This is a genomic window from Rhodococcus sp. p52 (assembly GCF_000763325.2).
GTDB lineage: Bacteria > Actinomycetota > Actinomycetes > Mycobacteriales > Mycobacteriaceae > Rhodococcus > Rhodococcus pyridinivorans.
In genome coordinates this window covers 1,946,188-2,002,195 of the sequence record NZ_CP016819.1, presented here as the reverse complement: position 1 = coordinate 2,002,195, position 56,008 = coordinate 1,946,188, and the positions used below count along the sequence as shown (strand labels likewise).

54 protein-coding genes and 5 pseudogenes (1 of these 59 cut by a window edge) are annotated in these 56,008 nt (G+C 67.4%); 28 read left to right on the top strand and 31 right to left on the bottom strand.

Features of this window, described 5'->3' with window-relative positions; translation table 11 throughout:
• Positions 1–179 precede the first annotated feature (179 nt).
• Positions 180–980, bottom strand: coding sequence for an alpha/beta fold hydrolase (locus IM25_RS09295; protein ID WP_033096858.1), 801 nt, complete (start codon positions 978–980; stop codon positions 180–182).
• Positions 981–1,175: 195 nt separating this feature from the next.
• Between IM25_RS09295 and IM25_RS09290 the strand changes: the two genes are divergently transcribed.
• Together IM25_RS09290 and IM25_RS09285 are read left to right on the top strand one after the other, a co-directional pair.
• Entirely contained in the window at positions 1,176–1,385 is a 210-nt protein-coding gene (locus tag IM25_RS09290) for a hypothetical protein (RefSeq protein ID WP_016692417.1), read from the top strand.
• Positions 1,386–1,470: 85 nt separating this feature from the next.
• Positions 1,471–2,982: an alpha,alpha-trehalose-phosphate synthase (UDP-forming) gene (locus IM25_RS09285; RefSeq protein WP_065995981.1), complete on the top strand. Its 1,512-nt coding sequence runs from the start codon at positions 1,471–1,473 to the stop codon at positions 2,980–2,982.
• A 10-nt stretch (positions 2,983–2,992) separates the two neighbouring features.
• On the opposite strand, the gene IM25_RS09280 is transcribed toward IM25_RS09285, so the two are convergent.
• From IM25_RS09280 to IM25_RS09225, 12 genes are all read right to left on the bottom strand, one after another.
• Positions 2,993–3,622, bottom strand: a complete 630-nt coding sequence (locus tag IM25_RS09280) for a hypothetical protein (protein ID WP_033096859.1) — start codon at positions 3,620–3,622, stop codon at positions 2,993–2,995.
• Complete coding sequence (locus IM25_RS09275; protein ID WP_033096860.1) at positions 3,619–4,131, bottom strand: hypothetical protein; 513 nt, start codon at positions 4,129–4,131, stop codon at positions 3,619–3,621. Before IM25_RS09275 ends, IM25_RS09280 begins: the two co-directional genes overlap by 4 nt.
• Complete coding sequence (locus IM25_RS09270) at positions 4,131–5,543, bottom strand: MCE family protein (protein WP_033096861.1); 1,413 nt, start codon at positions 5,541–5,543, stop codon at positions 4,131–4,133. The genes IM25_RS09275 and IM25_RS09270 overlap by 1 nt, the downstream gene beginning before the upstream one ends.
• Positions 5,540–6,757, bottom strand: a complete 1,218-nt coding sequence (locus tag IM25_RS09265; protein WP_033096862.1) for an MCE family protein — start codon at positions 6,755–6,757, stop codon at positions 5,540–5,542. The genes IM25_RS09270 and IM25_RS09265 overlap by 4 nt, the downstream gene beginning before the upstream one ends.
• Positions 6,754–8,073: an MCE family protein gene (locus IM25_RS09260; RefSeq protein ID WP_033096863.1), complete on the bottom strand. Its 1,320-nt coding sequence runs from the start codon at positions 8,071–8,073 to the stop codon at positions 6,754–6,756. Before IM25_RS09260 ends, IM25_RS09265 begins: the two co-directional genes overlap by 4 nt.
• Positions 8,070–9,128: an MCE family protein gene (locus tag IM25_RS09255; protein ID WP_033096864.1), complete on the bottom strand. Its 1,059-nt coding sequence runs from the start codon at positions 9,126–9,128 to the stop codon at positions 8,070–8,072. The genes IM25_RS09260 and IM25_RS09255 overlap by 4 nt, the downstream gene beginning before the upstream one ends.
• The gene (locus tag IM25_RS09250) at positions 9,125–10,144 is read right to left on the bottom strand and encodes an MCE family protein (protein ID WP_033096865.1); all 1,020 of its coding nucleotides are present in this window, start codon (positions 10,142–10,144) and stop codon (positions 9,125–9,127) included. The genes IM25_RS09255 and IM25_RS09250 overlap by 4 nt, the downstream gene beginning before the upstream one ends.
• Before the next feature lie 2 nt (positions 10,145–10,146).
• Positions 10,147–11,325, bottom strand: coding sequence for an MCE family protein (locus tag IM25_RS09245; protein ID WP_016692408.1), 1,179 nt, complete (start codon positions 11,323–11,325; stop codon positions 10,147–10,149).
• Between the two features lie 10 nt (positions 11,326–11,335).
• A complete protein-coding gene (locus tag IM25_RS09240; RefSeq protein ID WP_026061170.1) occupies positions 11,336–12,184 on the bottom strand; it encodes an MlaE family ABC transporter permease in 849 nt (282 codons plus the stop codon).
• A 16-nt stretch (positions 12,185–12,200) separates the two neighbouring features.
• Entirely contained in the window at positions 12,201–12,965 is a 765-nt protein-coding gene (locus IM25_RS09235; protein ID WP_006551898.1) for an MlaE family ABC transporter permease, read from the bottom strand.
• Positions 12,966–13,434: 469 nt separating this feature from the next.
• Positions 13,435–14,361, bottom strand: coding sequence for a 3-oxoacyl-ACP reductase (locus IM25_RS09230; protein ID WP_065995980.1), 927 nt, complete (start codon positions 14,359–14,361; stop codon positions 13,435–13,437).
• 133 nt (positions 14,362–14,494) lie between these two features.
• Positions 14,495–14,680 carry a ferredoxin gene (locus tag IM25_RS09225; RefSeq protein ID WP_016692405.1) on the bottom strand — a complete coding sequence of 62 codons (186 nt, stop codon included), beginning with the start codon at positions 14,678–14,680 and terminating at the stop codon, positions 14,495–14,497.
• 132 nt (positions 14,681–14,812) lie between these two features.
• Between IM25_RS09225 and IM25_RS09220 the strand changes: the two genes are divergently transcribed.
• The 4 genes from IM25_RS09220 (at position 14,813) to IM25_RS09205 (ending at position 19,406) form a co-directional block, all read left to right on the top strand.
• Entirely contained in the window at positions 14,813–15,997 is a 1,185-nt protein-coding gene (locus IM25_RS09220) for an acyl-CoA dehydrogenase family protein (protein WP_065995979.1), read from the top strand.
• A 14-nt stretch (positions 15,998–16,011) separates the two neighbouring features.
• Positions 16,012–17,127, top strand: coding sequence for an acyl-CoA dehydrogenase family protein (locus tag IM25_RS09215; RefSeq protein ID WP_033096868.1), 1,116 nt, complete (start codon positions 16,012–16,014; stop codon positions 17,125–17,127).
• A 4-nt stretch (positions 17,128–17,131) separates the two neighbouring features.
• A complete protein-coding gene (locus IM25_RS09210; protein WP_033096869.1) occupies positions 17,132–18,766 on the top strand; it encodes a long-chain-fatty-acid--CoA ligase in 1,635 nt (544 codons plus the stop codon).
• A 118-nt stretch (positions 18,767–18,884) separates the two neighbouring features.
• Positions 18,885–19,406 carry a DUF3253 domain-containing protein gene (locus IM25_RS09205; RefSeq protein ID WP_033096870.1) on the top strand — a complete coding sequence of 174 codons (522 nt, stop codon included), beginning with the start codon at positions 18,885–18,887 and terminating at the stop codon, positions 19,404–19,406.
• 16 nt (positions 19,407–19,422) lie between these two features.
• On the opposite strand, the pseudogene IM25_RS09200 reads toward IM25_RS09205, so the two are convergent.
• From IM25_RS09200 to IM25_RS09185, 4 genes and pseudogenes are all read right to left on the bottom strand, one after another.
• Positions 19,423–20,171, bottom strand: a pseudogene (locus tag IM25_RS09200) (NAD(P)H-dependent flavin oxidoreductase); the annotation flags it as partial.
• A gap of 93 nt (positions 20,172–20,264) precedes the next feature.
• A complete protein-coding gene (locus IM25_RS09195; protein WP_033096871.1) occupies positions 20,265–21,485 on the bottom strand; it encodes a CaiB/BaiF CoA transferase family protein in 1,221 nt (406 codons plus the stop codon).
• 274 nt (positions 21,486–21,759) lie between these two features.
• Complete coding sequence (locus tag IM25_RS09190) at positions 21,760–22,872, bottom strand: NAD(P)H-dependent flavin oxidoreductase (RefSeq protein WP_019290098.1); 1,113 nt, start codon at positions 22,870–22,872, stop codon at positions 21,760–21,762.
• 8 nt (positions 22,873–22,880) lie between these two features.
• Positions 22,881–24,548, bottom strand: a complete 1,668-nt coding sequence (locus tag IM25_RS09185; protein ID WP_019290099.1) for an acyl-CoA synthetase — start codon at positions 24,546–24,548, stop codon at positions 22,881–22,883.
• 45 nt (positions 24,549–24,593) lie between these two features.
• On the opposite strand from IM25_RS09185, the gene IM25_RS09180 reads away from it, so the two are divergent.
• Together IM25_RS09180 and IM25_RS09175 are read left to right on the top strand one after the other, a co-directional pair.
• Positions 24,594–25,481, top strand: a complete 888-nt coding sequence (locus tag IM25_RS09180; protein WP_232333431.1) for a crotonase/enoyl-CoA hydratase family protein — start codon at positions 24,594–24,596, stop codon at positions 25,479–25,481.
• A 141-nt stretch (positions 25,482–25,622) separates the two neighbouring features.
• Complete coding sequence (locus IM25_RS09175; protein ID WP_006551910.1) at positions 25,623–27,152, top strand: AMP-binding protein; 1,530 nt, start codon at positions 25,623–25,625, stop codon at positions 27,150–27,152.
• A 75-nt stretch (positions 27,153–27,227) separates the two neighbouring features.
• Here the strand turns inward: IM25_RS09175 and IM25_RS09170 are convergent, their stop codons facing one another.
• Entirely contained in the window at positions 27,228–28,265 is a 1,038-nt protein-coding gene (locus tag IM25_RS09170) for an LLM class F420-dependent oxidoreductase (RefSeq protein ID WP_065995978.1), read from the bottom strand.
• Positions 28,266–28,355: 90 nt separating this feature from the next.
• Here IM25_RS09170 and IM25_RS09165 point away from each other — a divergent pair, with 90 nt between their 5' ends.
• From IM25_RS09165 to IM25_RS09130, 8 genes are all read left to right on the top strand, one after another.
• Positions 28,356–29,327, top strand: coding sequence for a Zn-ribbon domain-containing OB-fold protein (locus IM25_RS09165; RefSeq protein ID WP_033096874.1), 972 nt, complete (start codon positions 28,356–28,358; stop codon positions 29,325–29,327).
• A 14-nt stretch (positions 29,328–29,341) separates the two neighbouring features.
• The gene (locus IM25_RS09160; RefSeq protein ID WP_033096875.1) at positions 29,342–30,403 is read left to right on the top strand and encodes a thiolase domain-containing protein; all 1,062 of its coding nucleotides are present in this window, start codon (positions 29,342–29,344) and stop codon (positions 30,401–30,403) included.
• Entirely contained in the window at positions 30,403–31,578 is a 1,176-nt protein-coding gene (locus IM25_RS09155; RefSeq protein ID WP_033096876.1) for a thiolase domain-containing protein, read from the top strand. The genes IM25_RS09160 and IM25_RS09155 overlap by 1 nt, the downstream gene beginning before the upstream one ends.
• Before the next feature lie 9 nt (positions 31,579–31,587).
• Positions 31,588–32,469, top strand: a complete 882-nt coding sequence (locus tag IM25_RS09150; RefSeq protein WP_033096877.1) for a TIGR03619 family F420-dependent LLM class oxidoreductase — start codon at positions 31,588–31,590, stop codon at positions 32,467–32,469.
• Positions 32,466–32,879: a nuclear transport factor 2 family protein gene (locus IM25_RS09145; RefSeq protein WP_033096878.1), complete on the top strand. Its 414-nt coding sequence runs from the start codon at positions 32,466–32,468 to the stop codon at positions 32,877–32,879. The genes IM25_RS09150 and IM25_RS09145 overlap by 4 nt, the downstream gene beginning before the upstream one ends.
• Positions 32,880–32,889: 10 nt before the next feature.
• Entirely contained in the window at positions 32,890–33,462 is a 573-nt protein-coding gene (locus tag IM25_RS09140; protein WP_033096879.1) for a nucleotidyltransferase family protein, read from the top strand.
• 77 nt (positions 33,463–33,539) lie between these two features.
• Positions 33,540–34,142, top strand: a complete 603-nt coding sequence (locus tag IM25_RS09135) for a TetR/AcrR family transcriptional regulator (protein WP_033096880.1) — start codon at positions 33,540–33,542, stop codon at positions 34,140–34,142.
• A complete protein-coding gene (locus IM25_RS09130) occupies positions 34,139–34,822 on the top strand; it encodes a YqeB family protein (RefSeq protein WP_033096881.1) in 684 nt (227 codons plus the stop codon). The genes IM25_RS09135 and IM25_RS09130 overlap by 4 nt, the downstream gene beginning before the upstream one ends.
• Before the next feature lie 9 nt (positions 34,823–34,831).
• Here the strand turns inward: IM25_RS09130 and IM25_RS09125 are convergent, their stop codons facing one another.
• Entirely contained in the window at positions 34,832–35,185 is a 354-nt protein-coding gene (locus tag IM25_RS09125; protein WP_033096882.1) for a hypothetical protein, read from the bottom strand.
• Between the two features lie 66 nt (positions 35,186–35,251).
• On the opposite strand from IM25_RS09125, the gene IM25_RS09120 reads away from it, so the two are divergent.
• On the top strand, positions 35,252–35,806 hold the full coding sequence (locus IM25_RS09120) for a helix-turn-helix domain-containing protein (protein WP_033096883.1): 555 nt from the start codon (positions 35,252–35,254) through the stop codon (positions 35,804–35,806).
• Between the two features lie 64 nt (positions 35,807–35,870).
• Here IM25_RS09120 and IM25_RS09115 read toward each other — a convergent pair whose 3' ends face one another.
• A complete protein-coding gene (locus IM25_RS09115; protein ID WP_033096884.1) occupies positions 35,871–37,124 on the bottom strand; it encodes a cytochrome P450 in 1,254 nt (417 codons plus the stop codon).
• 180 nt (positions 37,125–37,304) lie between these two features.
• On the opposite strand from IM25_RS09115, the gene IM25_RS09110 reads away from it, so the two are divergent.
• The 3 genes from IM25_RS09110 (at position 37,305) to IM25_RS09100 (ending at position 39,693) form a co-directional block, all read left to right on the top strand.
• The gene (locus IM25_RS09110; RefSeq protein ID WP_033096885.1) at positions 37,305–38,468 is read left to right on the top strand and encodes a steroid 3-ketoacyl-CoA thiolase; all 1,164 of its coding nucleotides are present in this window, start codon (positions 37,305–37,307) and stop codon (positions 38,466–38,468) included.
• Position 38,469: 1 nt separating this feature from the next.
• Positions 38,470–38,943 (top strand): nitroreductase family deazaflavin-dependent oxidoreductase, encoded by a 474-nt coding sequence (locus IM25_RS09105; protein WP_006551921.1) that lies wholly within the window; start codon positions 38,470–38,472, stop codon positions 38,941–38,943.
• 90 nt (positions 38,944–39,033) lie between these two features.
• Positions 39,034–39,693 (top strand): GNAT family N-acetyltransferase, encoded by a 660-nt coding sequence (locus IM25_RS09100; protein ID WP_006551922.1) that lies wholly within the window; start codon positions 39,034–39,036, stop codon positions 39,691–39,693.
• Between the two features lie 58 nt (positions 39,694–39,751).
• Here IM25_RS09100 and IM25_RS09095 read toward each other — a convergent pair whose 3' ends face one another.
• Positions 39,752–40,666, bottom strand: coding sequence for an SDR family oxidoreductase (locus tag IM25_RS09095; RefSeq protein WP_024102934.1), 915 nt, complete (start codon positions 40,664–40,666; stop codon positions 39,752–39,754).
• Complete coding sequence (locus IM25_RS09090) at positions 40,663–41,439, bottom strand: SDR family oxidoreductase (RefSeq protein ID WP_065995977.1); 777 nt, start codon at positions 41,437–41,439, stop codon at positions 40,663–40,665. The genes IM25_RS09095 and IM25_RS09090 overlap by 4 nt, the downstream gene beginning before the upstream one ends.
• Before the next feature lie 194 nt (positions 41,440–41,633).
• Here IM25_RS09090 and IM25_RS09085 point away from each other — a divergent pair, with 194 nt between their 5' ends.
• From IM25_RS09085 to IM25_RS09060, 6 genes are read left to right on the top strand one after another with little or no spacing between them, the layout of a single operon-like run.
• Positions 41,634–42,188: an FAS1-like dehydratase domain-containing protein gene (locus IM25_RS09085; protein WP_024102933.1), complete on the top strand. Its 555-nt coding sequence runs from the start codon at positions 41,634–41,636 to the stop codon at positions 42,186–42,188.
• Entirely contained in the window at positions 42,185–42,592 is a 408-nt protein-coding gene (locus IM25_RS09080) for a Zn-ribbon domain-containing OB-fold protein (RefSeq protein WP_024102932.1), read from the top strand. Before IM25_RS09085 ends, IM25_RS09080 begins: the two co-directional genes overlap by 4 nt.
• On the top strand, positions 42,589–42,999 hold the full coding sequence (locus IM25_RS09075) for a MaoC/PaaZ C-terminal domain-containing protein (RefSeq protein ID WP_033096886.1): 411 nt from the start codon (positions 42,589–42,591) through the stop codon (positions 42,997–42,999). The genes IM25_RS09080 and IM25_RS09075 overlap by 4 nt, the downstream gene beginning before the upstream one ends.
• Positions 42,996–44,180: a lipid-transfer protein gene (locus IM25_RS09070; protein ID WP_033096887.1), complete on the top strand. Its 1,185-nt coding sequence runs from the start codon at positions 42,996–42,998 to the stop codon at positions 44,178–44,180. The genes IM25_RS09075 and IM25_RS09070 overlap by 4 nt, the downstream gene beginning before the upstream one ends.
• Before the next feature lie 39 nt (positions 44,181–44,219).
• Positions 44,220–45,452 (top strand): acyl-CoA dehydrogenase family protein, encoded by a 1,233-nt coding sequence (locus IM25_RS09065; RefSeq protein WP_033096888.1) that lies wholly within the window; start codon positions 44,220–44,222, stop codon positions 45,450–45,452.
• Between the two features lies 1 nt (position 45,453).
• Positions 45,454–46,584, top strand: coding sequence for an acyl-CoA dehydrogenase family protein (locus tag IM25_RS09060; RefSeq protein ID WP_033096889.1), 1,131 nt, complete (start codon positions 45,454–45,456; stop codon positions 46,582–46,584).
• A gap of 70 nt (positions 46,585–46,654) precedes the next feature.
• Here the strand turns inward: IM25_RS09060 and IM25_RS09055 are convergent, their stop codons facing one another.
• Positions 46,655–47,251 carry a TetR family transcriptional regulator gene (locus IM25_RS09055; RefSeq protein ID WP_442971919.1) on the bottom strand — a complete coding sequence of 199 codons (597 nt, stop codon included), beginning with the start codon at positions 47,249–47,251 and terminating at the stop codon, positions 46,655–46,657.
• A 256-nt stretch (positions 47,252–47,507) separates the two neighbouring features.
• On the opposite strand from IM25_RS09055, the gene IM25_RS09045 reads away from it, so the two are divergent.
• Complete coding sequence (locus IM25_RS09045) at positions 47,508–48,026, top strand: flavin reductase family protein (protein WP_006551933.1); 519 nt, start codon at positions 47,508–47,510, stop codon at positions 48,024–48,026.
• A gap of 53 nt (positions 48,027–48,079) precedes the next feature.
• Here IM25_RS09045 and IM25_RS09040 read toward each other — a convergent pair.
• The 5 genes and pseudogenes from IM25_RS09040 to IM25_RS09025 all read right to left on the bottom strand — a co-directional run.
• Positions 48,080–48,766: pseudogene (locus tag IM25_RS09040) on the bottom strand (MFS transporter); the annotation flags it as partial.
• A gap of 237 nt (positions 48,767–49,003) precedes the next feature.
• Positions 49,004–50,965 carry an ATP-binding protein gene (locus tag IM25_RS09035; RefSeq protein WP_006551935.1) on the bottom strand — a complete coding sequence of 654 codons (1,962 nt, stop codon included), beginning with the start codon at positions 50,963–50,965 and terminating at the stop codon, positions 49,004–49,006.
• A gap of 615 nt (positions 50,966–51,580) precedes the next feature.
• A pseudogene (locus IM25_RS26770) lies at positions 51,581–52,090 on the bottom strand (FAD-binding protein); the annotation flags it as partial.
• A gap of 138 nt (positions 52,091–52,228) precedes the next feature.
• Positions 52,229–52,642: an MmgE/PrpD family protein gene (locus IM25_RS09030; protein ID WP_084222262.1), complete on the bottom strand. Its 414-nt coding sequence runs from the start codon at positions 52,640–52,642 to the stop codon at positions 52,229–52,231.
• 218 nt (positions 52,643–52,860) lie between these two features.
• A pseudogene (locus tag IM25_RS09025) lies at positions 52,861–53,226 on the bottom strand (VOC family protein); the annotation flags it as partial.
• 79 nt (positions 53,227–53,305) lie between these two features.
• Here IM25_RS09025 and IM25_RS09020 point away from each other — a divergent pair.
• On the top strand, positions 53,306–53,932 hold the full coding sequence (locus tag IM25_RS09020; protein ID WP_006550423.1) for a response regulator: 627 nt from the start codon (positions 53,306–53,308) through the stop codon (positions 53,930–53,932).
• Between the two features lie 27 nt (positions 53,933–53,959).
• On the opposite strand, the pseudogene IM25_RS26765 reads toward IM25_RS09020, so the two are convergent.
• From IM25_RS26765 to IM25_RS09010, 3 genes and pseudogenes are all read right to left on the bottom strand, one after another.
• A pseudogene (locus tag IM25_RS26765) lies at positions 53,960–54,322 on the bottom strand (crotonase/enoyl-CoA hydratase family protein); the annotation flags it as partial.
• Between the two features lie 15 nt (positions 54,323–54,337).
• Positions 54,338–54,520, bottom strand: a complete 183-nt coding sequence (locus tag IM25_RS09015; RefSeq protein WP_019290138.1) for a YbdD/YjiX family protein — start codon at positions 54,518–54,520, stop codon at positions 54,338–54,340.
• Positions 54,517–56,008, bottom strand: the 3' portion of a protein-coding gene (locus IM25_RS09010) for a carbon starvation CstA family protein (protein WP_065995975.1). The gene runs 827 nt beyond the window's last position; 1,492 of the gene's 2,319 nt are visible here — the last part of the coding sequence; its start codon lies off the right edge, out of view; its stop codon occupies positions 54,517–54,519. The genes IM25_RS09015 and IM25_RS09010 overlap by 4 nt, the downstream gene beginning before the upstream one ends.

Sequence of the window (56,008 nt, the reverse complement as noted above, 5' to 3'; positions counted from 1 at the left end):
ACTCGAAGGTAGCTCAGGCTAACCTTTGTTCGGTGAGCGTACCAGTGCCCGACGGTCCGCGGGACGTCCCGATCTCCCGGATCACAGGGACCTTCGTCGCATTTCGACGACGGCGGGGGCGGTGGATCGTCGCCGATCCCACCGCGCCCGCCTGCGATTTCCCGTGTGAAGGGACTCCTCTAGGAAGCCAGGAAGTCCACCAGGATCTTGTTGACCGCCTCGGGCCGCTCGAGATAGCCGTAGTGCCCCGCGTCCGGGATCTCCTCGTAGCGCGCACCCGGAATGGCGTCCGCCACCTCGCGCGACAGATAGGCCGGGATCATCCGGTCGTCGGCGAATCCGACGGCCAGGCACGGCACGATGATGCCGCGGTAGGCCGCGCGCCGATCGAACTCCCGGTCCATGCCGAGCTGCGCGCGCACGCCCGCCGACACCTTTCCGCCGCTGAACTCGAAGACGTCGAGCCAGTCGCGGGCGGTGTGCTCGTCGGCCAGCGAGGCCGGCGACAGATTCATCACGGCCGTGACGGCGGCCTGATACTTCGGCGGCAGTTCGACGCCGCTGTCGTAGAGCTGCCGCTCGCCCTCGGTGAGCGTCAGCTGGAATTGGTCCATGCGGGCGTGACCGGCCAGGAAAACGGCCTTGCGGACGAGTTCGGGACGGGCGAGCGTCAGCTCCTGCGCGACACGCGCACCCATCGACGTGCCGATCACGTAGGCGGGGCCGCCGAGCAGTTCGATCAGGCCGGCGGTGTCCTTCACCAGGTCGTCGATGGTCATGCCGCCGAGGCTCTCGCCCGACGGTGCGATGCCGCGGTTGTCGAAGGTGGCGACCCGGTAGCCGGCCTTGACGAGCGCGGGCACCTGGTGCAGATCCCACACGCGCCCCGGACTACCCGTTCCCATGATGAGGACGACGAGATCGCCCGTTCCCTTGACCTGGTAGTTCAGCGGGATGCCGTTCACGGTGGCAATGGGCATGAATACCTTCCTCGACGAGAGCGCGGTTGTGCGCCGCGGGTCGGCGCTGTGACGTCGTGCGCCGGAAACACACACGGTGTACCTACTGCACGACCGTCCTACGGTACCGCGACGTAGACGTGCAGGACCGTGCCAGGACCGCCCTCGGAAGGCGGGTGGCGGCGAGCTGTCCGATTCTCCTAGAGTCGAAGGACGATGCGTGCTCGCACAGAGCAGCGACCCCGGGAGGACATCATGGCCGCGGACCCGACCACCGCGAACGACATCGCCGACGAGGATCTCGAACCCGTCGCCGACGAAACCGCACGACAGGCGCAGCGAGTCGTCGCTGCCTACGCAGAGAACGCGGACGAGTGCCGCATGCTGCTGTCGATGCTCGGCATCGGTCCCAGCGACAAGCACTGACGAGCTCGACACCCATCCCGGTGCCGATGTCGGCACCCACACTGCCGGGCCGGCGACGGCACCGGCCCCGAAAGAGGACCACAACGTGACAGCAGGCGAAGCGGACGCAGCGGGGAACCACGACTCGCACGCCGGGTCGGACTTCGTGGTCGTCGCCAATCGCCTGCCGGTCGACCTCGAACGGCTTCGCGACGGCACCACCCGCTGGAAGCGCAGTCCGGGCGGGCTCGTCACCGCACTCGAGCCGATCCTGCGTTCGAACAACGGCGCCTGGGTCGGCTGGGCCGGCGTGGCCGACGCCGAGTCAGGCGTCATCGTCGAGGACGGGCTGACCCTGCACTCGGTGCGGTTGAGCACCGAGGACATCGCCGAATACTACGAGGGGTTCTCCAACGCCACGCTGTGGCCGCTCTACCACGACGTGATCGTGCGTCCGGAGTACCGGCGCGAATGGTGGAACTCCTACGTCGAGATCAACCGCCGCTTCGCCGAGGAGACCGCGAAGGCCGCCTCGGAGGGCGCGACCGTCTGGATCCAGGACTACCAGCTGCAGCTGGTGCCGAAGATGCTGCGGATGCTCCGTCCCGATCTGACGATCGGCTTCTTCCTGCACATCCCGTCCCCGCCGATCGAGCTGTTCATGCAGCTGCCGTGGCGCACCGAGATCGTGGAGGGTCTCCTCGGCGCCGACCTCATCGGCTTCCATCTTCCCGGGGGTGCCCAGAACTTCCTGTATCTCGCCCGACGTCTGGCAGGTGCCCAGACCTCACGCGGTAACATCGGCATCCGGTCCAAGCTCGGCGTGGTCCAGGTCGGCTTCCGCTCGGTGCGCGTCGGCGCTTTCCCCATCTCCATCGAATCGGGCCGGCTCGACCAGCAGTCGCGGAGCAAGGCCATCCGCGATCGCGCCAAGGCGTTGCGCAAGGAACTCGGCAACCCGAAGACGATTCTGCTCGGCGTCGATCGCCTCGACTACACCAAGGGCATCGACGTGCGGCTCGATGCGGTGCACGAACTTCTCGCCGAGGGTCGCATGGACCCGAAGGACACCGTGATGGTGCAGCTCGCGACCCCGAGCCGGGAGCGCGTCGATTCCTACGTCCACATGCGCGGCGAGATCGAGCGGACGGTCAGTCGCATCAACGGTGAGTACGCCGAGGTGGGGCGTCCGGTGGTGCACTACATCCACCGCCCGGTCCCCCGCGACGAGCTCATCGCGTTCTTCGTCGCGGCCGACGTCATGCTGGTAACCCCCTTGCGCGACGGCATGAACCTCGTCGCCAAGGAGTACATCGCGTGCCGCAGCGATCTCGGCGGCGCGTTGGTGCTCAGCGAGTTCACCGGTGCCGCAGCCGAACTGCGGCAGTCGTTCCAGTGCAATCCGCACGACCTCGAGGACGTCAAGGACAAGATCCAGGCCGCGATCGAGGTGCCGCGCGAGGACGGCCGCAAGAGGATGCGTGCGCTGCGCCGTCAGGTGCTCACGCACGATGTGGATCGCTGGGCCCGTTCGTTCCTCGACACCCTCGCCAACACCGGCGCCGCCGGACGCGCGCTGATCGCGCCGGGTGAGGCCGGCGAACCCGACCCCACCTGACGGCTCTCTTCTAGATCGGGGTCAACCGGCTGACGAGCCAACGCCCGTCCTGCTTTTCGAGTTCGACGCGCACCCGACTGCCGCTGCTCACCGCTTCGGGGTTCTCCGAACTCGTCGTGATCTGGTTGAGGAACAGCAGGGTCACAGCGTTGTCGGCGTCGGCGGAGACCACCGACGACGCCTGCACGCTCACCTGCACGCTGATCGCTTTCTCCTTGGCGCCCGGCGCGATGATGTTCTTCATCAGATTCGTGTACTCGTCGCGGAAGTCGCCGGTGAGACCCTCCGCGGCGGCGTCGGTCTGCGCGTCCACCTGGTCGTGGGTGTAGGCGAGCATCGCGACCGCCTGTTCCTCCGCAGCGACCCTTGCCTCCGTCCGTGCCGTCTCGGCGGCGGACTGCTGGACGGTGCCGTAGGCGAGCCATCCCACCAGGACCGCGAAAACCACTGCCACGAAAGACAATCCGATCGCGATGTGTGGCAGGTACGAGGCCTTCGGATCCGAAATCGCGTCCGGGACGGAGGTGTCGGCGGCCGAGGTCTCGGCGGCGGTGGATCCGTCCTTCTCTGCGGTCCCACCGGACACAGTGTCATCGGTCGTCTTGTCGAGCGTCACGCGATCGTCCTTCTCGTCGGTCACGGCACGAACTCCACCTTCGACGCCAACAATCTGCCGTTCTCGTCGCAGATCGTCACCCGCAGACGGAAGTCACGTGCTTCGGGTTCGGTCTGGTCGGCGTTGCTCACCATCGCGCGGGAGGCGACGAGCGACGACGCGCACGTGCCGTCCTCGTTCTGGATCCCCGCTTCGAGGACCTCACCGGTGGTGTCGACACCCGCCTGTTGCACGACCTCCACGAAAGGTCCTTCGCGGCCCTCGAACTCGGCTTTGAAATCACCCGTCGCGCCGTCGAGCAGACGGGCGACGTCGGCGTCGGCGGTGTCGGCGTTGATGGTGGTCAGGTTGAGCACCGTCTGCCGCGCGGCCTGCAGGTACGCCTCCCGCCGCTCGTCGCGTTCGTTCGCGGACTGCCGGTCGACGATGAGCCAGGCCCCGACCGCCACGAGCGCGATGACCAGTACGGACGCGATGATCGCGACCGGCTTGGCCCATGCCGGCGTCGTCTTCTTGTCGATCTCGTCTGCCATCAGCCCTGCTGCGCCTTCATGTAACTCTCCAAGCTCCGATCTCCACCGAGATCTGCGTGCGTGTACACGGTGCCGTCGGGACCAATGTACGTCCCGGTCTGCGGATCGATCCGTCGCGCCGCGACCCCCGCGGGAGCCGTGTCTTCTCCCCCGCCGTAGGAGGCGGGCGTGGGTGCGACATTTTCCGAGGCCACCGGCGTGGGCGGCCCGGTCCACGGATTGTCCGAGTAGGTGGGGCTGTACCCGGTGCGGCACGTGTCGGGCGTCGGTGCGCGACGGCCCGGGTACTCCATGCACGGCAGGTTCCGGGCACCGCGGATCGCGTTCGGATAGTCCTGCGGCAGTTGGCAGAAGACGTCGCCCGGGGTGTCGACCATGGACGTGTCGGCCGGGCTGCGCCACTGTTCCGGCGGCACGAAACCGGCCAGACACGGCGGCGGATCGTGCAACTGCAGGTGGAAGTCCACCACGGCACCGTCCTCGGGCGGGCCGTCGCCGGCCGCGGTGATCAGGGCCGTCGTCATCGGCGGGTACAGCACCAGGATCTGCTCGATGCCGGCGTTGTAGATGACGCCCACCTCGCCGACGCTCACCAGATTCGCGAGCAGCAGCGGCAGCGTCGGTTTCAGGTCCTGCAGTAGCGATTCGGCTTCGGCGGCAGCGCCCGGTCCGATGTCGAGCAGGGCCCGCAGGTCGGGGTCGCTCTCGCGCAGACGATCGGTGAACGTCACCATGTCGCGTGTCCACGACCGGATGGCGTCGCTCGTGACCACCTGCGTGTCGAGCAGCGGACCGATCTGGTCGATCAACTGCCGTGTCTCGGCACTGTTCGCCGAGGCCTCCTGCACGAACAGGCGCGTCGAGTCGATCAGTTCCTGCAGTTCGGGTCCGGAACCGTTGAAGGCGTCGAACGCCTCGTCGACCACGGTCTGCAGTCGCGTGTCGCCGATCGAGGCGAGCAGCACGTCGGCCTGGTCGAGCAGGGCACCGACCTCCTGCGGCACCGTCGTGCGGTCGACGGGGATCACGTCGCCGTCGGCCAGACGTTCGCCGCCCGAGCCGTCGGCGCGGGGCACGAGATCGACGTACTGCTCACCGACCGCCGAGACGCTGCGCACCGCCGCGTCGACGTCGGCGGGGATCTTCGCATCGCTGTCGATGGACAACGTCGCCTCGACGCCCGTCGGCGACAACGAGACGCTCCGGACGGTGCCGACGGTGTTGCCGCGGTAGGTGACGTTCGAATGCGGGTACAGGCCACCGGTCGACTGGAGTTCGACGACCACCTCGTACCGCCCGACCCCGAACAGAGCGGGCAGCCGCACGTACATCAGCGACATCACGACGAGTCCGACGACCGTGAGGATCGCGAAGATCGTGAGCTGGATGCGGACGAACCGCGTGAGCATCATGGCGCGGGCACCCCCAGGGGCAGGCCGGGAATGGTGATCTCACCGATGCCGGGGATCGTCAGTTTTCCTTCGGGACCGGGCGGTGGCGGCGGTGGCGGCTCGAGCGGCGCACGGAACGGATCGGTCGCCTGCGCAGCGAGTCCCGCGTCGCGGCCGAGGATCCCTTCCGGACCCGCGAGGCGTCCCGCGAGTGGCGTCCCGGACAGGAAGTTCAGGTCGAGGCGTTCGAGACTGAGGTCGATCGTCATCGCGAGGTTCGCGTAGTCGCCGCGGATGATGTTGTTGATGCCCGCCTGCGGGAAGGGATAGGTGAGCAGCACACCGAGCACCTCGGTCAGGGCACTGCCCGAATCGGCCAGGGCCTTCAACGTCGGCGCGAGCCCCTCGAGATTCGCCTTCAGGTCGTCGTTCGAGGTCTCCACGACCCGGCTCGCCACGGTGCTCATCTCGCCGAGCGAACTCATCGCGGCCGTGAGGTTCGAGCGCTGATCGGCCAGCACCTCGAGCGCGGGCGGCAGTTCCTCGAGAGCCCGGACGAGGGTCGCGTTCTGGTCGTTCACGGTCGCCGCCAGACGGTCCATGCCCTCCAGCGCGGCGATGATGTCGCCGCGCTGCGTGTCGAGGGTCGACACCAGTTCGTCCAGGCGCGGGAGCAGGTTCCGGATCGAGTCCTCCCGGCCGACGAGCGCCGCGTTCAACTCGGTGGTGATGTCGTTGATCTGCGCGAGCCCACCACCGTTGAGCACCACCGACAACGACGAGAGCGTCTGTTCGGTGGTCGGATACGCACCGGCGCGTTCGAGCGGGATGACGTCGCCGTCCTCGAGCCGGCCCTCCGGGGGTTCGCCGACAGGCGGAATCAGTTCGAGGTGCTGCGATCCGAGCAGACTCGTCTGCCCGATCCGGGCGAGCGAGTTGGCCGGAACGATCACGCCTTCGTCGAGCGAGACCGTCACGAGCGCGTGCCAGCCGTCGAGTTCGATCCCCGAGATCGACCCCACGGTGACGTCGTCGACCCGCACGGGCGAGTTCTGGGTCAGGGTCGTCACGTTGGGCATCTCGATCTGCACCCGGTAGGCGCCCTCCCCGCGGCCGGCGGTGCCGGGCATGGGAATCGAGTTGAGCCCGCCCCACTCGCACGCGGTGAGCGTCGTGCCCACCGCGACGGCAGTGACCGCGACGCCCAGGCGGCGGAACATCGATCGGCCGGTCATCGTCCTCCTCCCGGCTGCAGCAGGGAACCGAGATCCTGCGGGACCTGCAGCGACGGCAGGCCGCCGAGGATCCCGTCGAGCGGCGACGCCGCTTCCGACAGCGACGGTCCGGGTGCGGTGCCACGTCCTTCCGACGCCCCTTCGAGCCAGGGTTCGGTGTAGACGATGTCGCCGTCGAAGGCCTGCACACCGGCGAGCGGATTGACCAGCAGCGGAAGGTAGTTGGCGTTGATGGACGACAGCACCGGTCCGAGCTGCTGGCGGCACAGTTCCTCGCTGCGTTCGGAGGTCGCGTTGGCGGCGGCCGCGACCGACCCGCACATCCACTCGACGGGGTTGGCGAGGTTGTTGATCGCGAGTGCGCCCGTGAGCGAACCCTGCGCGGGCTTGTAGATGTTGTAGAAGTTCGCGAGGGAGGTCGGGCCCGAGTGCAGCACCCGCTCGATCTCGGGACGTTTGCGGACCAGCACCTCGGTCGCATCGGCCAGCCGCTCCACCGATTCGGTGAGCTCGGCCCGGTTGTCCTGCACGAACCGCTGTACGTCGCCGACGGCGATGTTCAACTCGGACAAGGAGACACCGAGCTGGTCGGAGCTCTGCGCGAGCACGTCCGAGACCGACGCGAGACGACCGCCGAACTGCACGATCTGTTCGTTGCTCGACGAGAGGACCGATACGAAGGTCTGCAGGTTGCGGATCGTCGAGAACAGATCGGTGCGTCCCTCCGAGAGCGTGCGCATCGTGTCCGACAGCTCCCGAAGGGCCTCGCGCACGGTCTGCCCGTTGCCCTCGAGATTCTCGGCCGCGGTGTCGATGAACCGGCCGAGAGATCCCTGCGGATCGAGTTCCTCGGGACCGAGCGCTTCGGACAATCGCATCAGTTCGGTCTTGATCTGGTCCCACTCCACGGGAGAGGCCGTGCGCTGCATCGGGATCGTCGTGCCGTCCTCGATCGTCGGACCACCCGAGTAGACCGGGGTGAGCTGGACGAAACGCGCCGAGACGAGGCTCTGCGCGATGACGACGGCCTTTGCGTCGGAAGGGATCTCGACGCCGCTGTCGACCTGCATCGTCACGCGCACGAGGTCGTCGCGGGGTTCGATGTCGCTGATGCGTCCCACCGACACTCCGAGCACCCGCACGTCGTCGCCCTCGTACAGGCCGCTGGTGGAAGCGAATTCGGCGTGGATGGTGCGCTTGCCGAGGTCCGGCAGGACGAACACGGCGAGGGCGCCGAGCACGACGACGGCACCGATGATCGCCGCCATCAGCCAGGGTGGGCGCCGCCGGGTCGTTGCGGCGGTATCGGTACTCATTCGCCGTCCCTCTTGATCGTCGGGGGTTCGTCCGGGATCACGTCCTGCAGATCCTCGGGGAGGAGATCGGGTGCGACCTGGCTGTCCACCACGGCCTTCCACCACGGTGCCGGCAGGATGTTGGACACATAGGCGTTGAAGAACGGTCCGCTGGCGACGGATTCGCCGAGTGCGCTGATGTACGGGCCCAGACCGTCGAGTGCGCCGGCGATGTTCTCCTTGTTCGCCTGCAGGTTGGCCGTCACGAGGTTGAGCTTCTCGAGCGTCGGTGCCATCTGCGCCTGGTTGTCCTGCACGAGGCCGGTGAGCTGACGCGAGACGGACGAGATGTTCGCGATCAGTTCGGTGATGGCGTCGCGGCGCAGACTCAGTTCGCCGAACAGCGCATTCGCGTCGACGATGAGCGCGTTGACCTGGTCGCTGCGCTCGGCGAGGATGCTCGTCACGCCCTCGGCGCGTTCGAGCAACTGGTCCAGCGATTCGTCGCGGGCGTTGATCGACTGCGACAGGCGGGTCATGCCCTCCAATGCGCCCTGGATCTCGGGCGGGGTGTTCTCGAGCGACTGCGACAACGCGTCGAGCGACTCGTTGATCCGGTCGGTGTCGAGTTCGGAGACCGAGGTCGTGAGGTCGCCGAGAGCGTCGGTCAGCGAGTACGGCGAGTTGGTGCGTTCGAGCGCGATCACCGAGCCCGGGCGCATCACGCCGTCGCCACCGGGGCGGAGCGCCAGGGACTTCCGACCGAGAACGGTGTTGGTCTTGATGTCGGCACCGGTGGTGTCGCCGAGCCCGATACCGTCGCGGATACGGAAGGTGACCAGCACGGCCTGATCGTCGAGCCGCACGTCGGTGACGTCGCCGACGTTCACGCCGGCGAGCATGACGTCGTCGCCGGGGACGAGGCCACCGGCGTCCTGGAAACGGGCCGAGTAGCTCAGGCCACCGGAGAGGAAGTGCAGCTGGTCGTACTGCAGACCGGCGAGCACGATCGCGGCGGACACGGCCAGGCCGATGATGCCCGTCCGGATGTAGTTGGGGTCACGAGGTGCACTCATTCGACCTTCGCACACCTTCCCGTGTCGTGGTTCGCCGTGGTGTACCGGATGGTGGTGCCGTCCGGTCCGGAGAACTTGAAAGTATTGGCACAGAGGAAGAATTGGAAGAAGTTTCCGTATGCACCCACGCGGATGAGTTTCTTGTAATCGGAGGGCAGGCGTTCGAGCGTGCGGTTGATGTCGTCCTTGCCGAGGTCGAGCTGGGTCATGGTGCGGTTCGTCTCGGCGATGACCGTCTGCAGGTCGGGCCGGTTGTTCTGCAGCAGTGCGGCGAGATCCGCAGTGCCGGTAGCGATCTGCGGGATCGACGCGCCGATGGGATCACGGTCGGCGGACAGCCCGCCCACCAGGGTGTGCAGTTGTTCGATGGTGTTCTCGAACTCGCGATCGTGATCGTCGATCGTGCCGAGGACGGCGTTGAGGTTGTCGATGACGTCGCCGATCAGCTGGTCGCGGTCGGCGAGGGAGTTGGTGAACGAGTTGGTGTTCCCCAGCAGCGACACGAGCGTGTCGCCCTGACCCTGGAAGACCTGCAAGAGTGCTCCGGAGAGGTCGTTGACCTGCTGCGCGTCGAGGCCCTGCAGCAGCGGCTTGAACCCGCCGAGGAGCAGGTCGAGGTCGAGGGCCGGTTCTGTCTGCTCGATCGGGATGCTGCCACCGGCGGGCAGGACGTCGACGCTGCCGGCGCCTTCGAGCAGTTCGAGATACCGGTCGCCGACGAGGTTCTCGTACCGCACGGTGGCGCGGGTACTGGTGAACAGCGTGTGCTTCGCGTCCACGTCGAACTCGATCTCGGCGGTGTTGTCGGGGCCGATGTCGACCTTCTTCACGGAGCCGACCTGCACCCCGGCGATGCGGACCTTGTCGCCGGTACCGAGACCGGAGACGTCCGTGAAGGTGGCCCGGTAGTTCTCGGTGCCGGTGAACCGCGCCTGGCTGAACACGACGGCGAGCCCGGCGAAGATCAATGCCATCGTGATGGCGAAGATCAGGAACTTGACGGTGGTCGCTCTCATCGTCACCGCCCGCCTGCGAGATGGTCGCCGAACAGGTACTGGAAGATCGTCGGGTAGCGGATCCAGGCCTCCGTTGCGGGCTTGTAGGGCGTTTCACCGGTGTTCGTCACGACGAACGGCGCGTGACCGTCGCGGCGCGGGTCGAAGTTCGGCAGGCCCCAGCAGTTCGGTCCGCCGCTCGCGCCGACCACGGGCAGATCCTGGGCGTCGTTGTACGGCGTGGCACCACCCATGAAGCTCGTGCTCAGGGTCAGGGCCGCGTACTCGCCGGTGCCGGCCATCGGCTCGAACGCCACCCGGGCGTCGTTGAGGCCGACGATGAAGCAGGTCAGTTCGGGCGAGTACTCACCGAGCAGACCGGTGGTGTGGCTCAGACTGTCGAGTGCGGTGGTCAACTGTGCTTCGTTCTCCCCCAGGACGTCCCGTCCGGTGTTCGCGAGACCGGTGAGGTTCATGAGCAGCAGGTCGAGCTGCTGTTGTTCGTCGACGACGGTGTTGCCGACGTCGGTGGCGTTGCCGATCGTGGTCATGAGGTCGGGTGCCGTGTCGGCGTAGACGTCGGTGACCTGCGCGGCCGAGACGAGGTCGGCCTGCAGTTGCGGCAGCGACGGATTCATCTCGGCGAGATACGCATCGGCCTCGGACAGGGCGGCGCCGAGGGCGTCGCCGCGTCCGTTGAGCGCCTCCGACAACGCTCCGAGGGTGGCGTTGAGCTTCTCGGGCTGGATCTGGGCGAGCACGTCGGACAGGTGCTCGAAGACGGTGTTGAACTCGACGGTGACGTTGTCGGCCGCGATCACGGCGCCTTCCTGCATCGGCACGGAGGACGGATCGTCGGGGACGACGATGTCGACGAACTTGGCACCGAATACGGTGGTGGATTCGATCGCCACCCGCGCGTTCGACGGAATGAGTTGCATCTGCCCGGGTTGCATGTCGAGATGCAGGACCGCGCCGGCGGGGGTGTGCTCGATCGACGCCACGCGGCCCACCTCGACGCCGCGCATCTTCACCTTGGCGTCGGGCTCCATCACCAGACCGGAGCGGGGTGAGGTGACGGTGAGCGGGACCGTCGAGGTGAACCCACCGGCGAACATCGTCAGTGCCACCGCGACGATCGCGGCGAGGCCGCCCACGAGACCGAAGGCGGCGAGCTTCTTCTTCCACGAAGGAGTGTCCATGTCGCGCGCCCTATCCCGACAGGTTGAAGTTGCCGGTCGCGCCGTAGACGGCGAGCGAGATGAGCAGGGTGACGGTGACGACCGCGACGAGCGAGGCCCGCACCGCGTTGCCGACCGCGACACCCACACCGACGGGGCCGCCACCTGCGGTGAAGCCGTAGTAGGTGTGGATGAGCATCACGGCGATCGCCATCACGATGGCCTGGACGAACGACCACAGGATGTCGGTGGGTATCAGGAATGTCGTGAAGTAGTGGTCGTACACGCCGGCCGACTGGCCGTAGAGCACCACCGTCGCGAAACGACTGGCGACGAACGAGGCGATCACGGCGAGCGAGTACAGCGGGACGATCGCGATCATCCCGGCGAGCACGCGCGTGGACACCAGATACGGAATGGACGGGATCGCCATGGTCTCGAGCGCGTCGATCTCCTCGGAGACACGCATGGCGCCGAGCTGGGCGGTGGAGCCGGCGCCGATGGTGGCCGCCAGTCCGATACCGGCGATCGTCGGGGCCGCGATACGCACGTTGATGAAGGCCGCGAAGAAGCCGGTGAGCGCTTCGACGCCGATGTTGCCGAGGGAGCTGAAGCCCTGCACGGCGATGATGCCGCCGGTGAAGAGCGTCAGGAACCCGACGATCACGACGGTGCCACCGATGACGGCGAGTGCGCCGGTGCCCATGCTGATCTCGGCGACCAGACGGACCGTCTCCTTGGGGTAGTGCATCAGCGCCCGGGGGACCGTCGCGAGGGCGCGCCCGAAGAACAGCGCCTGCTCCCCCACTCGGTCCACCGTGGACGACGCACGTGACATGCGCCGAACCGCACGGGGGAAGCGCCAGGACATCACTGCCATGAAATCTCCGCTCCCCTCATCCCGCGGTCAGCTTGATGCCGACGGCCGTGACGAGGAGGTTGACCACGAACAGCGCCATGAACGCGAACACGACCGTCTGGTTGACGGCGTCGCCGACACTTTTCGCTCCACCTTTGACATTGAGACCGAGATAGGACGCGACCAGCCCCGCGATCATGCCGAACAGCCCCGCCTTGACCTGGGAGATCATCAGTTCTCCGAAGCCGGTGAGCAGGGTGATGCCGTTGATGAACGCGCCGGGGTTGACGTCCTGGAGGAAGACCGAGAAGGCGAACCCGCCGAGGATGCCGATCGTGCACACGAGACCGTTGAGCAGCAGGGCGACGACGGTGGACGCGAGCACCCGGGGCACGACGAGACGCTGGATCGGATCGATGCCGAGCACACGCATCGCGTCGATCTCCTCGCGGATGGTGCGCGCCGCGAGATCGGCGCAGATCGCGGTGGCACCGGCGCCGGCGACGATGAGCACGGTGACCATGGGACCGACCTGCGTCACCGCGCCGAGGGCCGCGCCCGCTCCACTGAGGTCGGCCGCGCCGATCTCCCGGAGCAGGATGTTGAGGGTGAAGCTCACCAGAACCGTGAACGGCACCGCGACGAGCACGGTGGGCACGAGCGAGACGCGTGCGACGAACCATGCCTGGTCGATGAACTCGCGCCGTTGGAAGGGGCGACGGAAGGCCGCCCGGGCGGTCTCGCCGGTCATGGCGAACAGTCCGCCGACGGCCCGTAAGGGAACCTCGAGGAGGTCTACCATCGTGTACCCCCTTCGATCCTCACGTCGTCGGCGCGCGGCCGATCGATGGCGTGTGCTGTGACCCGGGTCATAGTAACTAGAACGTGTTCACCTGTCAAAGATCCGTCGAGGGGCATCTCGATCCATTTCCGTCCGAACGGACACACGGGCGTCGACCGACGCGCATCGACACGCTCATAAGTGGTTTTACCCTGGGATTTCGGTGAGATTCTCGACGCCGGGCCCGAGCTCGATCACCTCGGCACGAGAGGCCGTCACGGCCCGATCGGGTCGTCGCAGGAGGGGAAAAAATTAGAACACGTACCAGGCCAAAACGCGGGGCCGGACGAGAGCCGGAGGAACGGCCCGAGTGGGCGTGACGCTACCGGAACCCCGGTGTCCGTCACCCGTAGTTGCAGGATCCCGGCCCGGAGACGAAGACACGGCATCCCCTGCTGTCCCCGAACAGGAACAGCAGGGGATGCCGGAACTACAGATCGAGTGCCGCCGAGGCCGAGAACGTCCGGCCCGGGTCACGATCGGCGAAGTAACCGCCGAGCTCGTCGGCGAGCGCGGCGGGGGGCCACTGCCCGTCGGCGTCGAAACGCTGTTCGACGACCGGTGCGGCCATCAGGGCCACCATGGGTCCGTAGACGATGAAGACCTGCCCGTTGACGCGATCGGCCGCCGGGGAGGCGAGATAGGCGACCAGATTCGCGACGTGGTCGGGCGAGAGCGGATCGATGCCGTCGTCCGGCGCGTCGCCGAAGACCGCTTCGGTCATCGACGTGCGCGCGCGGGGGCAGATCACGTTCGCCCGGACCCCGTACCGCTCGAGACCACGAGCGGCCGAGAGGGTGAGTGCGGTGATTCCGGCCTTGGCGGCGCCGTAGTTGGGCTGCCCGGGCGGACCGAGCAGACCGGCCTCCGAGGACGTGTTGACCAGGCGCCCGTAGACCGGTCCACCCTCCTGCTTCGACCGGTCGCGCCAGTAGGCCGCGGCATTGCGGGAGAGTAGGAAGTGACCGCGCAGGTGCACGGCGACCACCGAGTCCCATTCGTCATCGGACATGTTGGGCAGCATCCGATCCCGCGTGATGCCCGCATTGTTGACGACGATGTCGAGACCGCCGAACTTGCCCTGCGCCGCGGCGAGCATCGCATCGGCCGTCTCACGCTCGGCGACGCTGCCGGGCACGAACTCCGCCTCGGCACCGAGATCGCGGATCCGCGCGAGGGTGGCCTCCACCGCGTCGTTCTCCACGAGATCGTTGACCACCACCGATGCTCCGGCCCGCGCGAGCGCGAGCGCCTCGGCACGTCCGAGACCCGCTCCGGCTCCCGTGACGACGGCGACCCGTCCTTCGAGAGACACCCGATCGTCGTTCTCCACGCCACCGTTGGCGTCCGCACTCATCCACGTACTCCTCGAGATTCGGGCCGATTGCCGGCCGTACGCCGGTACTCTCCCCACCAGGACCCGGGGGCACCGAAAATGTAGAACTTGTTATTTTTCCTGACAAGGGCCGGGGCCGGTCACCGTCCGGCGCTCACGCCTCGGCGAGCGCCGCACGCGGGCACTGGGCGACGGCCTCGCGGACGGCGTCCTCACTACCCTCGGGTACGGGATGCGTGACGATCAGCTCGTCGTCGTCGTTGAGATCGAAGACGTCGGGCGCCAGCCCGACACACACGCCGTTCGCTTCGCAGCGGTCGAAGTCGACCTTGACATCCATTCCGGGACCTCGTTTCACATTCGCGCCGACCGATCGCGTCCAGACTAGAACGCGTTCCAATTCTGTGCAATGATTCGCGATGATCCCACAGAGACGATTCGCGGGGACACGCAGCGACGAAACGGAGCGTTCGTGGACATCTCCTACACCCCTGGGCAACAAGCCCTCCGCGAGGAATTGCGGGCCTATTTCGCACAGATCATGACACCCGAGCGCCGCGAGGCGCTCGCGGCCACGACCGGGGAGTACGGCTCCGGCAACGTGTACCGCGAGGGCGTGCAGCAGATGGGCAAGGACGGCTGGCTCACTCTCGGGTGGCCCGAGGAGTACGGCGGTCAGAACCGTTCCGCGATGGACCAATTGATCTTCACCGACGAGGCGGCCATCGCCGGCGCGCCCGTGCCGTTCCTCACCATCGACTCGGTCGCGCCGACGATCATGCACTACGGCACGGACGAGCAGAAGGAGTTCTTCCTCCCCCGCATCTCCGCGGGCGAACTGCACTTCTCGATCGGCTACTCCGAACCCGGCGCCGGTACCGACCTCGCCTCCCTGCGCACCACCGCGGTGCGCGACGGCGACGAGTGGGTCATCAACGGGCAGAAGATGTGGACGAGCCTGATCGCCTACGCCGACTACGTCTGGCTCGCCGCGCGCACCAACCCGGATGTCAAGAAGCACAAGGGGATCAGCGTCTTCATCGTGCCGACCGACGCTCCGGGCTTCTCGTACACCCCCGTGCACACGATGGCCGGCCCCGACACGAGCGCCACCTACTACCAGGACGTGCGTGTCCCGGCGTCCGCGCTCGTCGGTGAGGTCGACGGCGGGTGGGCGCTCATCACCAATCAGCTCAACCACGAGCGGGTCGCGCTCACCTCCGCCGGTCCCGTGCGCACCGCGCTGACCGAGGTCCGGCGCTGGGCGCAGGAGACGCATCTGCCCGACGGGCGACGGGTGATCGACCAGGAATGGGTGCAGATCAATCTGGCACGCGTCCACGCCGAGGCCGAATACCTGCAGCTGATGAACTGGGACATCGCCTCGAGCGCCGGCACCACCCCGCTCGGCTCGGAGGCCGCCTCCGCCAACAAGGTGTTCGGAACCGAATTCGCGACCGAGGCCTACCGGTTGCTCATGGAGGTCCTCGGCCCCGCGGCGACAGTGCGGCAGAACTCGGCCGGCGCACTGCTCCGCGGCCGGATCGAACGCATGCACCGCAGTTCCCTCATCCTCACCTTCGGTGGCGGCACCAACGAGGTCCAGCGCGACATCATCGCGATGACCGCTCTCGGCCAGCCGCCCGCCAAGCGTTAGAAAAGGACGCGCACGTGGACTTCACCCTTACCGAGGCCCAGCAGGATCTCGCAGAACTGACCCGCAGCATCGTCGCGGACATCGTCACCAACGAGCATCTGCGCACACTCGACGCCTCCGAGGACCGCATCGACCGCACCCTGTGGGACACGCTCGCATCGTCGGGCGTGCTCGGCGCCGCTCTTCCCGAGTCGCTGGGCGGAGACGGTTACGGCCCGCTCGAGCAGGCGAGCATCCTGCGCGAACTCGGCCGCGGCGTCGCGGCCGTCCCGTACATCGGCTCGATCGCCGCGTGCGCGTCGGCGATCGCGGAGTTCGGCGCCGCCGAGCAGCAGGCCGAGTGGGGACGCCCTGCGGCGACCGGCGAGCAGATCCTCTCCGCCGCGCTCGCCGAGGAACTGAACCCCGATCCCACGACCCCGGCGACCCGGGCGCAGGCCACGGGCGACGGTCACGTGCTCGACGGCGTGAAGATCGTCGTCGACTCGGCGCCGGTCGCCGACGGTTTCCTCGTCCCGGCCACCATCGGCGACTCGGTGTCGGTCTTCCTCGTGCGACCCGACGATCCGGGTGTCTCGATCACCCGTCAGCAGACCACCGACTTCGACAGTCGCGGCATCGTCACCCTCGAGCAGGTCGCGCTCCCGGCCGATCGTGTCCTCGGCACCGACGGCCTCGCCGTGGCGACGTGGTTGCGCGACCGCAGCCTGCTCGGCTCCGCCGCCTACCAGTGCGGCGTCCTCGAGCAGGCGCTCGAGCTCACCGCGCAGTACGCGCGCGAACGCGTCCAGTTCGACCGCCCGATCGGCAGTTTCCAGGCCGTCTCCCAGCGACTCGCCGACGCCTATATCGACGTCAAGGCGGTGCGTCTGACGTTGTGGCAGGCCGCCTTCCGCATGGTTTCGGGTGAGCGTCACGACGACGCCCTGCGCACCGCGGCCTTCTGGGCTGCCGATGCGGGACACCGTGTCGCGCACACCACCGTGCACGTGCACGGCGGTGTCGGACTCGACGAGGACCATCCGGTGCACCGCTACTTCCTCGCGGCCAAGCACCACGAGTTCCTGCTCGGCTCCGCCACCGACCAGTTGCGCGCGCTCGGACGCGAACTCGCCGACGTCCCGGCCTGATCGCATGACCGCCTTCACCGTCACCGAACTGCTCGAACGACTCGCCGACGTCGACGATCGAGGACTGCGCTTCGAGGAGACCGAACTGTCCTGGCGCGAACACGTCGCACAGTCCCGGCGACGCGCCGCATTGCTGCGCGACCTGCTCGACGGCCCGGCACCGAAGCACATCGGGATCCTCATGGACAACGTCCCGGAGTTTTCGTTGCTGCTCGGCGCCGCGGCCTTCTCCGGTTCGGTGGTGGTGGGCCTGAACACGACCCGGCGCGGTGCGGCGCTCGCCCGCGACATCGCGCTCGCCGACTGCCGGGTCGTGTTCACCGAGGCCGCACATGCGTCCCTGCTCGACGGTGTGGATCTCGGCGACGTGCGGGTGATCGACGTCGACTCCCCCGAGTGGACGGCGATGCTCGCCCCGTTCGCCGGCACGGTCGTGGAGACTGCCGCGCATTCCCCCGACGACCTGTTCATGCTGATCTTCACGTCGGGCACGAGCGGCGACCCGAAGGCCGTGCGGTGCACGCACCGCAAGTTCACCGATCCCGCGACGATGCTCGCCACGCGGTTCGGTCTCGGCTCCGACGACACCGTGTACGTGTCGATGCCCCTGTTCCACTCCAACGCGATGATCGCCGGCTGGTCGATCGGACTCGCCGCGCGCGGCAGCATCGCCCTGCGTCGCCGGTTCTCGGCGTCGGGTTTCCTCCCCGACGTCCGCCGTTACGGTGTGACCTTCGCGAACTACGTCGGCAAACCACTGTCGTACATCGTGGCGACTCCCGAGCAGCCCGACGACCACGACAACCCGCTGCGCATCATGTACGGCAACGAGGCGTCTGCCACCGCCGTCGCCGAGTTCACCCGCCGTTTCGGCGCGCGGGTGGTCGACGGCTTCGGCTCGACCGAGGGCGGCATCGCGATCGCCTCGGCTCCCGACGCCCCGGCCGGATCCCTCGGCAGACTTCCCGAGGGCATCGAGATCCTCGATCCCGAGACGGGGCAACGCTGCCCGGCAGCGGTGTTCGACGCGAACGGCAGGATCACCAACGCCGACGCCGCGACGGGCGAGCTCGTCAACGTGCGCGGTGCCGGTCTGTTCGACGGCTACTACAACAATCCCGAGGCCGACGCCGAACGCCTCCGCGACGGGCGCTATCACAGCGGCGACCTCGCCTACCAGGACGAGAACGGTTTCGTGTACTTCGCCGGGCGCAGTTCGGGCTGGCTCCGGGTGGACGGTGAGAATCTCGGTGCGGCGCCCATCGAGCGCATCCTGATGCGGTACGAGGGCTTCGCTCAGGTCGCGGTGTACGGGGTGCCCGATCGCAACGTCGGCGACCGGGTGATGGCCGCGGTGATCCCTGCGGCGGGGTCCGACTTCGACCCGGTCGCGTTCGCGCGTTTCCTCGATGCACAGACCGATCTCGGCCCCAAGCAGATGCCCGGTCTGATCCGTGTCTGCAGCGAGTTCCCCCGCACCGCGACCTTCAAGGTCCTGACCCGTTCTCTGGCCGCCGAACGCTGGTCCTGCAGCGATCCGGTGTGGCTTCGGGAACGTGGCGATTCCGAATTCCGGTTGTTGTCGGACGAACTGGTGCAGCTTCTCGAACCGGCCTCCCTCGGCACTTCTGCGCGATAGCGTCGTCGCCCCTCGGCCGACGCGCTCCCGCGCGTACAGTTGTGCCGCGACGGTGGTTGTTCGGCGACAAGTCCGGAAGGACTTCCGTCGCCGTCGAGTCGAGTGACGGGCGGGACCGATGGACACCGACGGGTCATCCGGAGGGGCGGAGCGCACGCCGGACGGCAGATATGTGGTGGTGAACGGGCGGCGCTGGCGTGCCACCGATCCCACGATTCCTGAACCGTTGCAAAAGCAACTCGTGGCGGAGTTGATGCGCGCTCGGCGTCTCGTGAAGAGCGACGGCGACTCCGCACGGCACCGCGTCCAGGACGCGAAGGTCGCGCTCGGTGAACGCGGGCATCCGTGGTGGGAACCACGCGACGAGTATGCGGATCGTGAACGGCTGGCGGCCACGATCTGCGCGCTGCTCCGGGAACGGGATCCGTCCACCATCTGTCCCAGCGACGCCGCGCGGGTCGCGGGTGGCGACTCGTGGCGCGACCTCATGGACGCCGCACGCTCGGTGGCCGCCGAACTCGAACGCAGCGGCCACGTGGTGATCACGCAGAAGGGCGAGCCGGTGGACATGGAGACGGCACGAGGCCCGATCCGGATTGCACCCGGACCGAACCTCGAGCACCCTCGTCCCTCCCGGTGAGACGAATCCGAGCGGATCAGACGCTCGCGGCCTCGTTCAGCTTCTCCAGCGTGCCGGTCGCCTCGAGGTACTCCTGCACCCAGCGTTCGATGACCGCGGAGGTCTTGTCGACCTTCGTGAACTGCCCGACGACCTGACCGACGGGGTTGAACGCGACGTCGACCGACTCGTCGGGGTACTTGTGAGTGGCGGCGACGGCCATGACGGCCATGCCGGAGACCATGTACTGCAACGGCATTTCGAGGGGCTTCGGGTTGCCCTCCTGCTCCCACGCCTCAGTCCAGTCGTTGCGGAGCATGCGGCAGGGCTTGCCTGTGAACGAGCGGCTGCGGACGGTGTCGCGGCTGCTCGCCTTGATGTAGGCCTCCTGCTGCACCGGGGTGTTCTCGGCCTCCTCGACCATGAGCCACTGCGAACCGGTCCACGCACCCTGGGCGCCGAGCGCGAGCGCCGCGGCGATCTGCTGCCGCTGCCGATATCTCCGGCCGCCAGCACCGGGACCGGCGCGACCTCCTTGACGACCTGCGGCCACAACACGATCGAGCCGACCTCACCGCAGTGCCCGCCACCTTCGCCGCCCTGGGCGATGATGATGTCGACACCGGCGTCGGCGTGCTTGCGGGCCTGCTTCGGCGAACCGCACAGCGCCGCGACCTTGCGACCGGCTTTGTGGATGTGCTCGATCATGTCGGCCGGCGGGGTGCCGAGTGCGTTGGCGATGAGCGTGACCTTCGGATGCTGCAGCGCCACCTCCACCTGCGGGGTGACCTTGCGCGGAAGGTACGCAACAACGGACGAAGGCTCGCAACACCGGTAGTGACTGCCGACGTTGCGAGCCTTCGCCTCGCGTTGCGTACCTCAGATGATTCCGCGCTCGCGCAGTTCCTTCTGCTCGATGTCGCTCAGTCCGAGGATCTCGCCGTAGACCGCCGCGTTGTCGTATCCCGCGACGGGCGGGCCGGCACGACGCACCGAACCCGGCGTCCCGGTGAGCGTCGGCACCACACCGGGGCCGAGTACGTCTGCGCCGGTGCGCTCGTCGTGATGCGGAACGATCATGTCCCGTGCCCGGAACTGCGGATCGGCGACGACCTCCGCGACGGTGTTCACCGGCCCGGACACCACACCCGACGACGACAGGTGCGCCAGCAGGTCGTCGAGCGTCCACGTCGCCGCCCACTCGCCGATGAGGGCGTCGAGCTCGTCCTGGTTCACGCCGCGCGCGAGGTGGTCGGCGAAGCGCGGGTCGTCGGCGAGCTCGGGGCGCTCCATCGCCGCGCACAGGCGACGGAAGACGGTGTCCTGGTTGGCGGCGATGACGATCCACATGTCGTCGGACGTCCGGTACAGGTTCGACGGGGCGATGCCCTCGAGCCGGGTGCCGGAGGGGCCGCGGACGACGCCTGCGACGTCGTAGTCGGGGATCACCGATTCCTGGATCGCGAGGCACGCCTCGGTGAGCGCCACGTCGACGACCTGCCCGCGTCCGGTCCGTTCGCGGCCGAGCAGCGCGGCGAGGACGCCCTGCACGGCGAACATCCCGGCGAGGGAGTCGCCCAGGGAGAGCGCGAGTCGCGGGGGCGCCTGCCCGGGATAGCCGTTCAGGTGCCGCAGACCGCTCTCAGCCTCGGCCACGGACGCGTAGCCGGCCTGCCCGGCCTTGGGACCGGTCTGCCCGTATCCGGAGACGCGAGCCAGCACGATGCCCGGATTGATCTCGGAGAGCAGGTCGTAGCCGAGCCCCCACTTCTCGAGCGTGCCGGGACGGAAGTTCTCGACCACCACGTCGGACTCGGCGACGAGACGCCGGAACAGTTCCTGCCCGTCGGGCGCCCGGAGATCGAGGGTGACGCAGCGCTTGTTGCGCGCGTGCACCGTCCAGAAGAAGCGATGCCCGTCCCGCTCGCCCTGCCCCCAGGTGCGGAGCGGGTCGGGCCGCTTCGGGTCCTCGATCTTGATGACGTCGGCGCCCATGTCGCCGAGCAGGCGTCCTGCATACGGCCCGGCGATCAGGGTGCCCAGTTCGAGCACCCTGATGTCCGCGAGCGCTCCGGTTGCCTGCGACTCGGCCTGTGTCACTGCGTCTTCCGTCCTCTGCTCGGTAACCGAGGTGAACGGCCTCCTCCTCGGTGAACGCTTCGAGTCCGCTGCGGTGCGGTTCACGACCGGTACCGCTCGCGTCACGTCCACCCCAGGGTAGTGCCGGATCGGGCACACCTCAGCCATCGACCCCCACCCGCGACCGCCGCTGCCCCCTGTCCGGCGACACCCCGGCCGACGCAGATCCCGGAAAGGGACGATGCCCGGGGCGGATCACTCCCCCCCGGGCACCTGCCACCCCACCACTGTGGTCCTATCGCGCCTCGTTCAGCCGATCGACGGCCTCGTCGTAGCCCCGCACGAGGTCGGCCATGATCTCCGCGACGGGACGGATCTCGTTCATCCGCCCCACCACCTGCCCGACCGGCATCGCGACGGCCTCGGGGTCATCGGCCGCCGACATGCGCTGATGCGCCTCGCTCACCAGGATGTTCTGTAGCGGCATCGGCAGCGGTTCGGGCGCACCGGGTTTCGACCACGCCTCCGTCCACTTGGTCTTGAGCAGACGCGCGGGCTTTCCCGAATAGATCCGCGACCGCACGGTGTCGGACGAGCTCGCTCCGAGCAACGCGCGCTGGATCGACGATGGACCGTGCGCGGCCGCCCCGAGCTTGTACTCCGAGGTGGTGAGCCAGTACGAACCCATCCACACACCGGAGGCGCCGAGGGCCAGCGCCGCCGCGACCTGCCGTCCCGATCCCACACCACCGGCGGCGAGCACTGCCGCGGAATCGCCGAGCGCATCGACGATTTCGGGCCACAGCACCATCGATGCGATCTCACCCGTGTGCCCGCCGGCCTCGTAGCCCTGCGCGATCACGATGTCGACACCGTTCTCGACGTGCCGCTTCGCGTGCTCGACCGCACCCGCGAGTGCCGCGACCGGCACTCCCTTCTCGTGCGCGAGGTCGATGACGTCCTTCGGCGGCGACCCCAGGGCGTTGGCGATCAGGGCGGGCCGGTGTGCGAGTGCCACGTCGACGTGCGAACGCGCGACCGAATGCAGCCAGCCCAGAACACCGCTCGCCTTGCCGACGTCGTCGGACAGCGGCGGCACACCGAGTTCTTCGAGCGTGCGGTTGACGAAGGCACGGTGTTCGGCGGGGATCAGTTTGTCGAGGTCCACCGCGGTGCCTTCGGTGGGCACCTTGGCGGGCATCACGATGTCGACGCCGTACGGTTTGCCGTCGGTGTTCTCGTCCATCCAGGTCAGGACGGCGTCGAGTTCCTCCGGGTCGTTGAACCGCACACACCCGAGGACACCGAGTCCACCCGCGCGGCTGATCGCCGCCGCGACGTGTTCGGAAGGCGTGAATCCGAAGATCGGATACTCGATACCGAACTTCTTGTTGAGGCCGGTCTGCATGCGTCCTTCTATCCCGTCGCCGCGGCGCCGTTGCCGTCGCCGTTGTTGTAGACCTCGTCGGCCGGACGCAATCCGGTCTGGTCCTTGGCCCACCGGTAGTCGGGCTTGCCGGCCGGCGACCGCTTGATCTCGTCGACGAACCACACCGCGCGCGGCACCTTGTACCCTGCGATCTTCGACCGTGCCGTCGTCATGAGTTCGTCGAGCGTCGTCTGCTCGCCCTCGCGCAGGGCGACGACGGCGCAGACCCGCTCGCCGAAGCGCTCGTCCGGCACACCGACCACCAGGGCGTCGAAGACCGCCGGGTGCTGCTTGAGTGCGCCCTCGACCTCTTCGGGGTAGACCTTCTCGCCGCCGCTGTTGATCGAGACCGAACCGCGGCCGAGCATTGTGACGGTGCCGTCACCCTCGACGCGCGCGTAGTCACCGGGGATCGAGTAGCGGATCCCGTTGTACTCGCGGAAGGTCGCCTTGGTCTTGGCTTCGTCCTTGTAGTAGCCGAGCGGGATGTTGCCGGTGCGCGCGACCATGCCGACCTTTCCGGAACCCGGTTCGATCGGGTTGCCGTCGTCGTCGAGGACGGTGGTCGACTCGTCGATCTTCACCGTGGGGCCGCCGCCGAGGGTCTTGCCCTTCTCGGCGATGCCGATGCCACCGAAGCCGGTCTCGGACGAGCCGATGGAGTCGGTGATGATCTTGCCGGGCAGCAGGTCGAGGAAACGGTCCTTGATGGACGGGGAGAACAGGGCCGCACTCGATGCCATGGCGAACAGGGTCGAGAGGTCGTAGGGCTGACCGGTTGCCGGGTTGCCCTCCTCCAGTGCGTCGAGCATGGGGCGGGCCATGGCGTCGCCGGTGATGAAGATGACGTTGACCTTGTGGTCGTCGATGATGCGCCACACCTCGTGGCCCGAGAACTCGGGGTGCATGACGACCTTGCCGCCGCTGAACAACGACTGGAACAGCGCCCACTGGGCGCCACCGTGGATCATCGGCGGGATGGGATAGCGCACGAGACCGGGATTCTCGGCGCCCTCCTTCGCCAGCTGCCATTCGTCCTTGACCCATTCCCCGGTCATGAAGTTGATACCGCCGCCGAGGACGCGCCACACGTCCTCGTGACGCCACATCACGCCCTTGGGGTGACCGGTGGTGCCGCCGGTGTAGAGCATGTAGATGTCGTCGGCGCTGCGGTCTTCGAAGTCGCGTTCCGGGTTGCTCTGCGCCAGTGCCGCTTCGTATTCGATGCCGCTATAGGCCGAGAAGTCGACGTCGGTGCCGTCCTCGACCACCACGACGGTCTTCACCAGCGGAGTGTTCGGCAGGACGTTCGCGACCTTGTCGGAGTAGCGACGTTCGTGGACGAGCGCGACCATGTCGGAGTTGTCGAAGATGTACTGCAACTCGTTCTCGACATAGCGGTAGTTGACGTTGATCATGATCGCGCGGATCTTGAAGACCGCGATCATCGCCTCTACCGCCTCGATGGTGTTGCGCGAGTAGATGCCGACCTTGTCGCCCGGCTTCACACCTTGTTCGCGCAGGTAATGAGCAAGTCGGTTGGCTCGTTCCTCCAGCTGTGCGTAGGTGACCTCACGTCCGTCCGAGGCCAGCGCGACGCGCTCGGGAACGAGGTCGATTGCGTGTTCGACGAGGTCTGCGATGTTTAGGGCCACGCTGACAAAAGTAGAACGTGTTACCGTTTCTGACAAGACCTGAATATGATCCAGTTCACAATCCTGCGAGGAGTCCCGCCAGTGTCCGCTACCGAAGCCCCCGGCGCAGCCGATTCGGACATTTCGTCCCGCGCACCGCATTGCCTCGTCGAGCAACGCGGCCACGTTCTGATCGTCACTCTCAACCGCCCCGAGGCACGAAATGCGCTGTCCGGCGAAATGATGGCGATCATGAACGAGGCCTGGGATCGCGTCGACAACGATCCCGAGATCCGCGTCGCGATCCTCACCGGCGCCGGTGGAGCGTTCTGCGCGGGTGCCGATCTCAAGGCCATGAATGCAGCGCCTCCCGGAGACAAGTTCGAGCAGGGCGAGCGGAGCAACGGCGGTGGGTGGGATCTCAGTCGGCTCCCCGCACTACTGAAGGGCCGCCGTCTGACGAAGCCACTCATCGCGGCCGTCGAGGGTGCCGCCATCGCCGGTGGCACCGAGATCCTGCAGGGCACCGACATCCGTGTCGCCGGCGAGAGCGCGAAATTCGGCGTCTCCGAAGCGAAGTGGGGATTGTTCCCGCTCGGCGGATCCGCCGTGCGCCTCGTCCGGCAGATCCCGTACACGATCGCCGCCGACATCCTGCTCACGGGCCGCCACATCAAGGCCGCCGAGGCCAAGGAGATCGGGCTCATCGGCTACGTCGTCCCCGACGGCACCGCACTCGACAAGGCCCTCGAGATCGCCGAGACGATCGCGAACAACGGCCCGGTCGCCGTGCAGGCCATCCTCCGGACCATCCGCGACGCGGAAGGTCTGCACGAGGAGGAGGCGTTCCGGATCGACGCCGAACTGGGCGCCGCCGTCTTCAAGAGCGCCGACGCCAAGGAGGGGCCGCGGGCGTTCGCGGAGAAGCGTGCCCCGAAGTTCTCGGGTTCCTGACCTGCGCCACTGTGGACCGCACTCCCACCCGTGAGAGCACGGTCACAACCATCTCCTTAGCTCTGCTACATTGTCGGCCGTGATCCAGACCACAAGATCACAGTGTTCGTCGAGGCGATGTCGAGGCAATGAGGAGCCCCCATGTATCCAGGAGTCCACGCCCGGACCGCCCCGGACAAACTCGCCGTCGTCCTGGCCGACAGTGGCCGGAGCCTGACCTACCGCGAACTCGACGACCGGTCAGCGGCGCTCGCCCGAGTGCTGCACGATGCCGGGCTCCGCCCCGGCGACGTCGTCGCCCTCCTCACCGACAACCGGCCGGAGGCATTCGAGGTGTTCTGGGCCGCAATGCGGTCCGGGCTGTACATCACGGCGGTCAACAGCCACCTCACCGCCGGCGAGGTGGCGTACATCGTCGAGGACAGCGGCGCGAAGGCCCTGATCGTCTCGACGACGCTGGGTGAGCTTTCCGAACAGGTCGGCGAGAAGGTCACGATCGGTTCCGCGCGACTCGCGTTCGGCGGCGCCGTGCGCGGTTTCGAGTCGTACGAGGACGCCCTCGCCGGGGCCGGTCCGCGGCTCGAGGAGGAACCGTGCGGCGCCATCATGCTGTACTCGTCCGGAACCACGGGCTTCCCCAAGGGAATCCAGCCGGATCTCCCGGAACGTCGCGTCGACGAACCCGGTGAGCCGCTGGTGACGGTGGCGCAGTTCCTCTTCGGCCTCACCGACTCCGACGTCTACTACTCCCCCGCCCCGATCTATCACGCAGCGCCTCTGCGCTGGGGTGGGGCGATCCACGCGCTCGGCGGCACGGTGGTCCTGGCCGAGAAGTTCGACGCCGAGACCGCGCTCCGGCACATCGAGGAGCACAAGATCACCGCCGGGCAGATGGTGCCGACGATGTTCGTCCGCATGCTCAAGCTCGACGACGAGATCCGTGCCCGCCACGACCTGTCGAGTCTGCGCGTGCTCGTCCACGCCGCCGCGCCGTGCCCGCCGGAGGTCAAGCGGTCGATGATCGACTGGCTCGGACCGGTGATCTACGAGTACTACAGCTCCACCGAGGCCAACGGGATCACGTTCATCAACAGCCAGGAATGGCTCGAACACCCGGGTTCGGTCGGCAAGAGCGTGCTCGGGCCCGCACACATCTGCGACGAGGAAGGGCGGGAACTCCCGGCCGGTGAGGTGGGGACCATCTACCTCGAGTACGAGAAGGTTCCGTTCTCGTACCACAACGATCCCGAGAAGACCGCGGCGTCGCAGCATCCCGAGCATCCCACATGGACCACGGTCGGCGACCTCGGTTACCTCGACGAGGACGGTTATCTGTATCTGACCGACCGCAAGTCGTTCACGATCATCTCCGGCGGAGTGAACATCTATCCGCAGGAGATCGAGAACGTGCTCGCCCTGCACCCGGCCGTCGAGGACGTCGCCGTCATCGGCGTACCCCATCCGGAGATGGGCGAGGAGGTCAAGGCCGTCGTGCAGGTGTCGTCCGGTGCCACCACATCACCCGATCTCGCCGACGACCTCATCGCGTACGTCCGCGAGCGGGTCGCCCACTTCAAGGTGCCGCGGTCGGTGGACTTCGTCGACGAACTGCCCCGCACCCCCACGGGCAAGCTGGTGAAGGGCAAGCTGAAGGCGGCCTACGCCTCCTGACGCCACACGCGGCGGGCGGAAGCCGTCCTCACGGAACGGTTTCCGCCCGCCGTGGCGTTGGCCCAGTACCACGGTCTAACGCAACACCACGTCGGCGATCGTGCGCACCTGGTCGACGTCACGGCATCCGGCCAGGAGCATCGTCACGCCGGCCTCCTCCCACCGCTTCACGCCTTCGCGCACCTCGTCGGCATTGCCGACGATCATCGTCTCGGTGACCATCTCGTCCGGGATCGCTGCCGCCGCTTCGTCCTTACGGCCGGCACGGAACAGCGCGGTCACCTCGTCGACCACGGCCTCGTATCCCATCCGCCGGTAGACCTGCGCGTGGAAGTTCAACTCCGGCGCGCCCATTCCCCCGACGTACAGTGCCGTCACCGGTTTCATCGCCGCGATCGTCCCTGCGCGGTCGTCCGTGATCACCACCTGGCAGGTCGCCGCGATCTCGAAGTCCTCGCGGGTGCGCCGGGCGCCCGGCCGGGCGACCCCCTCGTCGAGCCACTCGTCGTACATCGGCGCCAGGCGCGGGGTGTAGTAGATCGCGAGCCAGCCGTCGGCGATCTCGGCGGTGAGCGCGACGTTCTTCGGACCTTCGGCACCGATCCAGATCGGGATGTCCGACCGCAGCGGATGCGTGATGGGCTTGAGCGGTTTACCGAGCCCGGTGGATCCGGTGCCTGCGTAGGGCAGCGGGAAGTGCGGTCCGTCGCCGGTCACCGGCGCTTCGCGCGCGAGCACCTTGCGGATCACGTCGACGTACTCGCGGGTCCGTGCGAGGGGCTTGGCGAACGGTTGCCCGTACCAGCCCTCCACCACCTGTGGCCCCGAGACGCCGAGGCCGAGGATGTGCCGGCCACCCGAGAGGTGATCGAGCGTGAGCGCGTGCATCGCGCAACTCGTCGGAGTACGCGCGGAGATCTGCACGACGGACGTGCGGAGCCGCACCCGCTCGGTGGACGAACCCCACCAGGCGAGAGGAGTGAATGCGTCGGACCCCCACGATTCGGCAGCGAAGACGGCGTCGAATCCTTCGGCCTCGGCCGCAGCAACAAGTTCCGGCGCGTTCGGGGGTGGCTGGGCACCCCAGTAACCGAGTTGCAGTCCCAGTTTCATTGGACGCCTTTCCTGTCGGACGAATTGTGGCGAGGTGCAGTTCGCGTGCCGCTCTTGCCAGCACCACTAGAACCTGTTCTACTCGAAATTGTGAGCCTGGGAAAGAGCGCGGTTGCCGAGCCACCGCTGAGCGCACCGCTGAATCTGAAGTTCGACTACACACGATCCACCGGGCCGACCGTCGGAGCCTTCGTCACCGGGCTGCGCGACGGCCGCATTCTCGGCGCGCGCGGATCCGACGGACGGACCCTCGTCCCGCCCCCCGAATTCGACGCGGTCACCCATGAACCGCTCACCGATTTCGTCGAGGTCGGGCAGACCGGCACCGTGGTGAGCTGGACGTGGAACGCCGAGCCGTTGCCCGGACAGCCCTTCGACCGGCCGTTCGCATGGGCGCTGATCCGCCTCGACGGAGCCGACACGACGCTGCTACACGCGGTCGACGTCGCGTCGCCGGACGAGATCGCGACGGGTCTGCGTGTGCGCGTGCGCTGGGCGGCCGAGCGCACCGGCGCGATCCACGACATCGAGGCCTTCGAACCCGGCGAGTCGATCCTCACCGTGGAAGCGGCCGAGGGTGAACCGGTCACCATGATCACCACCCCCGTCGACCTGCACTACCGGCACTCGGCCTCCCCCGAGGAGTCCTGGTATCTGCGCGGGCTCGCGGAGGGGAAGATCATCGGCGGGCGTACGGGTGCGGGCGGCAAGGTCTACGTGCCGCCGCGCAGCGCGAGCCCGACCGATGGCGTGCCCACCAAGGAACCGGTGGAGGTCTCCGACAAGGGCATCGTCACCACCTTCTGCATCGTCAACGTCCCGTTCATGGGCCAGCAGATCAAGCCGCCGTACGTCGCCGCCTACGTGCTGCTCGACGGCGCCGACATCCCGTTCCTGCACCTGATCCTCGAGTGCGACGCCTCCGAGGTGCGGATGGGCATGCGTGTCGAGGCCAAGTGGCGTCCACGCGAGGAGTGGGACCACACGCTGCGCAACATCGAGTACTTCCGGCCCACCGGTGAACCCGACGCCGACTACGACACCTTCAAACACCACCTCTAGGAGCAGCGGACACCATGACAGACATTGCAGTCGTCGGCTTCGCGCATGCTCCGCACGTGCGCGAGACGTTCGGCACCACCAACGGCGTCGAGATGCTCGTCCCGTGCTTCCAGGAGCTGTACGACAAGCTCGGCATCACCAAGTCCGACATCGGATTCTGGTGCTCCGGTTCCTCCGATTACCTTGCTGGACGCGCTTTCTCGTTCATCTCGGCGATCGACGCGATCGGCGCGGTCCCGCCCATCAACGAATCGCACGTCGAGATGGATGCGGCCTGGGCGCTCTACGAGGCGTGGGTCAAGCTCATCACCGGCGAGGTCGACACCGCCCTCGTCTACGGCTTCGGCAAGTCCTCGGCCGGCACCCTGCGGCGCACCCTCTCCCTGCAGCTCGATCCGTACCTCGTGGCACCGCTCGGCGTCGATTCCGTCTCGCTCGCCGGCCTGCAGGCGCGCATGGGTCTCGACTCCGGCAAGTGGAGCGACCGCGAGATGGCCGAGGTCGCGGTCCGCAGCCGCGCGGCCGCGAAGAACAATCCGAAGGCCCAGCTCTCGGGCGACCTCGACATCGAGGACCTGCTCTCGCAGCCGTACATCGCCGACCCGCTGCGCAAGCACGACTGCGCTCCGGTCACCGACGGTGCCGCCGCGATCGTCCTCGCGAGCGGCGACCGGGCCCGTGAACTGTGCGAGAACCCCGCGTGGATCACCGGGATCGAACACCGCACCGACTCACCGAACTTCGGTTCGCTCGACCTCACGGTGTCGGCCTCCGCACGGGCCGCCGCGCAGGCGGTCACCGGTGGCGACACCTCGTTCGACGTCGCCGAACTGCACGCGCCGTTCACGCATCAGGAGCTCATCCTCCGCGAGGCGATCGGTCTGGACGATTCGACGACGATCAATCCGTCCGGCGGACCGCTGACGGGCAACCCGATGTTCTCCGGCGGTCTCGAGCGCATCGGTTACGCAGCGCAGGCGATCATGGACGGCACGGCCGGACGTGCACTCGCGCACGCGACGAGCGGTGCTGTGCTGCAACAGAACCTGGTAGCCGTTCTGGAGGGACGCAACTGATGGCGAAGCAACCCGCAGCTGTCCTCGGAACCGGGCAGACCCATTACGTCGCCAAGCGGCACGACGTGTCGATGTCCGGCCTCGTCCGCGAGGCGATCGACCGCGCCATGGCGGACGCCCAGGTGGGCTGGGACGACATCGACGCCGTCGTGATCGGCAAGGCCCCCGACCTGTTCGAAGGCGTCATGATGCCCGAACTGTCGATGGTCGACGCCATCGGCGCCACGGGCAAGCCGATGCTGCGCGTGCACACCGCCGGGTCCGTCGGGGGCTCGACGGCGAACGTCGCGGCAAGTCTCGTCCAGTCAGGTGTGCACCGCCGGGTGCTCGCCGTGGCCTGGGAGAAGCAGTCCGAGTCGAACGCGATGTGGGCGCTGTCCACGCCGGTCCCGTTCACGATGCCGGTCGGCGCCGGCGCGGGCGGTTACTTCGCACCGCACGTCCGTTCGTACATCCGCCGCTCCAGCGCCCCCGAGCACATCGGGGCGATGGTCGCGGTCAAGGACCGTCTCAACGGCGCGAAGAATCCCTACGCGCATCTGAAGCAGCCCGACATCACGCTCGAGAAGGTGCAGGCCTCGCAGATGCTGTGGGATCCCATCCGGTACGACGAGACGTGCCCGTCGTCCGACGGTGCGTGCGCGGTCGTGCTCGGCGACGAGGACACCGCGAGGGCCGCCGAGCAGGCGGGCCGCCGGGTGGCCTGGATCCATGCCACCGCGATGCGCACCGAACCGACCACCTATGCCGGTCGCGACCAGGTCAATCCGGAAGCCGGCCGGATCGCCGCCGCGGCGCTGTGGAAGCAGGCCGGTATCACCGATCCGCTCACCGAGATCGACTGCGCCGAGATCTACGTGCCGTTCTCGTGGTTCGAGCCGATGTGGCTCGAGAATCTCGGCTTCACCCCCGAGGGTTCGGGCTGGAAGCTCACCGAGGCCGGCGAGACGGCCATCGGCGGCCAGCTGCCGATCAACATGTCCGGCGGCGTGCTGTGCTCCAACCCGATCGGCGCGTCGGGCATGATCCGCTTCGCGGAGGCCGCGATCCAGGTGATGGGCAAGGCGGGAGACCACCAGGTGGACGGTGCCCGCAAGGCGCTCGGACACGCCTACGGTGGTGGCTCGCAGTACTTCTCCATGTGGGTCGTGGGCTCCGACCGGCCCACGAACTAGGAGGCGGGCATGGTCTCGTTCACCGTCGGGGTCGCGATGACCCCGCTCGACCAGCTCACCGGCATCGCGCAGACCGCCGAGGAGTGCGGATACACCTCGATCGCCCTGCCCGACTCCCTGTTCTACATGGAGAAGCAGACGGTCGACTATCCGTACACTCCCGACGGTTCGCGGATGTGGACACCCGACACCCCGTGGGTCGATCCGCTCATCGCCGCGGCGTCGATGGCGGCCGCCACATCGACGATCCGGTTCTACACGCAGGTGCTCAAACTCGGTTCGCGCAATCCGGTGCTGCTGGCACGGCAGGTCGGTTCGGTCGCCAATCTCACCGGCAACCGGTTCGGCCTCGGTGTCGGGATCGGATGGGCGCCGGAGGAATTCGAGTGGTGCGGTGTTCCCTACGCCAAGCGCGGCAAGCGCGTGGACGAGATGATCGACGTGCTCAAGCTGATCCTCGGCGGCGGTATGGTCGAGCATCACGGCGAGTTCTACGATTTCGACCGGCTCCAGATGAGCCCCGCACCCAGCGAGCCGGTGCCGTTCTACGTCGGTGGGCACACCGATGTGGCACTGCGTCGCGCGGCCCGGATCGGAGACGGGTGGACGTCGGCGATGATCGGGTTCGACGATCTCGTCGAGGTCATCACGCGCCTGCGCGAGTTGCGTGCCGAGTACGGCCGCGGCGACGAGCCGTTCGAGATCCAGGCCGTGTGCGTCGACCGGTTCGGCAGCTCCGGTTATGCCGAACTCGCCGACGCCGGGGTCACCGACATCATCGTGGTGCCGTGGATCTTCGACGGGCACGGATTCGACTCGCCGCTCGAGGCGAAGCAGGAATCGCTGCGGAAGTTCGCCGACAAGTACATCCACGGAAAGGACGCGGCATGAGCGAGGAACATCCGGCGCGCGTGGCGGCCCGTGCGTCGCAGGCGGCGGCGAGCGGGAAGCGCAAGGACGAGTGGCTCGCACTGTTCGCCGAGGATGCGTGCGTCGAGGATCCCGTCGGCCCGTCCGGTTTCGATCCCGAGGGCAAGGGACACCACGGCCACGAGGCGATCGCGAAGTTCTACGACATGACCATCGCGAACACCGACAAGCTCGAGTTCCTCGTCGACGACGTGCTGGTGTGCGGCAGTGAGTGCGTCAACATCGGCACGATCCGCACCACGATGGCGGGCAATCTCATCGACGCGGAGGGCGTGTTCGTCTACCGGGTCGACGACTACGGGAAGATCGTGTCGCTGCGTGCGTTCTGGGAAGTGGATCGCGCGATGAAGACCGTACGGCCCGTCTCGTAGCATCGGCGGTATGTCGACCGCCGGAATCGTTCTCGCAGCAGGGGACGGCTCGCGGTTGGGGGGGCGCGCGAAGGCGTTGCTCCCCCACCGCGGCCGTCCCCTGCTGCATACCGTCGTCGATGCGTTGCTCGGTGGTGGCTGCGACGAGGTCATGGTGGTGGTCGGTGCGTTCGGCAACGAGGTCGCCACCGCCTGCCCGGCCGGTGCCACGGCGGTGCACAACCCCGACTGGTCCGACGGCATGTCGACCTCCCTGCGCCGCGGGGTCGACGCCGCGCGCACCCACGACCGGGTCGCACTCACCGTCGTCGACTTTCCCGGCATCACGGCCGATCTGGTGCGCCACGTCCTGGACGAGCACCGACCGGGCACGGTCACGCTCCCCGTCTTCGAGGAGCGTCCCGGCCACCCGGTGGTGTTCGACCTCGCCGACGCTCTCACGGCCGCCGACGAGGCCACCGGCGACGAAGGTGCGCGGTCGTTCCTCGCCCGCAACCGCGATCGGGTACGCCGGGTGGACTGCAGCGATCTCGCCGAGGCCGGCGACGTGGATACGCCCGAGGATCTGCGGCGCCTGCGCTGAGGCCGGCTCGCGACACCGAGCCCGCCCGGCTCCCGAATTAATTGACTGACTACTCGATCAATTAATACACTGGGGTCATGGCACGCACCGTCGACCCCGAACTCCGAGCCCGCCGCCGCACCGCGATCATCGACTCCGCTGCGGCCCTCTTCGCCGAGCACGGCTTCGATGCCACACCGGTGACGGCGATCGCGAAGGCTGCAGGAGTCAGTTCCGGCACGGTCTTCCACTACTTCGGAGACAAGCGCGGAGTGTTCCGCGCGATCTTCGAGCAGGGCCTACCCGAGACCCGGGCCCTCGTGGAGCGTCATTGCGACGCCGACGACCCCCTGGAAGCCCTTCTCGACATGGTCGCCGAACTCGTCGGGCAGGCCACCGATCCCGCAGCCGGAGGACTCGTGGTCGAGGTGATCCGCCAGGTCGGCCACGACCCCGTCCTCGCCGAGATCCTCGACGAGGACGACGGCATCGTGATCGAGGGGCTCACCCATCTCCTGCGCAGAGCGGGCGACCGGATCGACCCGTCCCTCGATCCGGTCGCCGCCGCGACCTGGATCAGCGCGATCAAGGACTCGGCGTTCCTGTACGCGGACAATCCCGCGGCCGTCGATCCGGTCGGGACGATCCGGACGATCGTGCAGCGCTATCTCACCGGACACACGAAAGGACCACGATCATGAGGATGCACGACGATGCCACTCGCGTAACCGTCTCCCCCGTCGTTCCGGGGGCGCTGGGGATCCTGTGCGCTCTCGCCGGTCTCGGACTCGGCTTCGTCGCGCCGGCCGTGTCGACGTGGGCGGTCGACACCCTTCCGGCGGTTCCCGGCCCGCTCGAACTCCTGGCCGGACTCACCACGGCGTGGACGATCCCGCTCCTCACCGTCGTCGGCATCGGCGCAGGACTCTTCCTCGCCTCGACGGCGATCCACGAGTCCCTGGCGCTGACCGTGGATTCCGAAGGAGTGCTGCTGACCCAGGACGAGCGCGATCTGTACGTGCCGCGCGCGAAGGTCGGGTCGGTGTTCCGCGAAGGCCGCGATCTGGTCCTGCTCGACTCCGCGGAGCGAGAACTCGCGCGGCGCAAGGCCGACGACCTGAACGACCGTGCCGTCGCCGATGCATTCACGGCGCACGGTTATCCGTGGAGCGAGAAGAACACCCACGAAGAATCGTTCACCCGGTGGATCGAGGGACGCCCCGGCCTGGACGAGCAGACCCACGCCCTGCTGCGAGAGCGGCGGGAAGCGTTGTCCGGCAAGAACACACATCTTGCCACCGCACTGCACGAACAACTACAGGAACTCGGCGTCGTCGTACGCGACCGGGGGCGTCACCAGGAGTACCGGCGCCTGGCGTAGATCCACCTCTCAGCAGTGGGCCGCAGTGCGCAGCTTCTGCGCCCACTGCTCTGCGTCGTCGACACCCAGCACGAGCGCGGTGCGCTTGTGCCCTTCCAGTTCGATGCGCAGCGCCGGCTGCCCGCGCCGGACCGAGACGAGGTCGTTGCGGCCGGGCCCGCGCCACGAGCCGATGTTGCGCACGCCCGGCAGACCGAGCCCCGGAGCACGGATGCCCCGCACGGCGGCGAGTCCGTCCTGATGCACTTCCACCTTCCGGATCGACGCGAGGGGCACGTCGACGTTGCCGAGGAGGCCCGCGATCTTCTCGAAGGTGGTGAGCCGCACTCGCAGGGTTCCGTTGTCGATACGTATTGTTGTCATGACAGCGATTATTCTCATTGTTGAAATCAATGTCAACTGTGAGAAGGTTGGAACGGAAGGGGGAGCATGACCACCGCAGAACTGCTGCTGCATCCGGTCCGGCTACGCATCGTCCAGGCACTGCTCGGCGACCGCACCGCGACCACCGCTCGGCTGCGCACACTGCTCGACGACGTCTCCACCGCGACGCTCTACCGCCAGATCTCGACCCTCGTCGACGCCGGGGTACTCGAGGTCGTCTCCGAACGTCGCGTGCGCGGCACCGTCGAGCGCACGTTCCGGCTCGTCACCGAACGCGCCCAGGTCACCGGCGCCCAGGCCGAGGAGATGAGCGCCGACGACCACCGGCGCGCCTTCCTCGTCTTCGCCGCGCAGTTGCTCGACGACTTCGACGCGTATCTCGACGACCCGAACCGGCGAGGCATGGCCGACGACGTCGTGGGCTATCGGCAGGTCGCGCTCGAGCTCACCGACGCGGAGGCCCTGGATCTCGTGGGTGAGATGGCACAGTTGTTCGCGCGCTATGCCGAACTCGGCCCGGGCCCCGGCAGGCGACGGCGGCTGATCAGCCGCGTCATCATGCCGGCCCGCGATCCGGGAGACCCCTCACCCGAGGAGTGATCGGCACAGAGACAACGAGATCCCCGGACGCCTGACGGCGTCCGGGGATCTGCGCTGTGGTCGCTCAGTGCTGGACCGGGCATCCTCCCGAGGTCTTGTAGTCGACCTGGAATTCCTTGATGCCGTTGAGCCAGCCCGACCGCAGACGGTGCGGGTCGCCGATCTTCGTGATGTCCGGGATGTGATCGGCGATCGCGTTGAAGATCAGGTCGATCTCCATACGTGCGAGGTTCGCGCCCAGGCAGTAGTGCGCGCCCGTTCCACCGAATGCCAGGTGCGGGTTGGGATCACGAAGGATGTCGAACTCGCGGGGGTTGTCGAACACTTCTTCGTCGTTGTTGGCCGACGCGTACAGCATGACGACGCGATCGCCCTTCTTGATCGTCTGCCCGCCGAGTTCGGTGTCCTCGAGGGCGGTGCGCTGGAACGACGTGACCGGGGTGGCCCAGCGGATGATCTCGTCGGCGGCGGTCTTCGGCCGGTCGCGCTTGAAGATCTCCCACTGCTCCGGATTGTCGAGGAACGCCGCCATGCCGTGGGTGATCGCGTTGCGGGTGGTCTCGTTGCCGGCCACCGCGAGCACGATGAAGAAGAAGCCGAACTCCTCGGGAGCGAGTTCGTCACCGTCGATGTCGGCCTCGATGAGGGTGGTGACGATGTCGTCGGCCGGGTTCTCCTTGCGGGCCGCGGCCATCTGGTAGGCGTACCCGAGGACTTCCATGGACGCTGCCGCCGGATCGGCGGTGTTGTCCGGATCGTCGTAGCCCGTCATCTGGTTGGACCACTCGAAGAGCTTGGCGCGATCCTCCTGCGGCACACCGATGAGGTCGGCGATGGCCTGCAGCGGCAGTTCCGCGGCGATCTGCGTGACGAAGTCGCCCCGACCGGCCTGGCAGGCCTCCTGGACGATCATCTTGGAGCGACGGTCGAGCTCGTCGCGCAGGCCGTTGATCGCACGGGGCGTGAAGCCTCGGGCGACGAGTTTGCGCAGCTTGGTGTGCTCGGGGGCGTCCTTGTTGAGCAGGACGTGACGTTGCAGCTCGACGGCCTCACGAGGAATGTCGTCGTTGAACCGCGGAATCGCAGTGTTCTCCCAGTTGGAGAACACGTCGCTCCGGCGGGAGACCTCTCGGACCTCCTCGTGCCGGGAGACAACCCAGAAACCCTCGTCGTGGAAACCACCGACGTCGGGAGACTTCTTGTTCCACCACACCGGTGCCGTCTTACGCAGTTCCGCGAACTCTTCGAACGGCATACGGTCTGCGTACAGATCGGGGTCGGTGAAGTCGATGTCTTCGGGGATGTTCGGCTGCGCCACTGATATCTCTCCTGCCCTGGCGAGTACCGCTCGCGTGATTTGTAACACGTTCTAGAACCATTCAAACACAGGCGCGCCGCGCGACCAAGAGATCTGCACGTCCCGTGGATAATCGAGTTCTGTTGCCTCTCGGAGAAACCTGTTCTATTTTGCGAAGAACGTAGGAGAAAGGAGCCCGAAGTGGGCACACCAGTCATCGTCGAGGCCGCACGGACCCCGATCGGCAAGCGGGGTGGATGGCTCGCGGGCCTGCACGCTGCCGAGATCCTGGGCGCCGTCCAGGCCGGACTCGTCGAACGCGCCGGCATCGACGCCGAGCTCGTCGAACAGGTCATCGGTGGCTGCGTCACCCAGGCGGGCGCCCAGTCCAACAACATCACCCGCACCGCATGGCTCAACGCGGGGCTGCCCTGGCAGGTCGGCGCGACCACCATCGACGCCCAGTGCGGATCGGCGCAGCAGGCCAATCACCTCATCGCAGGCCTCATCGCCACCGGCGCCATCGACGTGGGCATCGCCTGCGGCATCGAGGCGATGACCCAGGTGCCCCTCGGCGCCAACGTCGGCGACCAGGCGGGCCCGCGCCGGCCGGAGTCCTGGAGCATCGACATGCCCAACCAGTTCGAGGCCGCCGAACGCATCGCGCGGCGCCGCGGCATCACCCGCGAGGACGTCGACGCACTCGGCGTGCGCTCACAGCAGCTCGCGAAGCAGGCCTGGGACGAGGGCCGGTTCGACCGCGAGGTGCTGCCGGTCGTCGCACCCGTCGTCGACAAGGAGGGCAACCGCACCGGCGAGAAGGCGACCGTCACCCGCGACCAGGGTCTGCGCGAGACGTCGGCCGAGTCGCTGGCGAAGCTGAAGCCCGTGCTCGAGGGTGGCATCCACACCGCCGGCACCTCGTCGCAGATCTCCGACGGAGCCGCGGCCGTGCTGCTCATGGATTCCGACCGCGCGAAGGCACTCGGACTGAAGCCGCGGGCGCGGATCGTCGCGCAGGCTCTCGTCGGCGCCGAACCCGAGTTCCACCTCGACGGCCCGGTCCAGGCCACCGCGAAGGTTCTCGAGAAGGCGGGCATGAGCGTCGGCGATCTCGACCTGTTCGAGGTCAACGAGGCGTTCGCGTCGGTGCTGCTGTCCTGGGCCCAGGTGCACGGACCCGACATGGACAAGGTCAACGTCAACGGTGGCGCGATCGCGCTCGGCCACCCCGTCGGATCCACCGGCTCCCGCCTCATCACCACCGCGCTGCACGAGCTCGAGCGGCGTGACGCGTCGACCGCTCTGATCTCGATGTGCGCCGGTGGAGCGCTGGCGACGGGCACCATCATCGAGCGCATCTGACATGGGCACCGAAGCGGCGCCGAAGGGCCTCGACTCGAAGGCCACGATCTCGATCATCAAGTGGATGTCGCGGTTCAACGTCGCGGCGTACCGGGCGACCGGCGGTCGCATCGGCGGGAAGTGGCGCGTGGGAAGCGCCTTCCCGTGGGGCATCCCGGTGTGCCTGGTGACCACGATCGGGCGGAAGACCGGGCAACCGCGAACGGTCCCGCTGCTGTTCCTCGAGGACGGCGACAAGGTGGTCCTCGTCGCCTCCCAGGGAGGACTGCCCAAGCACCCCTTGTGGTTCCGCAACATCCAGGCGAACCCGGAGACCACGGTGCAGATCAAGTCGCGCATCCGGACCATGCGGGCGCGGGTCGCGAGCGACGAGGAACGAGCGGCCTACTGGCCACGTCTGACGGCGATGTACCCGGACTTCGACAACTACCAGTCGTGGACCGACCGTGTGATTCCCGTCGTCGTGTGCGAGTGAGCGTCCCTCCCGGCACGGCTCGCCGGGACGGGCCCGTGCGGGAATACTGAGTCTCGTACGTCCAGGTTCTCGACGAAGGGATGTCGCACGATGGAAACCACCGATCACGACAAGGTGCTCGACCGGCGGGAAATCGCGGCCGCGCTGCTCCGGGCGCTCGAACGACGCCACGAGGTGCTCGACGTGATCGTCGAGAGCAAGGATCGGGGCGACGCGGTCGCGAAGCTCGCCTCGCTGCTCGACACCGACGAGTTCTGCGCGGAGGCCGTGCTGAACCTTCCGTTCCGCCGTCTGACCCAGGCGGAGCGGAAGAAGATCCGTGAAGAACTCGACGATCTCGATGCGGTGCTGCAGTGGACGACGGCGGCGCGTCCGTACGCGACCGGCGCGCATTTCCGGTTGCGGCCCATTTCCCACAGCGCGGCCGACACGGCGCTGTTCAAGCAGCGCTGCGCCGACCAGCTGGGTGACGACAGCGACGAACAGGTCGAATCCGAGCGGCAGCGCGGCAGCGAGCTGATGGACGACGAGTCCGGCATGTGGCTTGTGGCCGAAGATCTTTCGGGCGACGAGCCGAAGGCCATCGGGTTCGCGTTCGGCGAGCTGACCGGCAACGAGGTCGAGGTGCGGATCTGGGTGCATCCCGAGTTCCGCAAGCAGGGTTACGGCACCGCCACGCTCAAGCAGGCACGTTCCGAACTCGCTGCCTACTTCCCCGGCTCCACCCTCATCGTCCGCACGCCCGCCTAGAGCGGCGACGCCGTCCGTGCGCGGTTCCGGTGATGACCACCGGAAACGCGCGGGGACATCACGCTCCGTAGACCGGCGTCGGCGGCTGCGACGCTGCGATCAGCTTCTCGACGACGGGACCGAGTTCCTTCGGATCCCAACGGTCGCCCTTGTCGATCGCCTCACCGTGGCGCCACCCGTCGGCCAGCGACACCTTGCCGCCCTCGGCCTCGAACACGCGACCGGTCACGTCCTTCGCTTCGGCACTGCCGAGCCACACGACCAGCGGCGAGACGTTCTCCGGCGCCATGGCGTCGAAACCCTCTTCGGGTGCGGCCATCATCTCGGCCATCGCGCCACCGGCCCCGACGGTCATGCGGGTGCGCGCCGAGGGTGCGATCGCGTTGACGGTTACCCCGTAGCGGCCGAATTCGGCTGCGGCCTGGATCGTGAGCGTCGCGATACCGGCCTTGGCGGCGGCGTAGTTGCCCTGGCCGATGCTGCCCATCAGGCCGGCACCCGAGCTGGTGTTGATGATGCGGGCGTCGACGGGGTTGCCGGCCTTGGCCTCGGCGCGCCAGTAGGTCATGGCGTGACGCATCGGCGCGAAGTGCCCCTTGAGGTGCACGCGGATGACCGCGTCCCACTCCTCTTCGCTCATGTTGGCGAGCATGCGGTCGCGCAGGAATCCGGCGTTGTTGACGAGCACGTCGAGCCGGCCGAAGTTGTCGAGGGCGGTCCTGACGAGGTTCTCGGCGCCGGCCCAGTCGGCGACGTCGTCGCCGTTGACGGCGGCCTCTCCCCCGGCCGCACGGATCTCCTCGACGACCAGCTCACCGGGGCTCTCCCCCGTGGCGGTTCCGTCACTGCCGACACCGATGTCGTTGACGACGACCTTCGCACCCTCCGCGGCGAATGCCAGGGCATGCGCGCGACCGAGGCCGCGTCCGGCGCCGGTCACGATGACGACGCGCCCGTCCATCAGTCCACTCACTTCGTCTCCTTCGTTTCGGCCGCTGCCATGTAGGCAGGGCGTTCACCGCCGCCGTGGACGGTCAATGTCGATCCGCTGACGTAGGCCGACAGCGGAGAGGCCAGGAATGCGGCGCAGTGGCCGATATCTTCGGGCTGGGCCAGCCGTCCCAGCGGAACGGTCTCGCCGACTGCGGCGACGCCGGCCTTGTCTCCGTAGAACAGGTGCGACTGTTCGGTTTCGACCAGGCCGACCACCACCGAGTTCACCCGTACCTTCGGGGCCCACTCGACGGCGAGCGACTGTGCGAGGCTGTCGACGCCTGCCTTGGCCGCACCATATGCCGCGGTGCCCGGCGAGGGGCGGGATCCGCTCACGCTCGAGATGTTGACGATCGAGCCGCCGGTGTCCTGCTTCTGCATCACCGCGTTGGCGGCCTGCGCGACCAGCAGCGGGGACAGCAGGTTCAGTTCCACGATCTTGGCGTGGAACTTCGGGCTGGCATCGGCTGCCAGCGCGTACGGTGCCCCGCCGGCATTGTTCACCACGGCGTCGAGCCGCCCGTGGCGGTCGACGATGGTCTCGATCAGCGCGGCCACCTGATCGGCATCGCGGACGTCGCACGTCAGGAACTCCGCGGTCCGCCCGTCCACCTCGAGAGGCTGTTCGGGCTCGTTGCGAGCGCACGTCACGACGGTCGCACCGGCACGCAGGAACACCCTGGTGATGCCTGCACCGACTCCCCGTATTCCCCCGGTGACGAGCACGACCGCGCCGTCGAGTCCCAGATCCATTCGCTGCCTCCACGTCATTCATCCCGCGGGATGCGCGGGTCTCACGTCGACAACTTACCAAGCAATCGCTTGGTTCGGTACCGGCTCCCCCTCCCCCCGCCACTGCTCCTGCTCAGTGGGAATCACGGGAACTCGCTTGTCGGCCCCACTTAGCGTGACGACGAACGCGCGCGTCGAAGAGGAGTGACTGGGCCATGCAGACCGTCGAGCAGGATTACGAGAAGTACGTCGGGCAGGTGGCCGAACCACCCCGCGTGGCCCGATACGCCGTCAACGACGCCATGATCCGCAACTGGGTCGAGGCCCACGACGACTTCAACCCGATCTACGTCGACGCCGAGGCCGCGCGCGAGACCGGACGCGACTCCGTCGTGTGCCCGCCCGCCATGATCTCCACCTGGATCATGGCCGGCTACCGCCGCTGGCGTGACGTGCAGCGCAAGCGCGCCGAGGGCGTCGTGGAGGACTTCGCATACTCCCGGATGCTTGCCGACCTCGATCGGGAGGGTTTCACCTCCGTCGTCGCGACGAACGTCGAGCAGGACTACCACCGCGAACTCGTCCCGGGCGACCACATCACCGCCCACTACACGATCGAGTCCGTATCCGAGGTCAAGCGAACGGGTCTCGGCGACGGCCGATTCTTCACGCTGTACAAGCGCTACGAGGACCAGAACGGCGAAGTCGTCGCCGAGGAACGCTTCCGGATGCTCCGGTTCAACCCGAACACCGACAAGGAGACGCGATGACCGCCGTCCCCCGGCTCACCATCACCCAGGACAACCAGTTCTGGTTCGACGCCGTCCGTGAGGGCCGACTCGAGATCCAGCAGTGCAGCGAGTGCGGCACTCTGCGCCATCCTCCGGGCCCGGCATGCCCCGCGTGCCGCTCGTTCGAATGGAAGACCGTCGAATCCTCACGGCGCGGAACGCTTCACAGCTGGACGGTCATTCACCACCCGCAGGATCCGGCCTTCGAGTACCCGCTCGCCGTCGGACTGATCGACCTCGACGAGGGGATCCGCATCGTCGCCGACATCGCGGGCGTCGACCACGACACCCTCGAGATCGGCATGGAACTCGAGGTGGGATTCGCCGAGCACGCACACGGCGAGATCCTGCCTCAGCTGCGCAAGCCCGGAGGAGACGCATGAACCTCGCCGAATGCACTGTCGGACAGGAACTTCCCCAACTCGCCCTGCCTATGGATCGCACCACCATCGTGGCTACCGCGATCGCGTCGCAGGATTTCGAGGATGTGCACCACGACCCGGACGCCGCACTCGGACGCGGCACACCGGACGTCTTCATGAGTATCAATGCCACCAACGGTTTCGTCGACCGGTACGTCACCGACTGGACCGGACCGTCGGCGCGGGTGCGCCGCGCGTCGCTGCGCCTGGGCGTGCCCTGCTTCCCCGGCGACCCCATGCACATGAACGGTGAGGTGACCGCCGTCGACGGCGCAGCCGTCACCCTGAAGGTGCAGGGCCGCAACAGCAGAGGCGTCCACGTCACCGCGGAGGTCGTGGTGGAGCCGTACGAGAGGAAGAGCCGATGACCGTCAAGGGCTTCTCCGGAGCCGCCGCCATCGCCGGTATCGGAGCCACCGAGTTCTCCAAGAACTCCGGCCGCAGCGAATGGCAACTCGCGTGCGAGTCGGTCCTCGCCGCTCTCGATGACGCGCAGATCGGCGTCGAAGAGGTCGACGGCTTCGCGCTGTTCACCATGGAGACCAACCCCGAGATCGCCGTCGCCCGCGCGCTCGGCATCCCGGAATTGAAGTTCTTCAGCCGGATCCCGCACGGCGGTGGCGGCGCCTGCGCACCCGTGCAGCAAGCCGCACTGGCCGTCTCGAGCGGTGTCGCCGACGTCGTGGTCGTCTACCGCGCCTTCAACGAGCGCTCGGGTCACCGTTTCGGCGCCGGGCCGCCGCCCTTCGCATACAACTCGAACACCGACCAGGAATACCGGAACTGGATCAACCCGTACGGCCTGCTCACTCCCGCTCAGCAGGAGGCCTTCCTGGCCCGCACCTACATGCACAAGTACGGGGCGACCAGCGCGGACTTCGGGCAGATCTCGGTGCTCTCGCGCAAGCACGCGGCGAACAACCCCAAGGCCTGGTTCTACGAGCGGCCCATCACTCTCGACGACCACCAGAACTCGCGGATGCTCGCCGACCCGCTGCGTCTGCTGGACTGCTGCCAGGAGAGCGACGGCGGACAGGCACTGGTCATCGTGAGTGCCGGACGCGCACGGGATCTTCCGCACCCGCCGGCGATCATCACCGCTGCAGCGCAGGGTGTCGGTCCTCAGCAGATCTCGATGAGCAGCTACTACCGCGAGGACATCGACGCGATGCCCGAGGTCGAACTCGTCGCCCGGCAGATGTGGGCACAGGCCGGCTTCGGTCCCGAAGGTATCGACGCCGCGATCCTGTACGACGCCTTCACCCCGATGGTCCTGCTCCAGCTCGAGGAGTACGGCTTCTGCGGTCACGGTGAGGCGAAGGACTTCATCGCCGACGGCAACCTCGAGGTGGACGGGCGACTGCCGATCAACACCCACGGCGGTCAGCTCGGCGAAGGCTACATCCACGGCGTCAACGGCATCGCCGAAGGCGTCCGGCTCATCCGCGGCACCTCCGTGAACCAGCCGGCGAAGACACTCGACAACGTGCTCGTCACGGGCGGATCGCCGGTGCCGCACAGCGCGATCGTCCTCTCGGCCGACCGTTAGGCCCGCAACCCGGGCCCCGACCACCTCTCAGGAGACCACATGCATCCCGAGCTGTCCGACAAGTCACGGCGGCTGCGCACCGAACTGCGGGAGTATTTCGCCCGCATCATCGACGACGACGATCGACGCGCCCTGGTCGATCAGACCGAGGGTGGACCGGTCTTCGACAAGATCTACCGGCAGATGGGCGCCGACGGCTGGCTCGGTCTGGGGTGGCCCGAGGAGTACGGCGGACGCGGGGAGGATCCCGAGGCGCTGTACGTCTTCTACGACGAGACGATCCGCGCCGGCGCGCCGGTCTCGCTGGTCACGCTCAACACCGTCGCCCCCGCACTGATGAAGTACGGCACGCAGGAGCAGAAGGACTTCTTCCTTCCCAAGATCCTCACGGGTGAACTGAAGTTCGCAATCGGGTACACCGAGCCCGGTGCCGGCACCGACCTCGCTGCACTTCAGACGCGGGCACGCATCTACGGTGACGAACTCGTCATCGACGGCAACAAGCTGTTCACGAGTTCGGCCATCTTCGCCGACTGGATCTGGCTCGCCGTGCGCACCGATCCGGACGCGCCTCGCCACAAGGGGATCTCGGTCGTGCTCGTGCCGACCTCGTCGCCGGGCTTCTCCGCCACCGAGATCCAGACCGTCGGCGGAATCAGCACAGCGGTCACGTACTACGAGAACATCCGCGTTCCGCTGAGCAACGTCGTCGGCGAGCTCAACGGCGGCTGGACCCTCATCACGAGCCAGCTCAACCACGAGCGTGTCGCGCTGGCCGCCCGCGGTGGCATCGCCAACGAGATGTACGACGAGGTCCTCGCCTGGGCGAAGCAGGAGCCCTTCGGCCCCGGTGTGCTGTTCGACGTCCCGTGGGTGCGTTCGACTCTCGCCGAGGTCTACGCGCTGCTGTCGGCAGCCGACCTCGTGAACCTGCGCCTGGTGTCGGACATCGCGGCCAACACCCTCGACGGTGGCGACTCCGCCGCAGCGAAGGTGTTCGGAACCGAGGGTGTCGTCGCGGCCTACGGAATGTTGCAGGAGGTGCTCGGCGCCCGCGGTCTGCTGCGTCCCGGTAGCCACGGCGCCGTGATCGAAGGCCGCGTCGAAGCGCTCGGTCGACGCGCGCAGAACAACACCTTCGGTGGTGGCAGCAACGAGGTGATGCGCGAGATCGTGGCGGCGAAGACCCTCGGAATGACCCTGGGCGCCCGTAGGCGCCCCGACGCGACGGCACAGGCTGCGGTGAAGACGCCGGCCGAGACGAGGAGCTGACATGGAATTCGAACTCGATGACGACCTGATCGCGGTCGAGGACCTCGCGTCGCAGGTCTTCGGTTCGCTGGCCAAGGTCGAGCGTGTGGTCGAGGTGGAGCGCAAGGAGGGCGGTTTCGACGCCACCCTGTGGCAGGCACTCGCCGACGCCGGGATCCTCGGACTCGCTCTGCCCGAGTCCGTCGGCGGCGCCGGCATGGGCATGCTCGGGCTCACGACGATCCTGCAGCAGCAGGGCCGCCGCGTCGCACCCGTTCCCGTGTGGTCCACCGTGGCCGGTGCGGCTCTTCCGCTCGCACAGTTCGGCACGGAAACCCAGGTCGAGCGTTACGTTCCGAAGCTCATCGACGGGTCGGTCGTCCTGACCGGCGCATTCGACGACACCCCCGGCGCGAGCCCCACGGTGACAGCGATCCGCAAGGGCGACGATCTCGTCATCAGCGGTGAGATTCCGTCCGTTCCGTGGGCTCCCATCATCGCCGGCGTCGTCGTCCCGGTCCGCTGCGACGACGACTCGGTCGCCGTGGTGGTCGCACCGGTGGACGCGACCGGCGTCGAGGCCGTCCCGGTCGCCGTGACCGGACGTGGCGCCGAAGCCGCGGTGCGCTTCACGGACGTGCACATCGGAGCCGAGGACGTCCTGCCCGGTGACGGTGAGGAGATCGCGACCTGGACCCGTCGTCGTATCCGCATCGCTCTGGCTGCCGTTCAGCTCGGGGTGTGCGAGGAGACGCTGCGGGCAACGGCGAAGTACACCTCCGAGCGCGTACAGTTCGGCCGCCCGCTGTCGACGAATCAGGCTGTCGCATTGCGCGCGGCCGATGCCTACCTCGACACCGAAGCGATCCGACTCACGGTGCGGAAGGCCGCGTGGTTGATCGACGTCGGACGCGAGGACGAAGCCGACTCCGCGGCCCTGGTCGCCAAGTGGTGGGCGTCCCGCGGCGGTGTGCGGGTGGGCTTGACCGGCCAGCACCTGCACGGCGGCATCGGCGCCGACATCGACTACCCCATCCACCGCTACTTCCTGTGGGGCCGGCAGCTTGCGTTCACCTTCGGCGGCGCCGACGCGACGGCAGCTGCCCTCGGGGACGTCCTGGACACCGCACCCCCGATCGGTGCGGCCGGATAGTCTTCTCGCACCGATGACGTGAGTCCTTCTCCGCAGACCGTGGAGGGGGACTCGCGTCGTTTCCGGTGCCCTACTCCGACAGGTGCGCGAGCAGCAGGTCGCAGCTCCTCCGCACATCGGCCTCGGTCTCCTCGAGGGTCGCTCCGCCGTTGAGATAGGTCACCAGCAGTCCGGACCACAACATCGACAGCAGCCGCACGGCGTTGCGATCCTCCTCTGTCGGCTCGTCGAGGCCTGCCCTCTCGAACAGGATTCGGTGGAACGTCCGCCTCACCTCGGTGGAGTCCGGAACCACCGAGGCCGGGGCGGTGCTGTTGGACAGCAACATCGCGGAGGCCAGGCGTGGTCGGTCGACGAACCGGCGGGTCATCTCGACGAGCGTCTCGGTGATCGCCTCGCGCGCGCTCGTCCCCGGTTTCCGTTCGGGCAACCGTTCGGCGCCGAGCTGGAGCCGGTGGAGCAGCAACGCCACGAACAGGTGCGTCTTCGACGGAAAGTACCGGTACAGGGTGCCGATCGCGACCTCGGCGTTCTTCGCCACCTCGGTCATCTGCACGCGGGCCAATTCGTGCTCGGACCCCAGCCGCGCTGCAGCCTCGAGGATCCGCACATGGCGTCGCCGTTGTTCGACCGAGGTCGGCTCGGCTCCGTCCCGCGCCTTACCGATTCTGGGCACCGGTCCCCCTTTCCACGATGACGACCCGTCGATTCTGCACCGAACCGCCCGGCAGATTGTCGCATCGCGGATCGTCCACGGTCCCGAACGGTGGGAGCACGGGCACCGGACGTCGTGCTGGGACGGCATCGGATCCGAGCGTCCACTGAGCGAGAAGCCGGTCCGTCCCGACTTTCTCGGGCCGTAACGTCGGAGTCGGAGAAGGACGGTCGGAGTCGACCTCCACGATCGAATCGGAGTGAGCCACATGCAGACCCGGATACCGACCCGCGACACCGACCACAGGATCGAACTGCCGGGCCCCGACGAGATGCGACGTGCCATGGGACGGTTCGCGAGCGGCGTCACCGTCGTGACCGGTCTCGACGAGGACGGGCCCACCGGCTTCGCATGCCAGTCGTTCGCGTCGGTCTCGCTCGAACCGCCCCTCGTGTTGTTCTGCGCGGATCACCGCGGGCGCGCGTGGCCGCGGATCCGCCGCGTCGGCCGGTTCACCGTCAACGTGCTCGGTGCCGACCAGAGTGATCTGTGCGCGCGTTTCGGGTCGAGCCGCGGTCCGAAGTTCGACGGTCTCCACTGGGAATTGTCCCGCTGGGACACTCCGTCGCTGCCGGATGTCCTGCTGCGGGTGCACGCATCGGTGGAGGACGTGCACGTCGCGGGTGATCACGACGTCGTCATCGGCCGGGTCGCCGAACTGGAGTGCGTCGGCGACCGGAGTCCGATGGTGTTCTACCGCGGGGCGTTCGGGCTCGACGCGCGGTAACTCCGCGGATACTTCCTCCGTCCGCCGGTACCGACGGGCGGAGGAAGTCGTCGTCACACCCTCACGGAGGGCGTCGCGCCGGCGGCAACCTTCGCGAGACGGGCCCGGCGCGACTGCGGACCGGCGACGGTGAGGACAGCCGCGAGAAGCGCGACGCCTGCGCCCGTCAGCAGGACGACCCGGAAGCCGGACTCCGTGGGAATGGTATGACCGGCGAACGGCACGCTCATCTGTGCGAGGACGACACCGACGACGGCGGAAGCGGAGGACGTGCCGACCGACCGCATGAGACTGTTCACGCTTTTGGCGGATGCCGTCTCCGTGGCAGGGACCTCCCCCATGATCAGGGCGGGCATCGCACCGTATGCGAACCCGACTCCCGTTCTGCAGATCGTGGCGACGACTGCCAGGCCCAGGACCGATCCCATCAACAGCAGCCCTGCCGTGTACCCCAGAGCGATGATCAAGCAGCCCACCAGCAGCGTGGTCTTCGGGCCGTGGCCAGCCGAGAGCTTTCCTCCGATGGGAGAGACCGCCATCATCATCAGACCACCCGGTGCCATGCACAGACCCATCATGATCATGGACTGGCCGAGTCCGTGACCGGTCTCTTCCGGCAGCTGCAGGATCTGCGGAAGAATCAGCGACTGGGCGTACATCGCGAAACCCACCACGATCGAAGCACTGTTGGTGAGCAGCACGGGCCGGCGGGCGGTGACGCGCAGATCCACCAACGGATCGCGAACCCCGGCTCGAACGCTTCAACAACGACATCGAACGCTTGACGGGGCATCCGTGGCCGCGCCCCCCCGGTCCGCAGTGCATCTTCCCGACGGGTCCGTCGGGGGGATGTGAGCCGGGGGTACCGTGCGAACACGGTTCGGTGGCCGGCCGAGACCACCGGCAGACCGGAACACCCGCGGTACGAGTGATGCCACCGCCGTCGAGACGGCGGTGGCATCACTTCCGGTCACACGTCAACCACGATGCTTTCCGGGGGCAATACCTCCGGCAGGCGTCGTCGACGGCACCAAGGACGGAAGTTCCTCGGTCCTGAGCCGGCGGGGGCGTTCCGTCATCACGGTGGGCTGGACCGTGTGCACCTCGCTGAGGAGAGCGGCCGGGAAGTAGACCGACGCCGTGACACCGGCGTTCGTCTCGGTGTCGAAGGTCGGCCTCAGACGCACGCTCATGCCGTTGCGGGCCGCCAGACGCCCGATCACGAACAATCCCAGTTGACGCGGGGCGTCGACATCGGCATTCTCACCCGCCGCGAGACGGATATTGATCTCCTCCATGGTATCTCGGGGAATACCGATTCCGCGATCGGCGATATCGAGAAGCAGGCCACCCTCCACGGCGGAGGAGAACTCGAACCTGACGGGAGTGGTGGGCGGGGAAGCCCGCAGCGCGTTGTCGACGAGTTCGGCCACCAGATGCACCACGTCGTTCACCACCTTACCGACGAGATATCCGCGCGGGGTGTTCCCGATCTGCACCCGCTGGTAGTTCTCCACCTGGGACACCGCACCGCGGAGCACGTCGCCGAGCGGTGCGGGCCCGCTGCGAGTACGCGGGCGCGTGCCCGCGAGAACCAACAGGGATTCGCCGGTACGCCGCATGCGCGTCGCCAGATGATCGAGAGCGAACATGCTCTGCAACCGGGCGGGATCCTTCTCCTCGTATTCGAGAGATTCGATCAGCGAGAGTTGCTGTTCGACGAGGGTCTTGTTGCGGCGTGCCAGCGTCTCGAGCATCACGTTCACCTGTTTCCTCAGGTGGGCCTGCTCGCCGGCGAGACGCAGCGCCTGCGTGTTCATCGAATCCACCGCTCGGGAGAGTTCGCCGATCTCCTCGTCCGTATCGGTGCCGACGGGAGCGAGACGGACGGTGTCGATGTCGGCCCCGTCCTTGACCGCCGCGATGGCGGCGGGAAGCTCGGTGTTCGCCGCTGCGAGAGTGTTGTCTCGCAGACGTCCCAGGGGCACCGACAGGGAACGGATGACTGCTATCGCGAGGAGCAGAGCGAGTACGAGTGCTGCCGTGACGAAGAGCGCGTCGCGGGTGGCCGCGGTACGTGTCTCGTCCGCCAGTTCTTCGAGCGTCCCGATGATACGCGCGCTGGCGCTGTCGATCCCTTCCGCATAAGACCGGGACGCCGAAAGTACAGCGTTGCGAAGGTCTTCCCCGAATTGCCTGCTCGGCGTGAAGTTCTCGATCAACCTACGGCGCGCTTCGATACCGCCGAGCATCCCGTCGATCTGCCCGGTATCGAGCCCCGATCCTCGAAGGAGCCGCAGCGTCGACTCTTCGGTGTTCATGGCGCCGGTCGCCAGGATCCGGGCGGCTTCGGGGTTGGTGGCCAGCAGCCGGAAGGACTCCATCTGGTCGAGGAGGTTGAGCTGCGCGTCCCACATCAGGAGCAGGTTCGTGGCGTCGACGAGAGCGTCGTGGTTCTCGAACTGATCGAACAGATCTCGGAAGATATCCCTGCACCGCACCAGGAAGTCGGTGGTCATGCGACCGAACTCCTCGGCTCCGAGGGAGGAGTTCATGACCGCGGCGTAGAGCTGGTCGCCCTGCGCGAGCAGCGCATCGAGTTCTACGGCGACATCGGAGCTGAGATCGCTTCCTGCGGCGAGTTCCCTCAGAGTGTCCATGGACTGCGTCACATCGTCCGCGGCCACGCTCTTGGGCGTGAATCCGAGGCTCGTGGCGGCGGTAATGCTGATCACAGCGATGGAGAAGTCGAGCAGCGCCGGCGCGACAACGGTCTGCTCGGACAATGCGGCCGACCGCTGCGCCTCGTCGAGCTGAGTCGTGACGCGCACGGCACCGAGAGCGACAGCGAGGACGAGGGGAATCGACAGCACGGCCGCGAGTCTGTATTTGAGACGCCAGCGACCGATCTGCAGCGCACCTGTTCGGCTCGGCTCCAATTCTCGGATCTCCCTTTCACGGTGAAGAGAACGTGCTTCTCGGACATAAATTTCATCTTTCCGAAACGTTCTACACCAGATCCTCGTTCGGGCACATACTTCGTCCCGGGCACGGAGACGAATTCCGTGCCGGTCGTCCTCGCCCGAGGACCGGCTCCCTACGAACCGGTCGGCCGAACCGTCGATCGCCGCAGGACGAACACCGCCGTCGAGGGCTGGACCGCACACTTCCGCACCGGAGACGACGAGGAATCCCGGCGGCAGCCCGCCCCCGCCGCCCCCCGACAACCGTGCCCAGTCCTGTGTTCGTTCATCGATGCCCCCTGTTCGCGGCGTCGAACATACACAATGCGTGCGGAGGACGGTGAGGCGGTCCGCCCTTTTCGTCTACGGCGACAACGCTCCTCGCGTGCTCGAATACCCGATCAGGCCGCGCACCCGGCACCGAGGTCCGGTCGCCGACCGCCGGCGCGAATTGCAGAGCCGGCGCACGGCAGGGGTCGCGAACCCGGCATCGCCCCGTGGCACGCTCGCACGACACGAGACGCGGAGCCCTCCTGGACCCGGATCCGGAATGCTCCGCTCATCGCATCCGAGGGGACATCCCGGTGCCACTCACTTCGCCGCCGCGCGCATTCCCGCGCGCCGGCCGAAGAAGCTACCGTCACCGAGGGAGATGCCGCTGCAGTAGCCCCACGCCGAGAGGCCGGACGTACAACGGCCCGCCGCATACAGACCGGGAATCGGATCTCAGCCCACGTGAAGAACTTCCGAGTCCACCGAGGTCTGCAGTCCCCCAGGGTGAAACCTTCGGTCATGCCACGCAGATCGATCGCGGCGATCGGCGATCGGAGGGGCCGCACCCACTCCGCCTTCATTCCGAGGACCGGATCCGTCCCCGATTCGGCGCGCCGATTGTAGAGCCCCACCGTCGATCCGAGAGTTCCTGCGGGAAGACCCATTTCGGACTCGAGCTCCGACACCGTCTCACACCCAGGTCGGCTGGCGACGGAGTTGCGGACTCGAAGTCGGTGTGGCCATTCCTTCCTCGTAGGCCTGTTCGTCGATGACCAGGAACGCCTGATTGTCGTTCTGGTACATGGTGAGCTGGCCGGTCCGCCCGGGAGGTTGAAGGCTCCGTGGATCGCGGCACGATGGTCGGGTTCGATACTCGTTGCCGGCGTGTGGAACACCCGCTGGCTGTAGGTGCCGGGGTTGAGCCGAACCTCGATGTGTTCGATATCGTCCGGCCCCCGGCCGTGTTCACGGACGAGCGCGCGCAACGCATCGATGGAGGCACCCGTGTAGCAGCAAGGCCGGGCAGTACTTCACGGCACTGTCGAGTATCCACCACTTCATCTTTCCGTCGACGACCTCCATGAACGAGCATGCGAGGTTGAGCCGCGCGGTCATGTCGTAGCCGACAGCGACGGCACGGAGCAGGCTGTCGCCGGACGCATCGACGCGTTCGGCCTCGGCGCGGGCCGAGGAGACCACGATCGTCGCGAAGTGCGCCGAGTCGAAGAGTGTGTCGTCCGCGTCGAGCGCGTAGGTGATATCGGAGTTGAACGCAGCAGCAACGGCAGCAGGCGCTTTGGTCGAACGGCCGAACACCGTGGCCTCCTCGACCCCACCGAGGCGGTCGATCACCTTGTGTGCCATGCGAGTACGTTCCATGCGTAGGGACGGCCCGCGTCGAGATGCGTGAGGATCCGGCACGATCTGTAATCCACATCACTCTCCCCGAAGCCTGTGACGCACCGCCTTCCGGTCCCGCTCACCGGGAGCCGCCCTCCCGGGTGTACCGAGGCGATCGGACAGGGCCACCGACGCGACGATGCCACGGCGTCGTACGCCGTGGCATCGTCGGAAGGCATCCGGGTGGACGAACTCGATCAGCCCACCGGAGGCGAGAACGCCGCGAGCGGCTCGGAGCCCGACCAGTCGTGACCCCCGTAACTGTCCGCGGTGATTTCTTCTGCGGTGTAGAAGGTTTCGTCGACGAGCATGCCTTCGGTACCGAACTCGAGGTCCCATCCGCCGGGGGCACGCACGTAGAAGGAGACCATCTTGTCGTTGGTGTGCCGGCCCAGGGTCGACGAGATCGAGAAGCCCAACTTGTTCACCCGGTCCAGGGCCTGACCGACCGCGTCGAGCGTCTCGACCTCGAGCATCAGGTGCACGAGGCCGGGTTCGGCGGTGGGGGGAGCCGGGCACAACGCGAGGCTGTGGTGGCGGCGGTTGACGCCCAGGAACCGAACTGGGTGGCACACTCGTCGTGGAATCGGCACCCGGAGACGGAACCGCGGTCGCCGCAACCCTTCCGATCGGGCGGGTCGCATGAGTGCGGTACGTGTACTGCTCGTCGACGATCACCCGGTGGTACGGGCGGGACTACGCGCGTTGCTGGCGTCGCACGATGACATCATGGTGGTCGCCGAAGCATCGTCGGGTGAGGAAGCCGTGGCTTCGGCGTCGGCCGAGAAACCCGATGTGGTGCTGATGGATCTGCGTCTGGGATCGGGGATCGACGGGGCGCAGGCGACCGCCCGGATCCTGACTGCGGCCGATCCGCCGAGGGTCGTCGTACTCACCACCTACGACACGGACGCGGACATTCTGCGCGCGGTCGAAGCCGGTGCGGCGGGCTACCTCCTCAAGGACACCGACCCGAAAGTGCTGATCGAATCGGTGTTCGCGGCGGCCCGTGGGGAGACCGTCCTGGACCCGGACGTGGCCCAGCGCCTTTACCGCCGCATGCAGCAGCCCCGCACCGACCTCAGCGCCCGCGAAATCGAAGTGCTGTCGCTGGTCGCCGAAGGGTTGTCCAATCGCGCGATCGCCAAACAGCTCTTCGTCAGCGAGGCAACCGTGAAATCCCATCTGGTGCACGCTTTCACCAAATTGGACGTGGACAATCGCACCGCCGCAGTGGTCGCGGCGCGCGAGCGGGGCCTGATCGCGTGATCGGTGTCGAGGATCGGGCCAGGAGAACGAACCGTGCCTGCCCTCCCCGGACGCGAACCGCGCTGCCCCTCCGACCGTGTCGCTTCCAACGGACTCCATACCGAGGGCGAATACGAATCCGAGCGCCTCGGATTCGGAGCGGCCGAACTGTTCGTAGACCGAGCGGCGGTCGTTGCGCATGCAGGTCTGTGGGAAGACTGTGACAGTTCGAGTCCACCGGCAACCGCGTAGCCTTCCACTGCCGCGATCACCGGTTTGGAGAGCACGAGGCGCGTCGGCCGGTTCGGCGGCCATCGGACCGTCGACCGCGTTCCGGCGCTCGGGACGGGCCATGATCACAGTCGTTACCCGATCGCGCGTCTCGACGCGGATCGATTCGTACGGCGTCATGCCCGATCTCCCCGCTCAACAGCATCGGCTTCCCGGGTTCGCATCCGCTGCAGCGTGCCGCTCACGCCAGTAGTCGCGTTCGCTCAGCGGTGGTCGATCCGGATGCTGCCGGCGGTGCAGTTCGACGTACCTCGCGTAGTCGTGGTCGCCCATGACGGCACCGATCCACCACCACGCCCGACGCAGTGCTGTGATCACGACCCACCTCCGTCCCCGTCGCGATGCCGCGAGGCATGGGTGTGTGCGGCGCCCGGGGCGCGGACCTTGCCCGATGCGATCAGTTCGTCCCACTCCTTCTGCAGTTCCCTCTCGGCCGGGGTCGGCACGAAGCCCGCGGGCGCGAATATCTTCGACGGCACGTCGGGTGTTTCGGTGGTGGGCATACCTCCGGCCCGGACCGATCTGGTACACACCACTACTCCTGCGGCGACCACGATGAGCACGAGCACTGCGAACACGATCGACAACGTGCCCTGGATGAATGTGTTGCGGATGACGGCATCGATCTCGTCGGCAGTCTTCGCCGAACCGAATGTGGTTGCGCCGGAGTTCTTCGCGTCGACGAAAGCTCGGTGCTGGGCCCAGTACCCCACCGCGCGGTCGCCGGAGAAGATCTTCTGCCACGACGCCGTCATGGTCACGATCAGATCCCAAACCAACGGCACGCCGGGGATCCACGCCCACTTCACCAGTCCCTTCTTCACGACGACGGTGAGCACGACGGTCAGAGCGATCGCGGCGAGCAACTGGTTGGCGATGCCGAACAGTGGGAAGAGCGTATTGATGCCGCCCAGCGGGTCGGTGACGCCCATCAGCAGGATCGCACCCCACAGGCCGACGACGACCGCGGAGCACAACCAGGCGCCGGGACGCCAGGACGGATCCTTGAAGCGACGAGCGGGACCGCCGAAGTTGCCGAGCGAGTCCGAAAGCATGAACCGCGCGACACGCGTTCCCGCGTCGACGGTGGTGAGGATGAACAGCGCCTCGAACATGATCGCGAAGTGGTACCAGAACGATTTGAGGCTGTCGCCGCCGAACAGGTCGCTGAGCACCTGGGACATGCCGAACGCGAGCGTCGGGGCACCACCGGTACGGGAGATGATCGACTCCTCCCCGACGGATTCGGCTGCCGCCGAGATCTGTTGGGGGGTGATGTCGGGCGACCCCAGCCCGAGACCGTTGACGTAGGCGGCGGCGGTCTCCGGGGTGCCGCCGGTGAGGGCGGCCGGAGCGTTGAGCGTGAAGTACAGGTGCTGGTCGATGATGCAGGCGGTGACCAGCGCCATGATCGCGACGAACGACTCGGTGAGCATGCCGCCGTAGCCGATCAGCCGGATCTGTTTCTCCTTCTCGAGCAGTTTCGGGGTGGTGCCCGAGGAGATGAGCGCGTGGAATCCAGACAGTGCGCCACATGCGATGGTGATGAACAGGAACGGGAACAGCGACCCCGCGAAGGCCGGGCCGTCACCGTCGATGGCGAACGACGTGATGTCGGGCATCTCCAGGTTCGGTCGTGCGACGAGGATCCCGATCGCGAGCAGGACGATCGTGCCGACCTTCATGAAGGTCGACAGATAGTCGCGCGGGGCGAGCAGCAACCACACCGGCAGCACCGACGCCGCGAATCCGTAGGCGATCATCAGCCACGAAATCGTCACCGGGGACAGGGTGAACCAGTTCGTT

Excerpts from the sequence above, each read along its gene's own strand:
- IM25_RS09045 (WP_006551933.1), top strand. The coding sequence starts at position 47,508 with ATGCAGACCCGGATACCGACCCGCGACACCGACCACAGGATCGAACTG.
- IM25_RS09125 (WP_033096882.1), bottom strand. The coding sequence starts at position 35,185 with ATGACAACAATACGTATCGACAACGGAACCCTGCGAGTGCGGCTCACC.
- IM25_RS09225 (WP_016692405.1), bottom strand. The coding sequence starts at position 14,680 with ATGGATGTCAAGGTCGACTTCGACCGCTGCGAAGCGAACGGCGTGTGT.
- IM25_RS09075 (WP_033096886.1), top strand. The coding sequence starts at position 42,589 with ATGAACCTCGCCGAATGCACTGTCGGACAGGAACTTCCCCAACTCGCC.
- IM25_RS09265 (WP_033096862.1), bottom strand. The coding sequence starts at position 6,757 with ATGACCGGCCGATCGATGTTCCGCCGCCTGGGCGTCGCGGTCACTGCC.
- IM25_RS09135 (WP_033096880.1), top strand. The coding sequence starts at position 33,540 with ATGGCACGCACCGTCGACCCCGAACTCCGAGCCCGCCGCCGCACCGCG.
- IM25_RS09260 (WP_033096863.1), bottom strand. The coding sequence starts at position 8,073 with ATGAGTACCGATACCGCCGCAACGACCCGGCGGCGCCCACCCTGGCTG.
- IM25_RS09210 (WP_033096869.1), top strand. The coding sequence starts at position 17,132 with ATGACCGCCTTCACCGTCACCGAACTGCTCGAACGACTCGCCGACGTC.
- IM25_RS09230 (WP_065995980.1), bottom strand. The coding sequence starts at position 14,361 with ATGAGTGCGGACGCCAACGGTGGCGTGGAGAACGACGATCGGGTGTCT.
- IM25_RS09235 (WP_006551898.1), bottom strand. The coding sequence starts at position 12,965 with ATGGTAGACCTCCTCGAGGTTCCCTTACGGGCCGTCGGCGGACTGTTC.
- IM25_RS09255 (WP_033096864.1), bottom strand. The coding sequence starts at position 9,128 with ATGAGTGCACCTCGTGACCCCAACTACATCCGGACGGGCATCATCGGC.
- IM25_RS09120 (WP_033096883.1), top strand. The coding sequence starts at position 35,252 with ATGACCACCGCAGAACTGCTGCTGCATCCGGTCCGGCTACGCATCGTC.
- IM25_RS09150 (WP_033096877.1), top strand. The coding sequence starts at position 31,588 with ATGGTCTCGTTCACCGTCGGGGTCGCGATGACCCCGCTCGACCAGCTC.
- IM25_RS09170 (WP_065995978.1), bottom strand. The coding sequence starts at position 28,265 with ATGAAACTGGGACTGCAACTCGGTTACTGGGGTGCCCAGCCACCCCCG.
- IM25_RS09205 (WP_033096870.1), top strand. The coding sequence starts at position 18,885 with ATGGACACCGACGGGTCATCCGGAGGGGCGGAGCGCACGCCGGACGGC.
- IM25_RS09090 (WP_065995977.1), bottom strand. The coding sequence starts at position 41,439 with ATGGATCTGGGACTCGACGGCGCGGTCGTGCTCGTCACCGGGGGAATA.
- IM25_RS09155 (WP_033096876.1), top strand. The coding sequence starts at position 30,403 with ATGGCGAAGCAACCCGCAGCTGTCCTCGGAACCGGGCAGACCCATTAC.
- IM25_RS09140 (WP_033096879.1), top strand. The coding sequence starts at position 32,890 with ATGTCGACCGCCGGAATCGTTCTCGCAGCAGGGGACGGCTCGCGGTTG.
- IM25_RS09180 (WP_232333431.1), top strand. The coding sequence starts at position 24,594 with ATGATCCAGTTCACAATCCTGCGAGGAGTCCCGCCAGTGTCCGCTACC.
- IM25_RS09275 (WP_033096860.1), bottom strand. The coding sequence starts at position 4,131 with ATGGCAGACGAGATCGACAAGAAGACGACGCCGGCATGGGCCAAGCCG.
- IM25_RS09290 (WP_016692417.1), top strand. The coding sequence starts at position 1,176 with ATGCGTGCTCGCACAGAGCAGCGACCCCGGGAGGACATCATGGCCGCG.
- IM25_RS09295 (WP_033096858.1), bottom strand. The coding sequence starts at position 980 with ATGCCCATTGCCACCGTGAACGGCATCCCGCTGAACTACCAGGTCAAG.
- IM25_RS09065 (WP_033096888.1), top strand. The coding sequence starts at position 44,220 with ATGCATCCCGAGCTGTCCGACAAGTCACGGCGGCTGCGCACCGAACTG.
- IM25_RS09175 (WP_006551910.1), top strand. The coding sequence starts at position 25,623 with ATGTATCCAGGAGTCCACGCCCGGACCGCCCCGGACAAACTCGCCGTC.
- IM25_RS09240 (WP_026061170.1), bottom strand. The coding sequence starts at position 12,184 with ATGGCAGTGATGTCCTGGCGCTTCCCCCGTGCGGTTCGGCGCATGTCA.
- IM25_RS09190 (WP_019290098.1), bottom strand. The coding sequence starts at position 22,872 with ATGCAGACCGGCCTCAACAAGAAGTTCGGTATCGAGTATCCGATCTTC.
- IM25_RS09145 (WP_033096878.1), top strand. The coding sequence starts at position 32,466 with ATGAGCGAGGAACATCCGGCGCGCGTGGCGGCCCGTGCGTCGCAGGCG.
- IM25_RS09130 (WP_033096881.1), top strand. The coding sequence starts at position 34,139 with ATGAGGATGCACGACGATGCCACTCGCGTAACCGTCTCCCCCGTCGTT.
- IM25_RS09100 (WP_006551922.1), top strand. The coding sequence starts at position 39,034 with ATGGAAACCACCGATCACGACAAGGTGCTCGACCGGCGGGAAATCGCG.
- IM25_RS09020 (WP_006550423.1), top strand. The coding sequence starts at position 53,306 with ATGAGTGCGGTACGTGTACTGCTCGTCGACGATCACCCGGTGGTACGG.
- IM25_RS09060 (WP_033096889.1), top strand. The coding sequence starts at position 45,454 with ATGGAATTCGAACTCGATGACGACCTGATCGCGGTCGAGGACCTCGCG.
- IM25_RS09085 (WP_024102933.1), top strand. The coding sequence starts at position 41,634 with ATGCAGACCGTCGAGCAGGATTACGAGAAGTACGTCGGGCAGGTGGCC.
- IM25_RS09070 (WP_033096887.1), top strand. The coding sequence starts at position 42,996 with ATGACCGTCAAGGGCTTCTCCGGAGCCGCCGCCATCGCCGGTATCGGA.
- IM25_RS09160 (WP_033096875.1), top strand. The coding sequence starts at position 29,342 with ATGACAGACATTGCAGTCGTCGGCTTCGCGCATGCTCCGCACGTGCGC.
- IM25_RS09270 (WP_033096861.1), bottom strand. The coding sequence starts at position 5,543 with ATGATGCTCACGCGGTTCGTCCGCATCCAGCTCACGATCTTCGCGATC.
- IM25_RS09105 (WP_006551921.1), top strand. The coding sequence starts at position 38,470 with ATGGGCACCGAAGCGGCGCCGAAGGGCCTCGACTCGAAGGCCACGATC.
- IM25_RS09030 (WP_084222262.1), bottom strand. The coding sequence starts at position 52,642 with ATGGAACGTACTCGCATGGCACACAAGGTGATCGACCGCCTCGGTGGG.
- IM25_RS09250 (WP_033096865.1), bottom strand. The coding sequence starts at position 10,144 with ATGAGAGCGACCACCGTCAAGTTCCTGATCTTCGCCATCACGATGGCA.
- IM25_RS09080 (WP_024102932.1), top strand. The coding sequence starts at position 42,185 with ATGACCGCCGTCCCCCGGCTCACCATCACCCAGGACAACCAGTTCTGG.
- IM25_RS09245 (WP_016692408.1), bottom strand. The coding sequence starts at position 11,325 with ATGGACACTCCTTCGTGGAAGAAGAAGCTCGCCGCCTTCGGTCTCGTG.